Below are 55,358 nucleotides of genomic sequence, written 5' to 3'. Positions count from 1 at the left end.
CCTTCAACGGGTACACGATAAGTCCCCGCCTTCCGGATATGACCAAGGGCTGTATGCCAAAGCGCTCCTGCATCTCATTCCGGCAGCGCAGCAAACGCCTGCTCAGCGCGAGGCCTTATTGATTTCCAAAGGTGACGATGCCCAAGTTGCCGAGTATTTTTTAGCGAGCGCATCCAACGAAATCCAACGCCGAAAACTGATTGACTATTTTAACCGAACCAAGCCGCATGCACCGTTGGAGCCGCTGTTCAGCTTGTTTGAGCACCACGCCGCCGAAGACATCTTGGAGCAGATTTTGACCTTTCGCCTGAATCAGCCGCGCATGGCTGGCCGACTGACGCCCGAACACCACTGGTTGCTGAGCCGCTACGCCGCCACCCAGCGCCGCGAAAAAGCGTTCGAACTGGCCTTTGACGGTCTGCTTGAAAGTGCTGCGCTGCAGTGGGAACGCTTGGCGCAGTCGGTGAGCTTAGATTGGGCCAAAGACTGGCAAAAAGCGCTCAAAGCCTTTGAGCAGCGTCCCAACTTGAGGGGCTTGGGCAACGCCCAGCTGTTAAGACTCCTGCTCGAAGGCGATCACGATCTCAGCGAAGCGGAAGAGTACGACCGCCTTCATCAGGGCCGTTACGCCGAATTTGTGGTTTTGTCTCATCTGCCGGGTGTGGGAATCGGCACCTTGACCAGTCGAGTGCGTGAAGACCTCGCGCAGCGTCTCGGTGAAGTGCCGCAGTACCGAGCCAGAGCGGCTGAAATCCGGCTACAACTCGCCGCCGAGCTGATTGCCAAGCGTGGGCGTGACCAGTACGAGCAGGCTGCCGAGCAACTCCAGTTCTTGCCTGAACTGCTGGGTAAAGCCCAAGCCAAAGCACGCATCACCGACCTGGCACTGGCCAATAAGAATCTGCGGAGCCTGCAAGAAGAACTGCAAAAAGCCAAGTTGCTCTAAGACGCCGCGCAGTGGGGGGCAACCCAAAAGCGCCTGCCGAACGCCTGCAAGATGGTACTCTAATCTCCAATGACCCGCCCCGACTTTTCCACCTACGCCGGTTTGTCCGATCACTCTTTGCCCCTCATCGTCAGCGCGGGAGAAGCCCTCACCGACCTCGTGACTGCTGGCGGCAACCAGTGGACGGCCCACCCCGGCGGCGCAGCGTGGAATGTGGCCCGTGCCTGCGCCCGTCTCGGTATGCCGAGCGCGTTTGCGGGCGCAGTCGGGCAAGACAACTTCGGTGACGATTTGGTACGGGCCTCGCTGGAAGCAGGTCTTGATCCGCGTTTCTTGCAGCGGCTTCCGGCGGCCACGCTGATGGCAGTGGTGTATTCGGCCAACCCACCGGCTTACCGCTTTTTGGGTGAAAACAGCGCCGACTTGATGTTTGACCCGACCCACCTGCCGGACGGCTGGCTGGGATCGGCCCGCTGGCTGCACGTCGGCGGCATCAGCTTGGTGCGCTGGCCGCTGGCCGACACGCTGCTGGGCCTGATCGAAAATGCGCGGGCGGCGGGCACCAAAATCAGCTTCGATCCCAATGCCCGCATCGTTCACCGCAACCCGGCCTACTTGCCGGTGTTTGAAGCGGTGGTCAAGCGCTCTGACTTGCTCAAGTTCAGCGATGAAGATTTGGCTTTTTTCTTTGCCGGCCAATCTGAAGACGACGCCCTGCGCTACTTGCGGGGCCTCAATCCCCGCGCTCCAATCATCGTGACCCGTGGAGCGCTGGGCGCGAGTTTGTACCACTCGTCGGGCCGCGTCGATCTGCCGACGGTGCTGGTCACGGTGGCCGATACGGTGGGCGCGGGTGACGCGCTGTGTGCCGGCATTTTGGTCAGCGCCACCGAACAGCCTGGTTCCCTCTGGACAGATCACCTCCAGATGGGCCTCAAGGCAGCGGCGGTGGCCTGCTCGCACGCAGGCGCGTATGCTCCCACCCGCGAAGATTTGAACGCGCTGCACTGAGTTGCTAGCTACTCAGGCCCAGAATCTGTTTGGAAAATAATGGGAGACTGGTCGTTGATAAGTACTGGGATGACGTTTGCAGTTCATCCCATCCCAATCTATGCGCTCAAGGGGAAACGCTGCGGTGTGTTGCTGCGGCCCGTGGTTGGAGAATCTGGAAACGAGTAAAAGCTTGAAACCGTGAACCACAAAAAACCCCCAACCTTTCGGCTGAGGGCTGCACTCCCGGTTAAGGGGCCTTACTTCAGTTCGACTTTAGCGCCAGCGGCTTCGAGCTGGGCCTTGAGCTTCTCGGCTTCTTCTTTGTTGATGCCTTCTTTGAGTGCTCCGCCCTTCTCGCTGAGGTCTTTGGCTTCTTTGAGGCCCAGACCCGTGATGGCGCGGATTTCTTTAATGACGTTGATCTTGCTGGCACCAGCGTCGATCAGCACCACGTCGAATTCGGTTTTCTCTTCGACGGCAGCCGCGCCAGCAGCGGGGCCGGCGACAGCCACAGCAGCGGTCACATTGAACTTCTCTTTGATGGCGTCAATCAGGTCGGCCAGTTCGAGGAGGGTGATGTTGGACAGATCGTCGAGGAATTGCTCTTTGTTGAAAGCCATGGTAGGACTCCTTTAAATTGAGGGTAAAACTTGATGAGAGGGAAGAGGAAAGCGCAGTTTAAGCGGCAGCTTCTTCGAGCTGCGCTTTGTAGGCTTCCAAGATGCCCACGAAGTTGCTTTGATGTGCGCCCAGCACGCCAACCAGCTCGGAGTAGAGCTGATCTTTAGTACCCAGCGAGGCGATACGGGCGACCACGCTGATGTCAACGCGCTTGCCTTCAAGGAAGCCCGCCTTCATGGTCGGGATGCCTTTGTCGTTGGCTTTGGCCGCGTCGCTCAGCGCTTTGGCCACACCAGCGGCGTCGTCTTGGGCCACCACGATAGCGCTCGGCCCTTTGAGGGCGTCGCTGAAATCGGTTTCACCCAGCGCCAGGTTGATCAGGGAGTTTTTGGCGACAATAATGCGCCCACCCTTTTCCACCACTTGCTTGCGGAGTGCGCCCAACTGCCCAGCGCTGAGGCCCTGATAGTCGACGACGAAAAACGTTTCGACGCCTTCTAAGGAAGCCTTCAGCGAGGCCAGAATGTTTTGGTTGCGTTGGTTCGGCATAGTTGCGAACCTCCTTATCTGGTCATACAACTCGAATGAAATCGGAAAACAAGGATGTCCGGTGCCCAGAGGCGTTCCAGACAACTCGGCGGGTGGATTTAAATCTTTTAACCGTGAGGTCAAAACCCTGGCAAAGATACCCGCTGTCTAAGGTGCCGCGAACATTGAGAGGTGCCTGAATGCACCGGGGTGCTGAAGATTGGGTATTACTGCGCTTGGGTGCTCAGCGTCAGGGGAATGCTCGGCCCCATGGTGCTGGTCAGGAAAGCGCTGCGCAAGTAGACGCCTTTGGCGCTGGCGGGCTTAGCTCCTTCGAGGGCGCTGATCAGCGCTTGGTAGTTCTCGCTGATATTGCCGCCTTCAAAGCTGACCTTGCCGATTGGCGCGTGGATCACGCCGGTCTTGTCATTGCGGAACTCGATGCGCCCGGCCTTGAGGCTCTTGACCATGCCGGCCACGTCGGTGCCGACGGTGCCGCTCTTGGGGTTGGGCAGCAGGCCGCGCGGCCCCAGCAAACGGGCCAGCTTCTGACCGACTTGGGCCATCATGTCGGGGGTTGCCACAACCGAGTCGAAGTCCATGAAGCCGCCCGCGATGCGCTCGATCAGCTCTTCGCTGCCGACCACGTCCGCACCTGCAGCTTCGGCGGCGGCCACGTTCTCACCCTTGGCGATCACGGCCACGCGCACATTACGGCCGGTGCCGTGCGGCAGCGCCACCGTGCCGCGCACGTTTTGGTCACTCTTGCGCGGGTCAATGCCGAGGCGGAAGTGAACTTCCACGGTTTCATCGAACTTGGCGGTGGCCAGTTCTTTGACGAGTTCAGCGGCTTCGCTGATGGTGTACTGCTTGTTGCGGTCGACTTTACCGATGAGCGCTGTGTAGCGCTTTCCGTGCTTAGGCATTGGGGCCTCCCTCGATGGTCACGCCCATGCTGCGTGCTGTGCCTGCGACCGTGTTGGCGGCGGCTTCGACGCTGCCCGCGTTGAGGTCGGGCATTTTGGTTTTGGCGATTTCCAAGACCTGGTTCCAGTCGAGCTTGCCGACTTTGGCTTTGTTGGGCGTGGCGCTGCCCTTGCTCAGTCCGGCAGCTTTACGAATCAGGTAGCTCATTGGCGGGGTCTTGGTGATAAAGGTAAAGCTGCGATCGGCGAAAATGGTGATTTCCACGGGGATGATCGCGTCACCCTTGTCGGCCGTCAGCGCGTTGAACTCTTTGGTAAACTGCATGATGTTCGCGCCGTACTGACCCAGCGCGGGGCCGACGGGCGGGGCCGGGGTGGCCTTGCCTGCCGGAAGCTGCAACTTCACGATGCCGGTGATCTTCTTCATTTCTTCTCCTTAGCTCCCCCTGGTGCTGCTCTGAGGGGTGCTGGCGCTAAGTTCTGCCGGGGGAGGGGATTTGGCAGCAACTTTTTTATTTTACGGATTTTGAGGCGGCTTGGCTAGTGCTGAGCGGCTTATCTGCTGATCTGCGAGAAGTCGAGCTCAACCGGCGTTTCGCGCCCGAAGATGCTGACCAGCACTTTGACCTTGGCCTGCGGCATGTTGACTTCGCTGACCACGCCGCTGAAATCGGCAAACGGGCCAGCCGTGACGCGCACCATGTCGCCCGCCTTGAAATCGGCCTTGATGCGCGGCGTAGGCGCTTCCTCGGTTTGCTGGGTCAGGCCCACCGAAACCAGTAAGCGCTGCACTTCTTCTTGCGAGAGCGGCACCGGATAAGTGGTGGTGCCGACAAAACCGGTGACGCCGGGGGTGTTGCGTACCGTCTCCCAGCTCTCGCCGAGTTCGCCGGGCGAGTCGTCGTCTTCAATATCCATTTGGACGAAAACGTAACCGGGAAACAGCAAGCGCTCGACGGTTTCTTTCTTACCGCCTTCGCGCAGCTCGACGGCCTTTTCGCTGGGCTGCAACACCTGAAAAATCTTGGTACCCTGCATCCCTAACTTACGGGCGCGTTCCATCAGCGTTCTCTCGACCCGTTCTTCTTGGCCGATATAGGTGTGAACGGCGTACCACTCGATGCTCATGGCAACACCAATTTGATCAGGATGCCGAAGACCTTATCGAGGGCGAAGACGATCAAGGTCAGGCCGATCACGAAGATCAGCACCGCTTGAGTGCCTTCGAATACCGCTTCACGGCTCGGCCAAGTCACCCGCGAGAGTTCGCCCTGGGCGTCTTTGAAATACTGCACGATGTTCATGACCTCACCTCAAAGAATGGCGGAAAAAGGAGCTGTCCTTGCGTGACTCACCATCAGGTGGGCCAGCCGAGATCAGACCTTTTTCTCCTTGAAGGGAACATGCTTTTTGACGACTGGATCGTACTTCTTGAGTTCCAGTTTGGCCTGCGTGTTGCGGCGGTTTTTGGTGGTGGTGTAGTAAAAGCCCGTTCCAGCGGTGCTTTCCATCTTGATAATCATGCGCGGTCCGTCTTTGGCCATGCTCGTTCTCCTTGTCGTCCGGAGGTCGTGCGCCGCTCTTGCCAATCAGCATGCTGCTTATCGGTGTTGGGCGGGCCAACCTTGCGAACTCCCAGTGTCCGACCCAAAATCACAGCGGCGGCGTACTGGTGAAAGCCTGCTCGTAGGGCAGACAACGTTCACGAGTATACGGTGCTGGGGGCGCGGCTGTCTAGCCTCGGCCACCTTCTAGGCTGGGCAAGCCCGTTGGAAAGTCTCCGACGCTCAGTCGATTTTTCGCGTGCTGATAAGCGCGGGGGGCTCCCGTCGCTTTTCAAATCAAAGATTTGGCATGCGCCGAGCAAATTAGGAAAAGCTCTGCCAGGTCGTCCCATTCGCGCTCATTTGGATGAACTGTGCGGGCCTCAAGCCTTTGCAAATGTGGCCTGATCGCGCTGAAGCTATTTGGTCAAGCTGGAAGTTTAGCTTACGGTTTCCTCTGGGCGCACTAGCCCCGGCCAAGTGCCCGCGTAGCTGATATTCAGGCCCAACGCTTCCAAATAGAGATAGCGCAGCTGGGCCAGCTGGCGCAGGTGCAAGAGATCGTGGGCTTGCCACGACGCTATCAAGTCGGCGGCGCTGAGGCTGCCGTGCCTCACGGCCCAGTCCGGTTCCGGCCAGGCTTGGAGCTGGCGCAGCGAGGCTTGCCGCTCCTCCAAAAATCGCTCGATGGAACTTTCCAAGCTGCGTGCGTTGTAGCGCCGCTGCCGCGCCCAGCCTTGCGGATCAATTTTGGGCCAGGCTTCCTGCGGCGCTTTGATAAGCAGAGTGAACCGGGTGCGGAAATCGGCACTTTCCTCGTCGGCAAGGTGATTGATGATTTCGAGTGCCGACCAGCTTTCCGGCTGAGGTCGCCAGCGGGCTTCGGCTTCGGTGAGGCCGCTGGCCAGTAGGGCGACGGCGTTGCCGCTGCGCTCAAGCGATTGCGGCCAGTCGGCCAGAGAAGGGACATTCGGCATCTGTGAGAATTATAACGAAACAAGCGGGGGCAAGCATACTGGCTTGCCCCCGCTTGAGGAACGTTGTGCTGGCTTACTCCACGATCTTGGTGACGACGCCCGCGCCGACGGTGCGGCCACCTTCGCGGATGGCGAAGCGCAGGCCCTCTTCCATGGCAATCGGCTTGATCAGATCGACGATAAAGGTCACGTTATCGCCGGGCATTACCATTTCCACGCCCTCGGACAGTTCCACCACGCCCGTCACGTCGGTCGTGCGGAAGTAGAACTGAGGACGGTAGCCGCCGAAGAATGCACTGTGGCGTCCGCCTTCGTCTTTCGAGAGCACGTAAACGCTGGCTTCAAACTTGGTGTGCGGCTTGATCGAACCGGGCTTGGCCAACACCTGGCCGCGTTCCACGTCGTCACGGGCCACGCCGCGCAAAAGCACGCCGACGTTGTCGCCCGCCATACCGGAATCGAGGAGCTTGCGGTGCATTTCGATGCCGGTGACAGTGGTCTTGCGCAGATCGCGCAGGCCGATGATCTCGACGTCGTCCTGAACCTTGACAATGCCGCGCTCGACACGGCCGGTGGCGACCGTGCCGCGTCCAGTGATGGTGAACACGTCTTCGACCGGCATCAAGAAGGCTTTGTCGGTGTCGCGCTCAGGGGTGGGGATGTAGCTGTCCACGGCGTCGAGGAGTTCCCAGACATTGTCGACCCACTTGTCGGTGCCGCGTGCCATTTTGGGCGTGGCGGTCAGGACTTCTAGCGCGCGCAGAGCGCTACCCTTGACGACGGGAAGATCATCGCCGGGGAAATCATAACGGCCCAACAACTCGCGGACTTCCATCTCGACGAGTTCCAAAAGTTCCTCGTCGTCGACCATATCGACCTTGTTCATGAAGACGACAATGTGGGGCACGCCGACTTGTTTGGCGAGCAGGATGTGCTCGCGGGTCTGGGGCATCGGGCCGTCAGCGCTCGACACGACCAAGATCGCGCCGTCCATCTGGGCTGCGCCGGTGATCATGTTTTTGACATAATCGGCGTGACCGGGGCAATCCACGTGGCTGTAGTGACGCGCAGCAGTGGAGTACTCGACGTGGGCGGTGTTGATGGTGATGCCACGGGCCTTTTCTTCGGGGGCCTTGTCGATCTGGTCATAGCGCATGGTCTCGATGCTGGCGTCGATTGAGGCGGCTGTGTAGGTGATGGCGGCGGTGAGGGTGGTTTTGCCGTGATCGACGTGACCAATCGTGCCGATGTTGACGTGGGGCTTGTTGCGCTCGAACGTTCCTTTTGCCATGGTGGTTCCTCCGGTAAAGCAGAAACTTAAACCGCGCTGCTCGAAATAAAGTCATGGAAATTCGGCCCGCGCTAAGCTCTTTCGAGTAAAGGTGCGGGCCAAACATTCTTACTGGAGCTCTTGATCAGGATTGAACTGATGACCTCTCCCTTACCAAGGGAGTGCTCTACCACTGAGCTACAAGAGCAGGGGGCTGAAAGCACTGCTTGAAACTAAAACTCAAAAAAGGAAAAGCGGGAAACGAGACTCGAACTCGCGACATTCAGCTTGGGAAGCTGACGCTCTACCAACTGAGCTACTCCCGCAGATGGTGGGCAGGGGCGGATTTGAACCGCCGTACACTTACGTGAACAGATTTACAGTCTGTCGCCTTTAACCACTCGGCCACCTACCCAAACTTTTCGCTTTGCCGGGGAGCGGCTCGGCGACTGCTGCATGGAGACTTGTACATGGAGCCACCCATCGGAATCGAACCGACAACCTTCCGATTACAAGTCGGGTGCTCTACCAGTTGAGCTAGGGTGGCACCTCTCCTGCTCAGAGGGGTGATTCTCTGCCTGAGCGCGGTTGCTTGAGCGGCTTTTGGCCGTCTTACTTCCGGTTGGAGATAGTAGCACCCGCCTTTGGAAAGTGTCAAGTCAATCAATTCTGCCGGGTGTGAGGTTGGAGGTGGCACGAGGGAAAAGCTGAGCTCAACCGCCTGCCGTGCGGGCAAATTTTGCGGCCCAAGAGTTTACTTTTAGTCGCTCACAAAGGGCCGTGATCCCGGCTGCTTAGGAGCGGATTAGCTCAGGGCTCGGACCTCCGACTTCTCAGGCTGTTGGGTGGGCAGCGGAGGTGAGGCAGCACAGCCCGAATGGACTGTTCCCTTCTGGAGAGCTTTACCATTGCCTCAACTGCGCCAAATGGCTTATTTACCCGGCGGCAGAGCGGCGTAGACTATACCGTTTGGCCCGGGCTGCTTAGCCTGAGCTGCTGGCGTCCGCCGCGTGTTTCGCGCCGTTTTCTTCCGCTCCCAGATTTGCCTGAGGTCACTTTTGAATACCCTGTCCACCCTTTGGCCGTACCTGAAGCTGCACCAACGTCAATTCTTCCTCGGCACGCTGGCCGTTTTCGGCGCGGGAACGGCCGTCACGTTGCCGGCTTATTTTACCCGCCTCATCATTGACGGCCTGACCGGAGCCGCCGACACCAATCCGGCCACGGCTGGCATCACGGCGGGGCAGGTGGCGCTCTACGCGCTGGGCGCGGTGCTGTCGGTGGTCGTGTCCGGCGGGCTGATGGTGCTGGTGCGGCGGCTGATCGTGTATGCCAGCCGCCAGATCGAATACGAGGTGCGCCGCGATCTGTTCGCCCACCTCTCCGGCCTCGACAAACACTACTTTGACCGCGCCCGTACTGGCGACTTGATGAACCGTTTGACCGGCGACCTCTCGGCGGTGCGCGAAATGATCGGCTTTGGCAGTTGGCAACTTTCCAGCGTGGTTGCCAGCTTCGTGGTCAGTTTCTTTTGGTTTTTCAGCTTGTCGTGGCGGCTGACCCTGGCTGTGCTGGTGGTATTTCCAGTCATTATCGGGGTTTTGTTTATGCTGGCCCGGCTCATCAGCGCCCGCTACGTGGCGGTGCAGGAGCAAAACAGCGTCATCTCGGCCAAAGCGCAGGAAAACTTTTCGGGTGCGAGAGTCGTGAAAGGCTACGCCATCGAAGACCGCGAGATCACCGAATACAAAAGCCTCAACAGCGAACTGATTAAGCGGGCGCTGCGTCTGACCACCGTGGAAGGGCCGCTGCAAGCCTCCATGAGCCTCCTGATGGGGCTGGCCTACGTGATCGTGCTGATTTACGGCGGCCGGATGATCCTGGGGTTGGTGCCGGGCAGCCCGTTGACGCTGGGGCAATTTACCCAATTTGCCTTGGTGCTCGACCGCCTGGCCTGGCCCATGCTCAGCATCGGGATGATCACCAACATGCTTCAGCGCGGCTCGGCGTCGTGGGGCCGCCTCCAAGACATCTTCAATGCCCAGCCGTTCATCAGAGACGACGGGCGCACCGATTCCAGTATCAAGTCCGTTCTGGGCGAGATCGAGTTTGACCACGTCAGCCTCAACTTTGACGGTCAGCAGGTGCTTAGAGACGTGTCGCTGAAGATTCCGGCAGGTCAAACTTTGGGTATCACCGGCCCCACCGGCAGCGGCAAAACCGTGCTGGGCAATTTGGTGACGCGCCTCGTAGACGTGAGCAGCGGGACGGTGCGGGTAGACGGCGTGGACGTGCGGCGCATTCCGCTTAGAGTGCTGCGCGAAAACGTGGCCGTCGTACCTCAGGAGCCGTTCTTGTTTTCCGATACGATCGCTTCCAACGTGGCTTTCGGCCTCGACAACGCCAACTACGCGCCGATCCCGACCCGCATCAGCGTGCTGAAATCGAAAGCTCCACCGCCCGATGACCGCCAGCCCGACATGAACCGTGTCCGTGCGGCGGCGGAGATCGCCGGACTGGCCAGCGAAATCGAGCGGTTCCCGCAGGGCTACGACACCACGCTGGGTGAGCGCGGCGTGACCCTGTCGGGTGGCCAGCGCCAGCGCACCGCTCTGGCCCGCGCGGTGGCCCGTGAGCCGCGCATTCTGGTGCTCGACGACGCCATGAGCGCGGTGGATACCGAAACCGAAAGCCGGATTCTCAGTGGGCTGCGCCAAGTTCAGCAGGGCCGCACCGTGCTGCTGATCGGCCACCGCGTCAGCACCCTGCGCCACGCCGATCACATCATCGTGATGGAGCGCGGCCAGATCGTGGAGCAGGGCAGCCACGAGGACTTGCTGGCCCTCGGCGGTCACTATGCCGAATTAGACCGCCAGCAGCGCCTAGAGGGCGATTTGAAAAGTGAAGACGAAGGCAAACTGGCTAGAGACGCCCTGACTGAAGCCGCTTCCCAGATCAAACCCAGCGGTGAACCGCTCAGCACTGAAAAGGTGAAGGCATGACCCAACCCGACGAGGCCTTTCTCAAGGAGTTCGACGCGAATCTCACCCGCCGGATTCTGAACTACCTGCGCCCCTACACCAAATTGGCCGTGATTGCGCTGATCACCACCTTCGTGTTTTCGGTGGCCGCGCCGCTTTACGGGCTGATTCAGCGCTACGCCATCGACCACGCGCTGGGGCCGAGGGTGCTGACGGCAGGCAGCGATCTGGCCACCCGGCAAGCGCTTTTTCAAGTGCTGCTGAACGCGGCGCTGCTCTTTCTCGGTTTGCGCGTGCTGGACTTTTTGATGCGCTACGCCGCCACCTACGTCATCAACTATCTGGGTCAGAAGGTGCTGTATGACATCCGCAGCGACATCTTCACCAAGTTGCAGCGCCTCCCGCTGGCTTTCTTCGACGCCAACCCGGTAGGCCGCTTGATTACCCGCGTTACCAGCGATGTGGACGCCATTAACCAGTTCATTACGGCGGGCCTGGTCAGCTTGATTACCAGCAGCTTTCTCATTATCGCCTACGTGGTGATTATGCTCAGCGTGTCGTGGCCGCTGGCGATCATCAGCTTTTTGGTGCTGCCGATCTTGTTTTACGCCTCGGCTTATTTCCGCACCAAAATCCGCTACGCCTTTAGAGACACCCGCATTCAGCAGGCCATCGTCAACACCAAGCTCAACGAAAACATCACCGGAATGCTAACAGTGCAGTTGTTTGGCCGTGAGAACCACAACTCACAGGACTTTGACCGCTCGAACCGCCGCCTGCTGCGGGCAACCATCAATTCAGTCAGTTGGTTTTCGCTGTTTCAGCCGACCGTGGCGCTGCTCGGCGCAGTGGCGAGCTCGCTGGTGTTGTGGTTCGCCGGGCGCAGCATTCTCCTGAGTGCGGGCGTGGGCAATCCCGACGCGGTGCTGGCGGCCTCCGGCATCACGCTGGGCACGCTGGTGGCGTTCAACGGCTTCGTGGGTCAGCTCTTTCAGCCGATTCAGGATCTGGCCGACGTGATGAACAACCTGCAAGCGGCCATGGCCAGCGCCGAGCGCATCTTCGGCGTACTGGACGAAGACGTGACCATTCAGGACAAGCCGGACGCCAAGACCTTGACCCACTTTGAAGGCCGGGTCGATCTCAATAAAGTTTGGTTCGCTTACGACCCCGAAGTGACGGCGGATACCCCCGATGACGATCCCCGCTGGACACTGCGCGGCATCGACCTGCACATTCGGGCTGGCGAGAGCGTGGCGCTGGTGGGCGCGACGGGCGCGGGCAAGACCAGCATCACTTCTCTGGTCAGCCGCTTTTACGACGTGCAGCGCGGCTCTGTGGACGTGGACGGCGTGAACGTCAAAGACCTGGCCCAGTACGATCTGCGCCGTCACATCGGCGTGGTGTTGCAAGACGTGTTTTTGTTCGCCGGAACGATGGAAACCAATTTGACGCTGAGCAACCCCGACATTCCCCACGAGCGGGTCATTCAGGCCTGCAAATATGTGGGCGTCCACGAATTCATCATGGAACTGCCGGAAGGCTACAACACCGAAGTCCGCGAGCGCGGCGCGACCCTCAGCACCGGCCAGAAGCAGCTCTTGGCCTTCGCCCGCGCTCTGATCCAGAACCCTGACATTCTTTTGGTGCTGGATGAAGCCACGGCCAGCGTGGACACCGAAACCGAGATGCGGATTCAGGACGCGCTGGCCAAGGTGATGCACGGGCGCACCAGCGTCATCATCGCCCACCGCCTCAGTACCATCGAGCACTGCGACCGAATCGTGGTGATGCGGCGCGGGCAAGTGGTGGAGGAGGGCAGCCACAGCGAACTGCTGGCGCAAAACGGCTACTACGCCCGCTTGCACCGCCTTCAGTACGCGCCCGCAGACGCGGCGGACTGAGCTACAACCTCACCTCATGTCAAGAAGCGGCGGCCCAGTAACTCACGGGCCGCCGCTTTTCACTTGGAGTTCAGAGTCTGCTGATCTCCCGCTTGACCGCGAACCGGACGCGCCCCAAGTTGCCGACTTCATCAAAGCCAACCAGCAGCAGATTGTCGCTTTGGGGGGTCAGCAGCACTGGGCCGTCAGCGAAGTCCATCATCAAGTCTTTGAGCGGCTGATCGCCCACGGTGGCGCTGAGGCTCTGGGCCACCGCCTGCGCGGCCCTGACGAAACTGGCGTCGGGCGGCTGGGTCCCGGCGCTCCCCAGTGGATTGCTGTCTGGGCCGACGAGGGCCGCGTAGCGCACGCCACGGGTGCTGAGAATGCGCCCGAGGGCTTCATCCAACTGAAGCGGATCAACGGGCATTGCTGGCTCCGGGGAGCGGTAAGCTCAGCGCCAACTTGGCCAGTGCTTGCTGGGCGGGGCGGGTGTCAATGCCCCGCGTCATGGCAACGGCGGCGAGGTAGGGCCCCGCCGTGACCACCACGATCTCCAGTGTCTCGGCGGTGATCGCCAGCCGCGACATTTTTCCGAGTCCGCTGGAGCGTGAGGCCCGTTCAAAAGTCGCTCTGAGGGCGGTGAGTTCGGCGGCGAGCAGTTCGGTGTAGTGGCCGTAGCTCTCCAAGCTCAGCCCGTCACTGCTGCTCAGCACCGCGCCCTCCACTCCCGGCAAATCAATGACTTCGCGCAGGTGGGCGCTCATAAGTACGTCTCCAGTTGCCTGAGGGTTTGTTGGCCGTAAATGCGGGCCTGGCCCAAATTGCCGTGGCCGTCGAGGATCAACATCAAGAAAAAGTCTTGCAGCGGCAAAAGATAAGCGCTCAGGGTTTCGCCGCGCACGAACCACTCGCTTGGCGTGCCCCCTGAGAGGGTGAGTTCGTAGGATTGTTTGGCGGCTCGCAGCAGTCCGGCATGTTCGGCGACCAGCAGAGTGAGGTCTACATCGGCTTCAGTGTGGCCGTCCACCAGCAGACCGTCCATGCCGCCGAGAGCCGCAGCCCAAGCGCCGTCTACATCCATGACCAATTGTTTAAGGGCGTCCAGCATCGTGCCTCATCATACTCGCTCACGTCTCACCTTGGTGTCACCAAATCGAGCACGAAGATGAAAAAACCGCCATTTGCAGGCGGGCAGGGCTTGGCTGCTGATTATTTGCTGACCCGCTGACGGCCACTCAGCGCCCGTCCCAGCGTGACTTCGTCGGCGTATTCGAGCGCTCCCCCCACCGGCAGGCCGTAAGCGATGCGCGAGACCACGACGCCCAGCGGCTCAATCAGGCGCTGCACATACATGGCGGTGGCTTCGCCCTCCACGGTGGTGCCGGTGGCCAAAATCACTTCGATGCCGCTCTGGAGTCTGGGCAGCAGCGGCCTGAGTTGCAGCTTATCGGGGCCGACGCCGTTCATGGGACTTAGAACGCCGTGCAGCACGTGATAAAGGCCGGTGTACTCGCCGCTTTTTTCAATGGCGATCACGTCGCCGGGCTCTTCTACCACGCAGATCAGGTTTTGCATCCTGGTCGGGTCGGCGCAAACATCGCACAGTTCTGCGTCGGTGATGTTAAAGCAGACCGGACAGGTGTGCAGTTCGCGCTTGGCGTCGAGGAGCGATCCGGCGAGGCGCTCGATGTCTTCACGCGGCTGCTCGAACAGGTAAAAGGCGAGGCGCTGGGCACTTTTGGGGCCGATGCCCGGCAAGCGCGAGAGTTCGCGGATCAGCGCCACCAAACTGGGAGGATATTTCACGGCGTTCTCGCCTGCACACGGGGGCTTTTCAGAACATTCCGCCCGGCAATCCCAGCGCTTGGGTGGCGCTGCGCTGCAACTCGTCGGCTTTGCCCGCCGCTTCCTGAATCGCCACCAGAATCAAGTCTTCCAAGGCCTCCACGTCGCTGGGGTCAACCGCTTCGGGCTTGATTTTGAGGCTCTGAATTTTGCCGTGTCCGTTGGCCGTTACCGTCACGAGGCCGCTGGCGCTGCCCTCTACTGTTTGCGCGGCCAATTCTTCTTGAATTTTGCTGGCGGCGCTTTGGGCTTGTTGCATTTGTTTCATCAGCTTTCGCATGTCCATGTGGGTTCTCCTTGAAGTGCTCGAGATTGCTTCCCAGTTTACCCCGCCGCCCGCCGGGGTACGGCGCTGCCGTTCACTGTTTGGAGCATTTGTCCGAATGGATACCCGAGCAAAAAGCACGCTCAGCCATCCATCCTCCCAAAGGCTCTCTTTATTCCACTCCCGTTGGTCGGTCAAAAAAGAAGCTCTTTTTTGACAAATGTTCTAGCTGCTGCACCCGCCCCCACAGCCGGAACCGCAACTGCCGCCTCCATCGCTGCTGCCACCAGCATCGCCGCCGCTGTCGCAATTGCCCGAATCACCGCTGTTGTCACCGCAAGACGAATCTCCAGTGCTGTTGTTGCTAGAGCCCAAATCTCCCAGCAAGCCGAAGAAGCCGCTGCCGCCGTTGCCATCACCACCGCTCCCACCCCGCCGCTTGCGGGGGCTGGAAAGCTGGGCCGCCACAACGACGCCCAGCAGCGCCAAGCCCGCCACCGCCCAAATGCCGAACTGATAGAGCGCCAACCCGCCCAGCAGCCACACTGCCGCCAGCAGCAGCCAGCGGGAGAGACGGCGCTTGATAGGGCGCGGAGTGGGTGAAAGTGAAATGGGCAAACGCGGATTCGGCCAAATCTGCGCATCGGGCTGGCCAAACTCGGCATGGTAAAGCTCCAGCGTGCCGAGGTACTGCTGAGCGAAGTGGGCGCTCTCGGTTGTCGAGCCGCCCGACGGGTCGTGGTGCAGCGGCGCAGGCAGCAGCGGGATCAGTCGCAACCAGTAATCGCGGGTGTGGGTCAGGTGTTCGTGCCACGCGGCGTCTACCGCTTTGCTGGGCGTCACGCTTTGGCCGCATGTGGCCGCCAGCACCAGAAACCGGCGGTACTCGCGCAGCACTTCCAGCGTAAACGGCAGCGTCCAGCTATGCTCGTGAGCCAGCCGCTCCGCAAATCCGCTGGGAAACTCGTAGCTGAGTAGGTTGCCTTTGAGGGTGTGGGCGCTAGGAATGCTGTGAATCTGATCTTGGGTTGGAAGGCTGAACGCGGTCATGGTGGGCCTCCAGTGGTGGTGAGAAGGAAGGGAGAAGTTCCTTGCTGGTGATCTTCCGCCCGGCGTTTCAGCCGTTGGTCAGCCCAAGATAAAGGCCGTGCTGGCTTTTGTCAGAGCACCGTCAAGGGCCGGATTTGCTATCCTTAAAAAGTTGAGTGGGCCGCCCCGATTGGAAGGGCGGCCCGCTCGCTTTGATGTGTGGGGGAAATGTCTTAGCTGTGCTGCGGCATACTCGCCGTCACGGCTGCATCTGCGCCGCTCTCAAAGCGCCCAAAGTTGCTTCGGAACAGGCCCGCCAGCTTTTTGGCGGCCACGTCGTAGGCGTCCTGCTTGGCCCAGGTCTGGCGCGGGTTAAGAATCTCCGCCGGCACACCGCCGACTTGTTTGGGAATGGACAGCCCAAAAAACGGCTCAGTTTCAAACTCAGCCTGATCAAGCGAGCCGCTGAGGGCCGCCGAAATCAAGGCGCGGGTGTGCCGAATGCTAATGCGCTTTCCCGTGCCGTAGGCTCCGCCGCTCCAGCCGGTGTTGACCAGCCAGACCTTCGCGCCGCTTTGCTCGACCCTCCCCGCCAGCAGTTCGGCGTACTCTGCCGGATGGCGCGGCATAAACGGAGCCCCGAAGCACGCCGAAAATGTCGGTTCGGGCTCGGCGATTCCGTCTTCTGTGCCGGGAATCTTGGCGGTGAAGCCCGAAATAAAGTGGTACATCATCTGCTCGCGGGTCAGGCGCGACAGGGGCGGCAACACGCCGTAAGCGTCGGCGGTCAAAAACACCACATTTTTTGGTGTTCCGGCCATGCCTCCGGGCCAGTGGTTGGCGATCTGTTCAATCGGGTAGGCGCTGCGCGTGTTGTCGGTCAGCGAGTTGTCGGCGAGGTCTAGGGTGTGGTCGGGCCTCACCACCACATTTTCCAGCACCGTGCCGAAGGTATGGGTGGTGGCAAAAATCTCTGGCTCAGCCGCTGAGGACAAGTTGATGACTTTGGCGTAGCAGCCGCCCTCGAAGTTAAACACCCCGTCGTCTGTCCAGCCGTGCTCGTCGTCACCGATCAAATGGCGCTCCGGGTCGGCGCTGAGGGTGGTTTTGCCGGTGCCGGACAGCCCGAAAAAGAGGGCCACGTCTTCTGCTTTGCCCACATTGGCTGAGCAGTGCATCGGCATGACGCCCTGATCCGGCAGCAAAAAGTTCAGCACGCTGAAGATGCCTTTTTTGTTTTCTCCGGCGTACTGCGTTCCTGCCACCAGAATCATCTTCTTGGTGAAATCGACCAGAATGGCCGTTTCGCTCCGCACGCCGTCGGCCTCGCCGGCTGCTTTGAAACCGGGCAAGTTCAGGACGGTCCAGTCCGGCTCGAAGTCGGCTTTTTCCTCGGGGCTGGGCCGAACGAACATGTTGTGGACGAACAGCGAGTGATACGCCATCTCCTGCACGAAACGCACTGAGAGGCGGTGGCGGGCATCGGCTCCGGCGTAGAGGTCTTGAACGAACAGTTCGCGCTCGCCCGCGTACTCGCTCATTTTGGCCAGCAGCCGCTCAAAGATTTCGGGCGTCGTGGGGACATTGAAGCCGCCCCACCACACCGTTTGGCGGGTCAGGTCGTCTTCCACGATAAAGCGGTCTTTGGGGCTGCGGCCTGTTTTATCGGTGACGACGGCCAGCGGCCCGCCTTCAGTGATTTGGCCTTCGCCGAGCCGTAGGGCGTGCTGGTACAGTTCGGCTACGCTGGGATTGTGGTGGACGGTGGCGGCGGAAATACCCAACGGCGAGAGAACACTGCGCTGGGCATTTGGGTTGGCTGGAATGGAAGTGGGCACGGTCATGGGTGGCCCTCCTTGACGTTGTGTGACGGTGTTGCGTGACTCGGTTTCAACTTGGCAATTGCCAGATCTCAACAGCAGTCTGACCTGTGAAGCGCTTCCATTCCAAATGACTTCGTGTTACACATTTAGGAACAGTCTAGGTGGTGTTCATCTTTACCGGACAGTCTATTTTGAGTTGCCTCTGGGTGTTATGGATACACTAATTCGGCGAAAACGGCTGAAGCGCCTGAGCCGCCTTGCCATACTGCTGAGATGATTCGCCCATACCTGATCACCGACCACGCTGCCTGCCTTTCTCTTTTTGAAAGCAACCGTCCCAAGTATTTCCTTGCTTCCGAGCGGGTGGACTACGAGGCGTTTCTGGGCCGGGTAGAGTGCGAACAGCGGCCGTATTTCGTGCTGGAGCGCGGAGGTGAGGTCGTGGCCTGCGGCGGCGTCGGTTATGAGGTACATCCCAAGCTGGCTTATCTGAGTTGGGGCATGGTACGCGGCGATTTGCACGGCTGCGGCCTCGGCAGCGAACTCACCCGTTCGCGCTTGGATTGGCTGCGGCAGCACTGGCCCGAAGTGCAGCGCGTCAAGATTGACACCAGCCAGCACACTGAAGCCTTTTACGCCCGCTTCGGCTTTGTGGTGGTGGAACGAATCACAGACGGCTTTGGAGTCGGCCTGGACGAAGTGAAGATGGTGGCAGCACTTTGAGAATCCCCTTCTGTGAAAACGCCGAGGACACCCACAGAACGGTGCGGAGTCAGAAGACCGTTCGTAAACTTTTCTCTGTTACCCTCAGCTATGAAAATTTCTTCTTGCCTGTACCTTGGCGCGATTTCGCTGTTTGGTACAGCAGCGGCCCAAACGAATCAACAGGTCTTTATTAACGGCGTCGCCCTTCAGGCCACCACCAGCACCAAAAATGGCGAAACGTATTACCAGTTCAAGGCCAGTGACCTCAAACGCGCCGGGGCCATCACCGCTGGGGGCGTGAAGCCCAAGACCGACGCCATCAAGGGGTGCGTCGGCGACACCCTGTTTAACGGTGTGTACAGCGTTCAGCTCATCAAGGCCGGGGTGAGTGACGACCGATTTAGCGTCACCTTGAAGCTCAGCAACGCGTCCAAGCAGGAGCTTTCCAGTTTCTCAGTTTTCAATGCCACAAATGTCGTGGCGGCCACCGATACCAGCGCCATGACGTTCAACAATTTCGTGGGGGATCAGACTTCAGCCCTGCTTCCCGGCACGTCCACGACGTTCCAGGCGGTAACAGGCGGTGAGGGCGGGGCGACCAAGTGGACACGGCTGCTGATCCGGCCCGGCTCTGACGCGATCAAGTACTTGCAGCAACAGAAGTATCCGCTGGCGAAAATCTACAATATGGAGTTTAACCTGACATGCACCAAGAAATAGCGCCCGGCTTCTTGCTCCTCTTGCCTGCGCTGTATTACACTGTCTCTATGATCCGCTCTGCGCTTATCACCGGAGGCCGCCGCGACGAGTTGAATTAAACTTGCTTCGCCCTGCCTCCGGCTTTGGTTTGCGCCGGAGCTTTTTTTTGCTTTCATCCCTTCCCACTGGCCACACACAGGAGTGCCCCTCATGACCGACACCCAGCCCCAACCGATCAACATCACCGAACCCCGCAGCGAGCGCTACAACCCGCACGCCATAGAAACCAAGTGGCAACAGCGCTGGGCCGAGGCGGGCCTGTACACCTTCGATCCTGAAGCGGCAGGCGAAAAGTTCTATGCCCTGACCATGTTCCCCTATCCCAGCGGCAATTTGCACATCGGCCACTGGTACGCCTACTGCGTGCCGGACGCCCGCGCCCGTTTTATGCGGATGAACGGAAAAAACGTGCTGTTTCCGATGGGCTTTGATTCGTTCGGCTTGCCCGCCGAAAACGCCGCCATCAAAAACAATGTCGACCCGCGCCAGTGGACGTATTCCAACATCGAATACATGACCGGCCAGTTTCAGCGGATGGGCACCATGATCGATTGGAGCCGCAAATTCGCCACTTCCGACCCGGAGTATTACCGCTGGAATCAGTGGTTTTTTGCTGAGATGTTCAAGCGCGGACTGGCGTATAAGAAGGGCGGCCTGGTCAATTGGTGCCCCAAAGATCAGACGGTACTGGCCAACGAGCAGGTCGTGGGAGGCAAGTGCGAGCGCTGCGGCACTCAGGTCGAGCGGCGCAACTTGAGCCAGTGGTATTTGAAAATTACCGACTACGCCGACGAACTGCTGGACTTTGGCGGCACCGACATGCCCGAACGGGTTCGCGCCATGCAAACCCACTGGATCGGCAAGTCGGTGGGCGCAGAAGTGGTGTTCGACATGCCCGCAGGCTTGGAAACCGTCTTCACCACCCGCCCCGACACCTTGATGGGCGCGACCTTCTTGGTGTTGTCCCCCGAACATGCCAAAGTCGCAGAGCTGACTACCCCTGACCAAGCCGAGACGGTCAAGGCCTACTTGGAAGTGGCAGGCGGCAAAACCGATGTGGAGCGCCAGCAGAGCACTGACAAAACCGGAGTATTTACCGGCAGCTTTGCCACCCACCCGATTGGCGGGCATCAGATTCCGATCTGGGTGGCCGATTACGTGCTGGTCAGCTACGGCACCGGCAGCATCATGGCCGTGCCTGCCCACGACGAGCGCGATTTTGAGTTTGCCAAAAAGTTTGGCTTGGACATCGTGGAAGTCATTCGGCCCGAAGGCGGTGAGCCTCTGGACGTCACCGGCAACGAGGCGTACAGCGGCGAAGGCTTGATCGTCAACAGCGGAGAATTTGACGGCTTGACTGGCGGCAAAGCCAGTATCGAAACCATCATCGGCAAGCTGGAGGAGCGCGGCATTGCCAAAGCCAAAACCACTTTCCGCCTGCGTGACTGGCTGGTCAGCCGCCAGCGGTACTGGGGCACGCCGATTCCGATTGTCTATTGCCCCGAGCACGGCGCTCAGGCGGTTCCGGCGGATCAGTTGCCCGTGTTGCTGCCCGACAATGTTCACTTCACGCCGACGGGTCAGAGTCCGCTGAAACAAGACGCCGAGTTCCGCAAGGCGACTTGCCCGGTGTGTGGCGGCCCCGCCGAGCGCGACACCGACACCATGGACACCTTCGTCGATTCCAGTTGGTATATGTACCGCTTCACCTCGCCGCACTTTGACGAAGGCCCCTGGAACCCAGCTTTGGCCGACAAGTTGATGCCGATTGACTTGTATACCGGCGGCATCGAACATGCCATTTTGCACCTCTTGTACAGCCGCTTCTGGACGAAAGTGGCCCGCGACATGAACTTGACCACCATCTCCGAGCCGTTCAAGGTGCTGCGAAATCAGGGCATCATCTTGGGGCCGGACAACGAAAAAATGTCCAAGAGCCGGGGCAATGTGATCGACCCTGACGACTTGGTGCGCGAATACGGCGCGGATGTGGTCAGGACTTACTTGGCGTTTATTGCGCCCTGGGAAGTCGGCGGCCCCTGGGATCCCAGCGGCATCAATGGCCCCGCCAAGTGGTTGGGCCGCGTCTGGTCGCTGTATTTTGACGCGATCAGCGGCCCCGCCGAGAACGTGAGCGAGGGTGATTTGCGCTACGCCGTTCACAGCACCTTGAAAAAAATCACCGGCGACTTCGAGCGCCTGAGCTTCAACACCATCGTGGCCTCGTTGATGGAACTGACCAATACCTTGGTGAAGGCCAAGCGCTCGCCCGTGGCCCACACGCCCGCTTGGGACGAAGCCCTGAACCTGTTTAACTTGATGTTGGCTCCGCTGGTGCCGCACATTGCCGAAGAAATCTGGCGTGAACGGGGCAACGCCCAGAGCGTTCACTTGCAAACTTGGCCCGCTGTAGACGAAACGGCAGCCGTGCGCGACAGTATCGTCATCGGCGTGCAGGTCAGCGGTAAAGTGCGCGGCGAAGTGGAGATTTCTAAGACGGCCACCCAGGAAGAAGCTGTCGCCGCCGCCCGCGCCAACCCAGATGTCGCCAAGCACTTGGAAGGCAAGCAGTTGGTCAAAGAAGTGTATGTGGCGGGGCGGATTATCAACATCGTGGTTCGCTGAAGTTAAAGAGCCGCCTGACTTGGAGTGGGCGGCTTTTTGTTGAGTGAAGGCCTATTTTTCTGAGGCTAAATATGGAAGCGCTCCCATTTCTTAGCCGTCTAAGGTTATGTTACGGTGTGAGGCATGACACCCCTCCGCCGAAAGTCTGACTTAGAACATGCCCTCGTCCTCGAAACTGCCCGCGTCACCGAAGCGGCGGCGTTGGCGGCGAGCCGCTTTGTCGGGATGGGCGACAAAAACGCCGTGGACGGCGCGGGCACCGAGGCCATGCGCGACGTGCTGAACGAAATGGACATTCAGGGCGAAGTGGTGATCGGCGAAGGGGAAATGGACGAAGCCCCGATGCTGTATATCGGCGAAATATTGGGCAGCGGCCACTATCAGGTGGACATCGCGGTTGACCCAGTGGAAGGCACCGAAGTGACCGCCAAAGGCTTGCCCAACGGCCTGGCCGTGATTGCGCTGAGCGAAAAGGGCGGGCTGATGCAGGCTCCCGACTGCTACATGGAAAAGCTGGTGGTACCGCCGCCTGCGGCTGGCCGCGTTCACCTCGACTGGCCGGTAGAAGCCAATATTGCCGCGCTGGCCCAAGCGCTCAGCCGCAAACCTGGCGACTTGCTGATCAGCATCCTTGACCGTGAGCGCCACACCGACCTGATCGCGCGGGTGCGGCAGTCGGGCGCAAGAGTCAATTTGATTGCTGACGGCGACGTGATCGCCAGCCTCGCGGTGGGCGTGCGCGGCACCGGCATTCACGCGCTGATGGGATCGGGCGGCGCACCCGAAGGCGTCATCACGGCGGCGGCCATGAAGTGCCTCGGCGCAGAGATTCAGGGCCGCTTGATCGCCGAAAACGAGGAGCAGCGGGAGCGCTTCAAATTGATGGGCGTCGAGGAAGGGCGGGTCTACAAAACTGATGAACTCGCCCCCGGCAAACAGATCGTCTTTTCCGGTACCGGCATCACGCACGGCGAACTGCTCAGCGGCGTGCGGCGCTTCGGCGGTGGAGCGCGGACGCATACGCTGGTGATGGGGTACGCCACCCGCGTGGTGCGTTTCATCGACTCCATTCACTTGGAAGACGACGGCGCACGCGTCACGGTGCGGGTCTAAAGTCAGGAGCGCCAACCCCCATTGGGTGTGCAGTTTCATTTCAGCTTTTCACTAGAATTGGCTCATGAATGCGACTGCTGAAAGTATCCGGGCTGGCTTCCGTTTGGTGTCCGGCCTGCTGATACTGATTATCGCCATCAATCTCCTGAGAGTCATCACCAATACCCTGAGTTACGGCGGCTTTAGTTTCGGCTTGCTGCTGAGCTTTGCCCTGCTGGCGGGCCTGTGCTGGGCAGTTTACAACGGCAAAATCTGGGCGCGGGTGGTCTTGGCGTTGCTGCTGCTGCTCAACGCGGTGAGCGCACTAATCGGCGCTCTGCAACTTCTGAGCGCCCTGAGTTTGTTTGTCATTCCGCAAGTCAATGCTTATTTCGAATATGCGGCGGCTCAATCTTAAGCAGCTCAATCCCAACGAAAAACCGCAAGCCTTTGAGAAGCGCTTGCGGTTTTTTGGATGTTATTTGTTTATTGCTTAGTTAACGAATTGTCCGCCGTGACGATCAGCGGTAGCTTTGAGCGCGTCCATCGGCACCGAATCTTCAACGGCGATAGCGCGGCCACCGGCGTCCATGGTGCTGCTCATTTGGGTGTAGTGCTCGTCGCTGACATGGTAGTTGTCGTCGTACATTCTGCCGCCGGTTTCGTCAACGCCCGCCGCGCCGCCGATAGCTCCCACGCCTGCACCGACGCCCGAACCCAGCGCCGCCATGCCCAAAATAACCGGCAACGCGAGGCCGCCCGTCGCTACGGTGGTGGCGGTGGCGATGACGCCCGCGACTGCGCCCGCGATCAAACCGACGCCGGTGCCTTTGACTGCGCCTTCGCCCGCGTCCTCAGGCGTGCCGCCAGCGTCCAGCGTGGGGTCGGTGATGCCGGTCAGGGGCGCAGTGCTGGCAGCCGAGTTGGTCATGCTGCTGGTGCGGTTGACCGAAGTCTGGCCCATTTCCGGCTGAATCAGGTTCTGAGAACGGAGGTCGGCCACGAAGGCGTCGGCTTGTGCAACGGCAGGGAAAATTAGATGTTTCATGGCTTACAGTTTGCGGTGCGCCGAGACGCCACTGATGAGAGAAGTATCAAGTTTTGGGGGTTTGTACTGCTTTGCTGTTCATTCTTCTTAAGTCTTTTGGGGGAAGAGCACGTTTATGAATTTCTTAAAAGCGGAGGCTCACGCCATACAAATGAAGGCCCACTTTTTCTCTGTTTTGCCGATTCGATTCATTTTGTGAAAAATTTCAACTTTACAATGAACGCACTGTTCAACTTACCTTCACTTCAAAGCGGTGGTAGCCGGTCGCACCTTCGGGCAGGGCGTCTTTGTCTGCTTTTTTCTGAACAGTGTCGCCTGAGTAAGCCCGTACCGTCAGAGTGTATTGGCCCGCTTCCGGCGTCCAGGCCAGTTGCCAGGGTGTCCAGGCATAGATGCTGCGCGGTCTGACGAGTTCAGCTTCGCGCCAGGTCTTTTCGCCGTCGGTGCTGACTTCCACTTTGGTGATCGGCTGGCTGAAAAAGGCCACGCCCCGAATAAAAGTCTGCCGACCTGCTTTGACGACTGGGTCAATTTCTGGCGGCTGGTCGATGCGGCTCATCAGTTCCACCCGCGCCGCCTTCGACCAATCTCGCTTGACCCAGTACCCCGGCTGATCTTCGGCGCTCAGCGTAATGTTGGTGATCCACCTCGGCTGCTTCATGCCGTACCGGCCGGGAATCAGCACCCGCAGCGGGAAGCCGTGCTTGGCATTGAGCGCTTCGCCGTTGAGCTGCGTGATGAGCAGGTTTTCGGGGTCGAGCGCTTCGCCCAGCGGCAACGACTCGGTGTAGCCGTCGGCGGCCTTCCACAGCACGAAGCGGGCTTCTTTCTGGATACCCACGTCGCGCAGCAAGTCGGTGAGCCGGAAGCCGCCCCAGATTCCGTTGGAGATTAGCGGCCCGCCGACGGGGTTGGAGATACACGACAAGGTGCGCTCGCTGGTCACGGGCGCGAACTGCTTGAGATCGGCCAAACGGTAAGTCTTGGGCCTCTGTACCAATCCGCTTACTGTCAAGCTCCACTTTTCAGCGCTCAGGCGCGGGTCGAAGGCTTCTAGGTTTTTGGAGACGTAGTAAAACTGCTCCACCGGCGTCACGCCAAACGGCAGCGGCTCACCCGGCACGGGAGCGGCAGCGGTGGTGTCTGCGCTGCCCTGCTTGAGCAGAGCGCTGAGGCCCCCCCCCGCCACCACTGCCCCTCCAGCTGCAAGGCCCAGCGTCGTCAGGCGGCGGGTCGTGTCGGTAGGAGTGGTCACGCCCTGCGGCCGTAGTCCGCCCGGCCCAAATGTCAGCAACCGGTTCACGCCTTCCAGCAGTGCCCAGAACACCAGTCCGTAGAGCAGCGGCAGCCACCAGCCCAGCGAACCCAGCCCAACGATGCAAAGCAGCGCCAGCATTCCGGCGGCGGCCCACGGCACGCTCACCGCGCCCAGTAAGCTCAAACCGCCCAGCCACAGCACCGCCACCCCGCTGAAGGCCAGCAATTTGGCGTCTTGGCCGAGGCCCAACAGCTTGTGCAGAAACTGAAACACGGCGGGCACGCCCAGCGCCTGCGTCAGCACGCCGAATAAGGTGATCGGCGGATAAGCCAGACCCGCCCAGACCAGTGCCGCGTAGCCGATCACGCTCAGCAGCACGGCGGCGATCCACGCTCTCAAAAGTCGCCACCAAAAATGTTGCGCTGGGGCATTCTTGTTTTGTTTTCCATTTTGAAGATCGGACTCAGGCTTTGACATGGGCTGGTTTCTCCTCCTTTCTAAAAAATTTGGGTCAATTCAAAAAAGACGCGCAGCTCAGGAAGCCACGCGCCTAAATGATCGATCAAACTGAGTTCAGTTGGGAAGCGGCTTACTTCTTGCCCATACTGCCCATTTCCAGCTTGTCTTCGGCCACGATCACGTCAAAGTTCTTGTTCTTGAGGGTGCCCACCGCGAACAAGCTGTAGGTTTTGCCGCCTGCCACGCTGATGCCCGAGATGTTCTTGACCACGGGTGACATTTTGCCGAAAGGCACGATGTCGAGGTTGACGCCCATCGGGTTGACCAGCAGGGTGCGGTCATAGCCGTACTTGAGGGGGGTCTTGAACAGGCCAGCTTTGTTCATGTCCACCGCGATGGCCTGCACTGCAGGAGCGTCGGGGGCGAGGTGGTAGACGGTGATTTCGGCTTTGCCTTTGTTCTTGTTCAGGCCGCTGGTGTAGAAAATGATCGGCGTGACTTTCTTGAGGTAGCCCGACGCCGCGACGGTATAGTAGACGCCCGCTTTGAGGTTGACGCTGCCGCTGAAGACCACCGCTTTCATGTTGCCGGCTGCCGTGATCATGACTTTGTGCATTCCGGCGGGGACTTCGCCGTAGGCGGTCACGGCTTTGAAAGGCGCATTGGAAACGGTGCGGGTGCCGTCCACGTAGACGTCCACGGCGGGCGCGTCCGAGACGGCGTGAACGACGCGCACGTAGGCGTCTTTCATGCCCATGTTCTGGGCGGAGGCGGAAACGCTGAGGGTAAGGGCGGCGGCGATCATGGCGGTCATTTTGGATTTCATCATCTTGTACTCTCCTTGGTCTTGCTGCTTGAACGTATCTTGCTGCTTCAATGAGTTGTATGCCAAAGAGACCGTGTTCAGATGTTGGATGACCTGCTTTTAGTCTTTATACAAACTTTAGAGTGGTTCACAAAGCTGGCGATGCCAAAACCAAAAGCGGCAACTGGGTCAAGACGAGTAATAACAGCGTGCGAAGAACGGCGGATCAGACTTTCCCGCTCGCCTTTCCGCCGTCCTTTCTTTTTTATAGGTTCGCCCTGAACTCAATCAGCGGCTGAACTTTTTTGAATAATCTTTATTTACCGCCCATGCTGCCCATCTCCAGCTTGTCTTCGGTGGCCACCACGTCAAAGCTTTTGCCGGCCAGAGTGCCGAGCGCAAACAGGCTGTAGGTTTTGCCGCCCGCGATGCTCAGGCCAGTCACGTTTTTGACCACCGGCTGGGTTGCGCCGAACGGCACGATATTGAGGTTGACGGCCATCGGGGGGACATTCAGCGTTCCCATGTTGCCGTAGGCGAGACCTTTGGGCAGCAGCGCCGTGTTGTTCATGTCGACGGCCAGTGCCTGCACGCGGGGGCCGTCGGGCGAGAGGTGGTAGACATTGACTTGCGCTTTGCCCGGATCGGTGTTGAGCGAAGTGGCCGTAAAGATTTTCGGCTTGAGGTTGGCGAGGTAGCCGACGGCCGCGACGGTGTAGTACGTGCCTGCGGTGAGATCGACCTTGCCGTCGAAGACGACGGTGTTGGCGTCGCCAGCCACCGTGATTTTGACGGTGTGGCTGCCTGCAGGGACGTTGCCGTACGGTGTGACGGCCTTGAAGGGCGCGTTGGAGACGGTTTTGGTGCCGTCCACGTAGACGTCCACAGCGGGTGCGTCGGCCACGGCGTGAACAACGCGCACGTAAGCGTCGGTCATTTGCGCGGAAGCGGAAACGCTGAGCGTCAGGGCGGCGGCGATCAATGCGGTCATCTTGGATTTCATCATGTTGGACTCTCCTTGCCTTGCAGGAACTCTGGAATTGAGCGGGTTTACTTGTGGAGCTTTGGTGGTTTGTTCCTCATGAAGTTGTATGGTCCAAGCACACTACCCGGATGTCTGAAGTGATGCTTTTAAACCTTTACCCAAACTTTATATACGGCAAGTGCAGCGCAGAAGCGCCATGCTGATAGCCATGACACCGCTCAAACTGCAAAACTTAAAATTGATCTTGCTGCTTTCATCGTCGCTGACCCTGGCGGCCTGCGCTCCCGCTGCCCAGCAGCAAACCGCCGTTATCAGTTCTACGCAGTCGGTCACCCTCAACAACGCCGTGACCGTGCCTGCTGTGGGCGAGCGCAAAGCCACTTTGATCTACTATTCCGGCGGCAAAGTCAAACCGGAGGCTTACCGCTGGCTGGGTGAGGCGCTGGCTCCTTCGGGCATTCAAACCGTGATCGTGGGCTTTCCGCAGGACTTGGCCTTTTTTGCGCCCACCCGCGCCGACGAAGTGCTGGCCGCGCTGCCCTCCAGCGAGCCGGTCTTTCTGGCAGGCCACAGCCTCGGCGGCGTGACGGCGGCGCAGTACTTGGAGAGCCATCAGGGGCGTATCTCCGGTTTGATTTTGATGGGTTCGTATCCTGCCGACAACGTGACTCTGCGCAGCCAGAAACTGCGGGTGCTGGACTTGCTGGCTGAAAACGACGGACTCAGTTTGCCCGCCAAGGTGGAAGACGGCCTCAAACGCTTGCCTGCAGACACCCAACTGGTGCGCTTGCCCGGAGCCGTCCACGCCTTCTTTGGCCGCTACGGTGCTCAGGCGGGCGACGGCACGCCCACCGCCAGCCGCGAAGACACCGAAGGGCGAATTGTGACGGCGGTGCGCAGCTTCATTTTGGGTCAGTAGGATTCGGCGCTGAGCGCTCCGCATCTCCTGCCCATCTGCTTGCTTTATGCTCTGGCAAGTGTTGGCTTGGCTCGATTCTCTTAACCCTTTTTGGCTGCACTTTTCCAGCTTTACGCTGATGTTTTTGGAAGGCATGGGCATTCCGGGCATTCCGGGTTTCTTGCCGATGCTGGCTTTGTCCGAGTCTATTCACGCCGGACAGACCACGCTCTGGGAAGCGCTGCTGTCGGGCACGTTGGGCAACTGGCTGGGAAGCTTGGCAGGTTACCGCCTGGCCGCCTCGCTACTGACGCGCCTGCCCCTGAGCTGGCAGCGCCTCGCCCACAGCCGCCGGACGGCCCGCTTGATGAACCGTTACGGCGGCCTCCTGGTGGTGGTCAGCCGCACCATCGGTTCGCTCAGAACGCCGGTGACGCTTTATGCCGGAGCCTCACACTACGCTTGGCCTGCTTACTTGGCTTTCAGTGCGCTGGGCGCGGCGCTGCACGTCGGCGTATGGCAAACCCTGATCTGGCGATTCGGCCCGAGCATTCTGGAGCAGTTCGAGCGGCTGCAAGGCCAGGCTTTGCCGTATTTGATCGGCGCGGTAGTGGTAGTGGCGGGCGTGGTGTGGTGGCGGCACAAGCATAAAGCGCCGGAAGAAATCGAGATTTAGCGTGGGGCAATCAACCCGCGCTAAATCTTTTGCACCCGCTCCCCACCCGCATACACATTGAAGCGCTCCCCGCGCACGAAGCCCAGCAAGCTCAAGTTCAGCGCGGCGGCGGTGTCGGCGGCGAGGCTGCTGGCCGCTCCCACCGTGACCACCACGGCCACGCCAGCCAGCGCCGCTTTCTGCACGATTTCGAAGCCTGCCCGGCTGCTGGTGACCAAAATGCGGTTGGACAGAGGCAACTCGCCGCGCAGGGCCGCCCAGCCCACCACCTTGTCGGTGGCGTTGTGGCGGCCCACATCCTCGTAAGCGCACAGCAGTTCGCCTCCCGCACTAAAAAGGCCCGCTGCGTGCAGGCCGCCGGTGGCGTTAAAGCCGGTCTGGGCCGCTCGGAGGCGTTCCGGTAAGTCCAAAATCAGTTGGGGGCTCAGCGGCGGCGCGGTCCAAATGACTGGCTCAGCCCGAATGCTCAGCCGCTCCACGCTGCCCGACCCGCATACGCCGCACGCCGCCGAAGTCAAGCTTGCCCGCGCCGCGCCGCGCAGCCGCCCCACGTCGCCCTTCAGAGCGACCACATTGGGGGTGTCTGGGTTGAGTTCCAGCGCGTCCACCGCGTCCAGCAGCCCCTCGGCCCACAGCCAACCCGTCACCAACTCGCGGTCATGGCCGGGCGTCCTCATCATCAAGCTGAGGGTGAACGCCGGATCAGCGTCAACGCGCAGTTCCAGCGGCTCCTCGATAGCCAGCACGTCGGTCAGGGCATTGAACTCGGCGTTTCGGTACGCCTTAACCGGATAGTGGGCGGTCTGGTTCGGCACAGTTACTTGCTGGCAACCGGCTTGCTGCGAACGGGCTTGGTTGGGCGCTTGGGCGCGTTGGGCGTCGGCTGAATTTGGTCGTGGCGGTCGAACTCGCCCTGATTCGGCGTGTTGATGGTGTCGCCCCGCGCTTCTCTGAGCGCTCTGCCCGCGCCCTTGAGCAGGCCGAACACTGCGCCCAGCGCCAGTTGCACGTCTTTGTCATTCAGGAGCTTGAGCAGGTCGGTCAGGCCCACGCCTTTGCCCTGCGCCACGCTGCGAGCGCCTTCGTTGACCCCAGCATTGAGTACAGCGCCGAGCTGGCCCACCGCTTGCGGATCGAGCGATCCCAGCGTCTTACCGAGTTCGGTGACGTTGCGAATGGCTTTGAGGCTGCCCTCATCGCTGAGCGTGTGAAAGATGGCGGACGTCAGGCCCTCGCCGCCGCGCACCAATTTACTCAGCACGTCCAGCACGCCCGCTTCGTGCAGCTCACGCAGCAATTTGAGCGACTCGATGCGGGCCTCGGCGCTCTCGAACTCGGCGTCGGCGTAGTGTTCTTGTGGAGTCTTGGGTTTGGGAGTGTACTGGATGTATTTGGCCATGTTGGGGTTTACCTCAGTGGGGGATGGAGGGGCAATCGCTTTGCGCACTTCACCCCCTCCCAGCCTCCCCCCTCAAGGGGAGGAGCTAACAACTGACAGTGAATCCCTTCTTTTCCTCTCCCTCTTCAGGGGGGAGATGTCCCGTAGGGACAGAGGGGGTGGTAAGCAACGCGAACTTGTCCTACGCTCTAGAGCATTTGTCGTAAAAGTTTCAAGACTTTTATGACCGAGCGGAGCGAGCGAAATATGTGCTAGAGCAGATGGGAGTGGAATTGGTGGGGTGGTTTTCCACAACAATGAAACGGACAAATGCTCTAGTCGTCCCCTCCCAGCCGGTCTGCCCGTGCATTCAAACTGTCGCCCACCAAAGGCAAGCTGCTGCCGGGAAAAGCGTAATCGGGCCGCGCCCACTTGCGCTGAACTTCCACGCCCTTTTGTGGGGTGGCTTTGTGGTAACGGTGGTTACTCTTGGGCAGCGGCGTGGCACAGTCCTCGCCCAACACTTCCATTCGCACCGAGGTGTCTTTGTAGGCGGGCGTGTTGGTGTTGGTGTCTTTGTTGGCTCCGGTCAGGCGGTTGACCGCGTCCACGGCACTACGGATATTGAGCGGCACGTACACTTCCTTGCCTTTTACCCGGTCCGTCACCAGCGCCCGCAGCCGCACCGCGCCCACGCTGGACACCAGCCGCACGGCGCTGCCGTCCTTGATCCCGCGCTCGGCGGCCAGTTCGGGGCTGACTTCCACAAAGCCGTCCGGTACCTGCGCGGCAATCCCAGGCACGTGAAAGGTCATGTTGCCTTCGTGGAAGTGCTCCAGCATCCGGCCAGTGTTGAGGTGCAAATCATAGTCCTCAGTTGGGGCGTGGACACGCGGCTGATACACCGCCGGATAAAGAATTGCCTTGCCGTCTTCACTGTGAAACTTGTCGGTGTACAGCAGTGGGGTGTCGCTGCCGTCGGCGTTGACCGGCCAGCACAGCGTCTTGTAGCCTTCCAAGCGCTCGTAAGTCACGCCCGCGAACAGTTCGGTCAGCGAAGCGGCTTCCAGCATGATCTCGCCGGGGTGCGAGTAGTTCCAGTTAGCGCCAAGGCGGTTGGCGACCATCTGCAAGATTTCCCAATCGGGCAAGCTGTTTTCATACGGCTCAATCGCCTGATACAGCCGCTGAATCCGGCGCTCGGTGTTGGTGAAGGTGCCGTCTTTTTCCAGCGCGGGCGAGGCGGGCAGCACCACGTCGGCAAACTTGGCGGTGTCGGACATGGTGACGTCTTGCACCACCATGAAGCTCAGCTGCTCAAACGCCTCCTGCGCGTGGTTGGTGTTGGCGTCGGTCAGACCCATTTCCTCGCCGTTGAGATACAGAAAGTGCAGCCGCCCGTCGAGCATGGCGTCAATCATCTGGGTGTTGTCGAGTCCCTTCTCGCGGCTGAGTTTGACGCCCCACCCGGCTTCCCACTTGGCCATGATTTCGGGCTTGCTGATCTTCTCGTAACCCGGCAGCATGCTGGGCATCGCGCCGAAGTCGCTGGCTCCCTGCACGTTGTTGTGGCCGCGCAGCGGGTAAGCGCCGGTGCCGGGCCGCATGTAGTTGCCGGTGACCAGCAGCAGATTGGCAATCGCCGTGCTGGTTTCCGAGCCGCCCATCTGCTGCGTGACGCCCATCGCCCAGCAGATGCACACGCCGCCGTCCTGGGTCTGGTCAGACGCTTCGACCAATAGGTCAGCCAACTGCATGAGGGTGTCCTGACTCAGCCCGGTTTCGGCTTCGGCAAACTCCAGCGTGAAGTCTTTGAGGCTTTCACGGTAATCGTCCAGCCCGTTGACATGCTGATCGAGGAAAGCCTGCGCAGCCCGCCCAGTGTCCAGAATGTGTTTGCTCAGCGCCGAGAGCCACACGAAATCGGTGCCGGCTTCCGGCTGAATAAACACGTCGGCCCGCTCGGCCAGTTCGTGCCGGCGCAAATCGGCCACGATGAGTTTCTGGCCGTGCAATTTGTGGGCGCGTTTGATGCGGGTTGCCAGCACCGGGTGGCTCTCGGTGGTGTTGCTGCCCACCGTCATGACCAGCCGCGCCACTTCCAAGTCCTTGATGGTGCCGCTGTCGCCGCCGTAGCCCACCGTGCGCCACAGGCCCTGCGTGGCGGGCGACTGGCAGTAGCGCGAGCAGTTGTCTACGTTGTTGGTGCCGATCACGGCGCGGGCCAGCTTCTGCACCAGGTAGGCTTCCTCGTTGGTGGCTTTGCTGGACGCCACGAACGCCAGCGCGTCGGGGCCGTGCTGGGCCTTGATTTCGTTCATCCGCCAAGCGATCAAATCGAGCGCTTCGTCCCAGGTGGCTTCGCGGAAATAAGCCCCGTCTGCGCCGTGCTCGCGGATCAGCGGGGTCTTGAGGCGCTCGGGGCTGTTGGTGTAGTCCCAGCCGAACTTGCCCTTGATGCAGGTCGAGACTCCGTTGGCGTGCCCGTGCAGCGGCTCTACTTTGAGAATCTGGCGGTCTTTGGTCCAGACGTCGAACGAGCAGCCGACTCCGCAGTAAGTACACACGGTTTTGGTGCGGTTGACGTAGCCTTCGCGAACTGCCGACTCGATTTCCGAAACCTTGAAAATCGGTCCGTAGCCGGTGCTGCTCTCGCTGCCCTTGACCACACCCACCGCCGCGTCGAAGACGGTCAGCGGAATGCCGGTGAAGACGCCCGCTTGATGCACCATCGAGGTTTCCATCAGCGCGTTGCAGGGGCACACCGACACGCAGTGGCCGCAGCTCACGCAGCTCGAATCGCCAATCGGTTTGCCGCCGTCCCACAGCACGCGGGGATTGTCGTCTTCCCAGTTGATGCTCAGCGTCTCGTTGACTTGCAGGTTCTGACAGGCTTCCACACAGCGCCCGCACAAGATGCACTGGTCGGGGTCGTATCGGTAAAAGGGATTGCTCCAGTCTTGTTCGTACGGCTTGGGCTGGTAAGGCCGGGCCTGATGTTCGATGTCCAGCAACTCCACGGTGTTGTGAACGGTGCAGTTGCCGTTGTTGTTGTCGCAGATGGTGCAGTAGAGGTCGTGGTTGGCCAGAATTCTGTCCATGCCTTCGCGCTGGGCGGCTCTGGCGGCGTTTGTTTGGGTACGGACGGTGAGGCCCTCACTAACGGGGGTGGCGCAGGCGCGGGCCAGTTGGCCGTCGACTTCCACGATGCAGGTGTCGCACGTTTGAATGCTGCCGAGTTGCGGATGGTAGCAGACCTGCGCCACCTCGATCTGAGCGCGGTTGATGGCGTCGATCAGCAGCTCGCCGGCCTGACCGATAAAGGTTCCGCCATCAATCTTGAGGCTGACTGCTGCGTTGTTTTTAGGGGAGCCGCCTCTGATCGGGCCGGCGTCAGGTTGACCTGCTGTGCCGTAAAAGTGCGGCAATGGCGTTTCTCCGCTGTGCATATCGCTCTTGGTCTGCAGGCCGCCTTCGTCTACCGCGCCCTGAATTACGTTGTCCCTGCGAATTTTTTCGGTCATGTGGCTCCTCTGATCGCACTCAAGATAAACACTCTGGATCACGCGCAAATAGAACCCGGCTGCTTTATGTGGAGCGTCCAAAGGCAAACTTCAGATGCGTCGGCGGGACGCTTTGCCTTGAGCTGAGCAGAGGAGTGGCGCAAGATGCGGACAGAGGCGGGTGGGCCGTCCAAGCCGCAGTGAGGAGCTGTTCAAGAAGGCCATTTTGTTGCTGGAGCGGGTGTTCGCACTTGGTGTCTAACCACTCCCTCCTCCGCTACGCGGCTTTATCCGTCACTTATAAGCTTAGAAGGGGCCAAGATACAGCCGAACCTCTTGACAGGGAAGCCGGGACGGGTAAAGCTCCGCAGCGCAGAGGATTAAGGAATGTCCCCATACGGGTGCCCGCTTATGACCGCAGCCCGTTCACAGCCAGTAAGTGAACGTCAGCCAACGCCCTGCCTCTCTTCCCGTTCCCTACCGTTCACAACGCAAGGAGGTGGCGCTTTCCATGACCACTGCTGTTTCCGCCGTTCAACCCCAAACGCCCGCCCGCTTCGCGCCGCCGCCGACCCGTCGACTGAGCCGGGAAACAGGCGTGCGCGGCCTGCTGCTGTTCTCCACTGTGCTCAGCGTGGTGGGAGCGCTGCTGGGCGTCGGCGCGTGGCTGCTGCTGGCGCAGGTGATCGGCGGCTTGGCTTTCGGTCAAACGGCTGGGCAATCAAGTGGGCAAGCGCTCGCGGTTTGGTGGCTGCCCGTCACAGCCGGCTTACTGCTGCTGAGGGCGGGCCTGAATGCTCTGCGCGAAGCCGGAAACGCCCGCCGCTCGGCGCAGATCGTGGGCGGCTTGCGTCAGCGGGCCAGCTTCAAGTTGCTGGCGCTCGGCCCCTCGGCGCTCTCCGATTTGGGCGAAGCCAGAAGCAGCGTGGGCCTGCTGGAAAGTCTGCCCAAACTCTCGGCTTACTACGCCCGCTGGCTTCCGCAGGCGTCCCACTCGGCGGCGGGCCTGCTGGTGGCGGGCGCGGCGCTGTGGTGGCTCGACTGGCGCAGCGCCCTGATCGTTTCGCTGACGGTGCCGCTGTGCCTTTTGTTTTTGGTGCTGGTCGGCTGGGCCGCCCAAGACGCCAGCACGCAGGCTTGGACGGCCACCACCCGGCTGGGCGCTCGGCTGTCGGGGTCGCTCAGGGCGCTGCCCACCCTGCGGGCGTTTGGCGCAGATGCGGCGCAGGCTCAGGCGCTGGCGGGTGAAGCCGAAACCCACCGCGCCGCCATCCTCAAAGTCTTGCGGGCCGCTTTCCTTTCCGGCTTCGTGCTGGACTTTGCCGCCACCATGAGCGTGGCCCTGATCGCCGTGACCATCGGCGTCAGACTCTTTGAAGGAGTCTGGACATTTACGCCCGCGCTGGCCGCGCTGTTGATCGTCCCCGAAGTCTTTGCCCCGCTGCGGCAACTCGGCACCGACAGGCATGCCTCGCTGGACGCCGAAGCCCCTGCCACCGAACTGTACGCTCTGCTGGATACGCCGGAAGTGGAGAGCGGCGCGGCAAAAGTGGACGGCCTCCCCGCTCTCACTCTGCGTGGGGTGGGCCTGAGTTTGGCCGGATGCCCAGTCCTGAGCGGCGTGAACCTGAGCCTCCCAGCCGGCGGGCGGGCCGCGCTGGTGGGGGAGAGCGGCGGCGGAAAAACCTCTTTGCTGCGCGGCCTGCACAAGGATTTGGCTTTGGTGGGCAGCGTGAAAGTCAACGGTGCGGCGCTGGCTGAGCTCGACACGGCGGCTTGGCAAGCCCGTTGTGCGGTGGTAAGCCAGCGGCCCCGCTTCCTGGCAGGGACTTTGCTGGAGAATCTGAGTGCCGACCCCGAACGCGTCCAAACCGTCCTCAACTTGGTCGGCCTCACCGTTTCCCCTCATACCCGCATCACCGAGGATGGCCACCCGCTCAGCGGCGGCGAACGCGCCCGCCTCGCTCTCGCCCGCGCCGCGCTGAGCGACGCCGATCTCATTTTGCTGGACGAACCCACTGCCCACCTCGACCCCCTCTCGGAGCGTGAAGTCTTGAGCCAGTTGGACGTTTTATTCGCGGGCAAAACGCTGCTGCTCGTCACCCACCGCCACGTGCCGGACGGGTTCGCGGTGTACCGGGTGGCCGGCGGCAGGCTGGAGCAGCAATCATGAAACGCTACGCTTTACCGCTCTTTCTGGCGTTGCTGGCGGCCCTCTGCGCCTTCGGCCTCACCGCGACGGGCGGCGCTCTGCTCGTCCGGGCATCCCAGCATCCCGAAACCTTGCTGGCCCTCGGCGTGCTGACAACTGGCGTGCGGGCCTTCGGCATGGGCCGCAGCGGGCTGCGTTACGCTGAGCGGCTGCTCTCACACGGCGCGGCGCTGACACAGGCGCAAGTGCTCCGCGCTCAGCTGTATGTCCGCCTCGCGCCGTTGGGCCGTGAACTGCCCGCCCAGCACGGTCAGGGCGCGTTGCTGCTGCGGGCCGGGGCCGACGTGGACGCCCTGACTTTTGAAACCTTGCGGGCTGACCTGCCGCTGTGGACGTATCTGTGCTTGGCAACTCTGCTGACACTGGGCTTAGCGCTGCTCGATCCCTTGTCGGCGCTGCTGGTGGGGCCACTCTTGTTGCTGGCCGCTTACCTACCCGTTCGCCTGAGCCGCCAAGCCGCCCACCTGGCGGGCACCCGCGCCGAATTGGACGGCCAACATGCCGGAACCTTGCTGGCCCTCAGCAGCTTCGGCGGTGAACTGGCCCCGCACGTGGCCCGCGCCCGCCTCGCGCCCATTCAAACGGCACTGACCGAGGTGGAAGCTCGCCTGGCCGCTCTACCCGCTCGCCTGACTTTTACCCGCGAAGGCTTGGCGGTGCTGGCGCTGACCTTGCTGATGTGGCGCTTGGGCAGCTTGGTGCAAGCGGGCGACCTCGCCGCCGCGTGGCTGGCCGCCGCCGCTCTGGGCGTGGTGGCCGCTTTTGACGCCGCTGCCGTGCTCAGCGCCCTGCCCGCCGCCCGCGCAGAAGGCCTCGGCGCAGCGGAGCGCTTGGCCGAGTTGCAAGCGCTGAGGCCGAGTGTGACGCCGCCCGCGCATCCGGCCAGCCTGCCAGCACAGTTGGCCCTCACGCTGCACGACGTGGTGCTGTTTTCCGGTGACCCGTCGCGCCTCACCCACTCCTTCCCGCACGGCTCAGCCACCGCCATCATCGGAGAAAGCGGGGCGGGCAAAACCACCTTGCTGCGTTTGCTGGCCCGCGACCTCGATCCCGCTTCCGGTCAAATTAGCGTGGGCGGCACCCCATTGACCCAGCTTGACCCGGCTGCGTGGCGCACCCAGCTGAGCATCCTCGACCAAGATGCGGCCCTGATGGACGGCACCGTGGCGGCCAACTTGCGCCTCGCCTTGCCTACCGCCAGCGACGCCGAATTGCGTGAGCGGCTGGACGAACTCGGCCTCAGCCATCTGAACTTGGATAACTGGATCGGCGAGGGCGGCGCAAAACTCAGCGGCGGCGAGCGGCAGCGTGTGGCACTGGCCCGCGCTCTGCTGAGGCCGTCAGCCGTGCTGATTCTGGATGAGCCCACCGCCCACCTCGACCCTGTTTCCGAAGGCTTGGCGGTCGCGGCCATTCAGCGCCGCCGAGCCGGGCGCACCCTGATTTTTGCCACCCACCACACCGCGCCGCTTTCCCTTGCCGATACCCTTTGCCGCCTGCATCAAGGAAACCTCACGGAGCTGCCACATGGACTTTAGCACCCTTGAACTCTCGCGCTTTCAGTTTGCCACCACCAGTATTTTCCACTTTTTCTTCGTGCCGTTTACAGTGGGCTTTGCCGTTTTTATCGCGCTGCTGCAAACGCTGGCTTTCGTGCGCAAAAGTGACGACCTCGAGCGGCTGACCCGCTTTTTCGGTCACCTGTTTTTCATCAATTTCGTGGTGGGCGTCGTCACCGGCATCGTGCAGGAATTTCAGTTCGGTATGAACTGGCAGGTCTTTTCCAACTTCGTCGGCAATATTTTCGGCGTGCCGCTGGCCCTAGAAGTGCTGATGGCCTTCTTTTTGGAGAGTACCTTCCTCGGTTTGTGGTGGTTTGGCAAAGACCGCTTGCCGAGCTGGCTCAACCTGAGTTTTATCTGGTTGGTGGCTATCGGCACTGCCATCAGCGCGTTTTGGATCATCATTGCCAACGCCTGGATGCAGCACCCGGTCGGCTACGAAATCCTGAACGGTCAAGCGGTGCTGACCTCGTTTTGGGCCGTCATGACCAATCCTAAAGGCTGGCAGTGGTTCTCGCACATCTTCGCAGGTGGCCTGACCGTGGCGGCCTTTTTCGTGATGGCCGTCAGCGGCTACCACCTGCGGCGCAAGCACGAAATCCCCCTCTTCAAAACGGGCCTGCACCTCGCTTTGGTGCTGGCGACCCTGGGCAGTTTGGGCGTGGTGGCCAGCGGGCATATTCAGGGCCAAAGCGCCGTGCGCGATCAGCCGATGAAGTACGCGGCCTTCAGCGCCCTGTGGGACACGCCGGAGGGCGGCAGTATGCCCGAAAGCCTGATCGCTCTGCCCAGCAATACCCAAAACCGCAATCTGTTCTCGCTGGAAGTCCCGTACCTCGGGTCATTCTTGGCCTTCGACAACCTCTATCAAAAGGCGCAGGGCATGAACGAGCTGCAAGCCGAGATGGTCAAAACGTACGGCCCTGGCAATTACATTCCTCCTGTTTGGCCGGTCTACTGGGCCTTCCGGATCATGGTGGGCCTCGGCGGAATCATGCTATTGACGGTGCTGTGGGGGCTGTGGCTGTGGCGAAAAGGCCAGCTGGAAACCGCCAAAGGCTACCTGATCTTTCTGTTGATCATGCCTCTGGTGCCGCACCTCGCCAACTTTTCGGGCTTTGTTACCACCGAAATCGGGCGGCAACCCTGGGTGGTTCAGGGGTTGCTGCTTACCAAAGACGCGGTGAGTCCGCTGCCGGTGGCCTACGTGATCGCCAGCTTGGTGGCCTTCTGGATTATTTACCTGCTGCTGATCGGCTTAGACGTCTTCTTGCTGACCCGCACCGCCCGCGCCGGAATGCACCCGCCCGACACCGAACTGGCCAGCGTGCCCGCGCCGGATTACACGCTGGGATCTGATCCGGTGAAATTGAAGGGGAGCTGAGGGATTCGCACTGCTCACCACCCCCTCTGCCCCTCCATCTCTCTCTGCGAGAAGTTGGGAGAAGTGAGCATTAGCGGTTGCCTTTCCACCTTCGCATCTACTCTGGAGGACTCCCCCAATGGACTACGCCGCACTTTGGTTTTGGATTGTCACGGCCTGCTTTGCCATTTACTTTTTCCTTGAAGGCTTCGACTTCGGCGTGGATTTGCTGCGCCCCTTTCTGGCCCGCAACGAGCGCGAACGCAAGGCGCTGATCAACACCATCGGCCCGTTTTGGGACGGCAATGAAGTCTGGGTCATTTTGGCGGCGGGCGCGATTTTTGCCACCTTCCCGCTGTGGTACGGCGCACTCCTGACCGGCCTCTATCCACTCTTCACCCTGATTTTGCTGGCCCTGATCGGACGCGGGGTGGCTTTCGAGTTCCGGGCGCAGGTGGATCACCGCCACTGGCGCGTCTTCTGGGACGTGACCAGTTTTATCGGCAGTTTTATTCCGGCGTTTGCCTGGGGGCTGATCATGGCGGCGCTGGTGCAGGGCCTTCCAATCGGTCAGGCGGGCGTTTATCAAGGCACGCTGACCAGTTACATCACCCCCTTTACCCTGTTCGGCGGCCTGACCACCACGCTGCTGTTTATGCTGCATGGCGCAACCTTTTTGCTGCTGCGCCTGGACACCCAGAGCGCACTCCACGCCCGCGCCCGTTCGGCGGCGCTGTTCTGGGGCGCATTTGCCACCGTCGCGGTGCTGGGCTTTGTCTACCTCGGCTACGTGCGCGAGGAGCTGTTCAGAAGCTTCGGGCTCAGCAATTGGGTCTTGCCTGCGCTGGCGGCGCTGACTTTGGCCGGCATCTGGCTTTCTCTGCGCCTCAAGCGCGATGGACTGAGCTTTGCCATGAGCAGCCTCACCATAGTCTTTTCGGTGGTCACGGTCTTTCTGGGTTTGTTTCCCAAAGTCTTGCCGTCCACCCTCGGCGCGGCCTACGATCTGACCATCCGCAACGCCGCCAGCCAGCCGTACACGCTGTACCTGATGACCATCGTGGGCGGAATTTTCTTGCCGCTGATTATCGGCTACCAAGCTTGGAATTATTACGTGTTCCGTCACCGCATCGCAGTGGACGAGCCGAAGATCAACCAAGAAATCATCTCGCACGGCACAGATTGAGCCGTCTTTGACTTGTCTTCATCCGGGCGCTGGGGCTGGGGGTGTACGTTGCTCTCATGAAACCCAATCCCAGCGCCCTTTACATCCTGCCGTTTGACCACCGGGGTTCGTTCGAGCAGGGCCTGTTCGGCTTAGAGCCGCCCCTGAGTGCCGAGCAGACCGCTCAGATCAAAGCCGCCAAGCAAGTGGTCTACGAGGGCTTTTTGGAAGCGAACGAGGCCCTAGACAAAGGCGGCATTCTGGTCGACGAGCAGTTCGGCGCGGAAATTTTACAAGACGCCCAGCGGCGCGGCATCCTGACCGCCTGTCCGGTGGAAAAGAGCGGCCAAGACGAGTTCGACTTCGAATATGGAGACGACTATGAGGCCCATATCGAGGCGATGAACCCGGCGTATGTCAAGGTGCTGGTGCGCTACAACCCCACCGGGGACGGCGAATCCAACGCCCGCCAGCGAGAGAAATTAGCCCGCCTGTCCACTTACTTGCAGGCTGCTCAGCGTCCGCTGATGTTTGAATTGCTCGTTCCCGCCACCGACACGGAAAAAACTGCTGATTACGATACTCAGATTCGCCCCGAGTTGATGGTGCGGGCCATTCACGAGTTGCAAGACGCGGGCATAGAACCGCAACTGTGGAAAGTGGAGGGCGTCGGCAGCCACCAAAACGCTGAGGCGCTGGTGCAAGCCGCTCGGTGCGGCGGACGCGGCAACGTAGACCTGATTATCTTGGGGCGCGGCGCGGACGACCAGCAAGTCAAAGCGTGGCTGGAGACCGCAGCGACCACTCCCGGCTTCACCGGTTTCGCGGTGGGCCGAACGACCTTCTGGGACGCCCTCAAGGCCTATTTGGCAAAGGAAATCAGCCGTGAAGCCGCCGTCAGCCAGATTGCCCGCAACTATTCCGGTTGGGTGCAGGCCTTCGAGTCTGCGCGGAAGAAGGTCTAGCACTTTTCCCGCGTTCAGCAATCCGCCTAAGACACCTCTTCCAACTCCTCGCGCAAGTGCCGCACCTCGATGTCCGCGAATGGCTCGGCTTGCTGCACGCTGAACGTTCCGTCCTTGACGCCTTCCAGCAGCGCCAAAAAATAGGTGGCCCGCTCGCCCCAGTCTTTCACCGGTACGCTGAAAAAAGTAAACGTTCGCAGCCGCGTGCCAAAGGCGCTGAGTGCCCGCAGCGCTCCGGCCAGGGTCAGGCGCTCGCGGGAAAGCAGCGGCACCTGCACTTCGCGCACCGTGCTTTGGGCGGCCTTGACCAATTTGGCCAGCCCCGCGCTGCCCGCCGCTGGCCGCACTTTTCGGGGCAACTGGAGATCGAGAGGCCGCGCCGCGATCAGTCCCGCCCGCTCCGAGCGCCGCTGACTCAAAAACGACACCAGAGCGTCCAGCTCGGCCAAAGCTTCCACGCTTTCCAGCACCTCTTCCAACTCGTCCCATTCGCCCGCGCCTTCTGCCGCCAGCGCTTCTGGTTTCGGCAGTAGCAAACGGGCCTTGAGGGCAATCACCCCAGCCAGCAGCGGCAGCGTTTCGGCGTGTTCTTCAGGCCTCAGCTGCTGGGCGGCTGCCCGCGCCAGCACTTCGCGGGTCAGCAGCAGCAGCGGCACCTCGCCCGGTTCCAGCCGCTCGGAGCGCAACTCGGCGGCCAGCTCACTGAGCGTGCCGGAAAAGTTGGGAAAGGTGAACAGGAAAGGATTGGCCGCCGTGAGAGAAGTCAAATTTGATGACGGCTCAACGGTGTTTTTTGCACGCGCCATCAACTGCTTGCGCTCACAGCTTCAAAAACCCCATTTTCTCCCGCACTTCTTCCATGACCGGCTGGGCGATAGCGCGGGCCTGATCGGCTCCGTGGGCCAGCGCGTCGTAAACCTGCTGGGGGCGTTGCTGCAACTCGGCGGCCCGCTCCTGAATGGGCGTCAGCGTGCGCTCGATGCCGGTCAGCAGGGCTTTTTTGCAATCGATGCAGCCGATTCCGGCGCGGCGGCACTCCACGTCCACCATCTGGATGGTCGGCAGGTCGCTGAAGAGTTTGTGGTAATCGAAGATCAGGCAGATGTCGGGGTTGCCCGGATCAGTGCGGCGCACGCGGGCGGGGTCGGTGGGAGCGACCCGCAGCTTTTGCCAGATGCTGCCGAAGTCCTCCAAGATGCCGATGGTGCTGCCCGGCCCCTTGCTTTTGCCCATCTTGCCGTTGCCGTCCACGCCGGGCACCCGCAGGGCTTCTTGGGTCAGCACCGCCCTCGGCTCAGGAAATGTCTCCCCGAAGGTGTGGTTAAATCTCCGGGCAATTTCGCGGGTCAGCTCAATGTGCTGAAGCTGATCTTCACCGACGGGCACAGTGTCGGCCTTATACAAAAGGATGTCGGCGGCCATCAGCACCGGGTACATCAGCAGCCCCGCCGGGACGCTCTCCAGCTTGCCGGCTTTGTCTTTGTACTGGGTCATGCGCTCCAACTCGCCCACCGGAGTCTGCACCGTAAAGAGCCAACTCAGCTCCGAATGCTCGCGGACATGCGACTGCACGAAGAAAATAACTTTTTCGGGGTCGAGCCCTACCGCCATATTCGCCAGCGCCATTTCGTAAGTCAGGCGGGCCAAGGTATCTTTGTCGTAAGCCAGAGGATTGGTCGGCGCGTGCAAATCCACGATGCAGTAAATGGCGTTTTTGCCGTACTGCTCGCCCAATTTGACGTAATTGAACATCGCCCCAAACAGGTTGCCGATGTGCGGCTCGCCGGTGGGCTGGATTCCTGAAAAAACCGTAGACATGGGGGGAAGTGTAGTGCAAAACGCCCCCGTTGGAATCGGCACAAAAGCCCACTCACCGATCTTGTACCCTAAGCCTTATGACTGCCGCCCCCGCCGAATTCCAGATCACCCTCCCCGACGTCTATCCCGCCGAGCAAATCCCCTGGGACACCATTCCCAGCCCCGCCTTCGTGCTTGACGAATCAAGGCTGCGGCGCAACTTGTCGCTGATTTCGCAGGTGCAGGCCGCCAGTGGAGCGCAAATTATCGTGGCTTTTAAGGGCTTTTCGATGTTCAGCACCTTCCATTGGCTGCGCGAATACGGCGTCACTGGAGCCACCGCCAGCAGCCTCAACGAAGCGATTTTGGCCAAGCAGGAAATGCGCGGCGAGGTGCATGTCTACGCTCCGGCCTACGCCGACAATGAGTTCCCGCAACTCCTGGAACTGGCCGACCACCTGAGCTTCAATTCGTTCTCGCAGTGGGAGCGTTTTAAGCCACAAGTCGAAGCTGCCCGCGCCGCAGGCAAACAAGTCGGCATCGGCATCCGCATCAATCCCGAATACGCCGAAGTCGAAACCGATCTCTACAACCCTGCCGGGCCATTTTCGCGTCTCGGCGTGACCCGCAGCAACTTCCGCCCCGATCTCCTTAACGGCGTGGACGGCCTGCACTTTCATACCCTCTGCGAAAAAGATTCCGACACCCTGGAGCGCACCTTGGAAGTCGTGGAGCGCAATTTCGGCGAGTTCTTGCCGCAGATGCAGTGGGTCAACTTCGGCGGCGGCCACCTGATGACCCGCGCCGGCTACGACACCGACCGCTTGATCCGGCTGGTGCGAGACTTCCGCCAGAAGTGGAACGTGGACGTGATTCTGGAACCGGGTTCGGCCTTTGGCTGGCAGACTGGCTGGCTGCTCAGCACCGTACTCGACGTGGTGGAAAACGGCAAGAAGATCGCCCTGCTCGATGTCTCGGTCAGCGCCCACATGCCCGACGTCATGGAAATGCCTTACCGCCCAAATGTCCTCGGTGCGGCTTTACCGGGCGAACTGGTCCATGATTACTTGCTGGGCGGCACCACTTGCTTGGCGGGCGACGTGATCGACGAATATTCTTTTCCCAATGAACTCAAAGTCGGTGACCGAGTCATCTTTGACGACATGATGCATTACACCATGGTCAAGACTTCCTTCTTTAACGGCGTCAAGCATCCCGACATCGGTATTTGGCATCAAAACGGCACCTATGAAATCGTGCGGGAGTTCGGCTACGATCAATTCAGGGCTAAATTAAGTTAGTCTTAAGGCCAGCGAGCTCTTTCGATGAGTTCGGTACTCACTTGAGGGGCATGTGTACCCGCCTCACTTGCTAAGCTGCTGCCAACGATCAGTCAACAAGGGGGCTTTGGGGTGCGACTTCTACGGGAAGCACATGAATTTGAATACCGCGACGCTGCTGGTATAGACCGCAGCGGGCGGGCTGACATCTGGGAAGTCAGCAGCGGCGAGCGGGCCGTCTTGGTGCTGCGCGGCCTCGACGGGCGCGGCGCGGGGGGTGAGCGCCTCAACTTGCTGGAACAAGCTGGGCAGGCGCGGAGCTACCTTTCTCATTCGTGGCTGCCTTTTTTGGTGCCGCACGCCCAACTCGACGTGTTGATTTTGCATCCCGGCCTGAACGGTAAACCCAGAGCGCTGAGCTTGCCCTCTGGCGCATAGGAAGGGACTGCGCCGGGTTTGACAGATTGAAGCCCAAATGTTTGACAAGTTTTTGACGCTCCTTTTGCTACTTTTGCTCTCAATTCAAGAGGCAAGGAGGAACAAAGATGCAGCGTTCTTTTTTACAAGGTGTAGCAGTACTGACGCTCGGTTTGGCGCTCACGGCTTGCAGCGGCGGCACACCAACTCCCGCAGGCGATACCACCAAGCCGACACTCAGCGCCTCAGCAGCGCCGACCACCACCAATGCCAGCATCACCGTTAGCGGCACCAGCAGCGACAATGTCGGGGTTACCGCTATCGAATACACCCTCAACGGCGGCGCACGTCAGAGCGTGACGGTCGGCGACACCTTCAGCTTTCCGGCAGCGCTTAATGTCGGCAGCAACACCATCGTCGTGTATGCCAAAGATGCGGCGGGCAATGAAACGTCCACCACCCTGACCGTGACCCGTTCCAATGCCCCCGACACCACTGCGCCCACGATTGTCTCGGTCTCGCCTGCCAACGCCGCTACAGGGGTTGCCAAAGACGCCAACATCGTCGTGACTTTTTCGGAGCCGATGAATCAGGCCAGTGCTCAGGCGGCTTTTCAATCGGCGGACGTGGGAGCCAGCACCATTACCTGGAGTGCGGGCGGCACGGTGATGACGGTCAATCCCAATGCAGATTTGGCGTATACCGCTGCGGGCAAGTCCTACAGTTTCCAGGTCACCAACACCGCCACTGACTTGGCAGGCAACGCGCTGAGCAATCCGGCCAACGCGACCTTCAAGACCTACAAACAGCTGTCGGTCACTTTGCCGATCAAGGCCACGACGGTGGGCGAAATCAGCAACACCTTCGCCGTGAACTCGGTGGCAAGCGACATTTTGGTGGGAGATCAAAGCAACAATACATCCCGGCGCGGTTTCGTCGGCTTCGATATTTCCAGTTTGCCTTCTGGCCTTGACCCCAACAATGTGTTGTCGGCGCGGCTGAGGATGTATGTCAATTCGCCGATTGTGGGTATGCCGTTCACCGATTTGTTCCCAGCTTCTTCTTGCAGTGGCCTCTTCTGTGTTCTGCTCGGCAAAAGCGTGGTGTTGGAGCACGTGACTTATGGCAATACCATCGTGGGCAGCGCTTACAACATTGCGCCGCTGAGTACTGACGTGCGCGGTCTGACCGATGAAACGCCCTGCGGCTCCGGCATCTGTTTTTTCGTTGGCACCACCACGGGTTGGAATGCCAGCGACATCAGCCCCTGGCTCAAAGACGATCTGACCAACCGCGCCGCACGCGGCAATCTCAGCGAAGTGCGGATGAAATTCCCGATTGATACCAACGGCGACAATGCGTCGGACTATATCGCTATTAGCAACAATGCCAATAAAGCGCAATTGGTGGTGACGTACCTGATTCCCTAAGCTGTGAATGAACTTGCCCCAGCCTGCATCTTTGGTTGGGGCGTTTTTTGCTGGTTCGCGGCGGCGCTCTGTCCCCTGCGTTCATCCAAACTTGCTACCCTGTTCGAATGACCAGCACTTTGCCCGGTTCCCGCTCCGCCTCACTGCTCAGCGTGCGGCAGATGGCTATTCAAGCCCGCCGCGCCGGACGGGTGCTGGGAACATTGCCCACTTCGCAAAAAAACGCGGCGCTGAGCGAGGTGGCCGCCCAACTGCGGGCCAATGCCGAGCAGATCCTCACGGCCAATGCCGAGGACGTGCGGGCCGCCCGCGCCGCCGGACTCGGTGAAGCGCTGATTGACCGCCTGACGCTGACGCTGGAGCGCCTCGCCGCCGTTGCCGCCGACGTGGACAACGTGGTGACGCTGCCCGATCCGGTGGGGGAGACGCTGGGTGAGGTGACGCGGCCCAACGGCCTGCACGTCTCTCGCCGCCGGGTGCCGTTGGGGGTGCTGGGGGTTATTTACGAGTCGCGCCCCAATGTCACGGTGGACGTGGCGACGTTGGCGGTCAAGAGTGGCAACGCGGTGATTTTGCGCGGCGGCAAAGAAACCGCTCACAGCAATGCCGTGCTGGTGCGGGTGATCGGTGAAGCGCTCGCCCAACACGGTATTCCAGCTGACGCTGTGCAAGTCATCAGCGACCCTGACCGGGCCAGAATGCTGGAACTGCTGCGGCTCGACGACCTCGTCGACGCCATCATTCCGCGCGGTGGAGCGGGCCTGCACCGGTTTTGTGTGGAAAATGCCACCGTACCGGTGATCGTGGGCGGTGTGGGGGTGGTGCATCTGTACTTGGACGAAAGCTACGTGCAAGACGCGGCGGGCATCCAAAGCGCCGCCGAGCTGATCTTTAACAGCAAAGTCCAGCGGCCCAGCGCCTGTAACGCCCTCGATACCCTGCTGCTCACCGAGGCTGCTGCGCGGCTGGCCCTGCCGAGTGTGGCCCGCGAGCTCTTGGCGGCGGGCGTGGAGCTGCGGGCCGACCCACTAACTTTTAAGCTGCTCGAAGAACATCAGCTCGCGGCAACTTCGGCCACCCCAAACGATTTCGGCACTGAGTTTTTGGCCCTGACCCTCAGTCTCAAAACTGTTTCAGGCTTAGACGAAGCGCTGGACTTTATCGCCGAATACGGCAACCACACCGACGCCATCTTGACCCGTGACGAGCGGCAAGCCGAGCTGTTCGTGCAAAATGTGGACAGCGCCGCCGTGATCGTCAATGCCTCCACCCGTTTCAATGACGGAGCGCAGCTTGGCCTCGGCGCGGAGGTGGCGGTGTCCACTCAAAAGCTGCACGCACGCGGCCCCATGGCCCTCGCCGAGCTGACGACGATGAAGTGGGTGGTGCGCGGTGAAGGCCAGATTCGCGTTTAAAGTGCCGAAGCCGCGCCCGGCTTGGTGGCTGCTGGGCGGTTTGCTCCTCGCAGGTACGGCCATTGCCGCCGCCGTCCGCACAGATCCTTGGCCGAGCAGCCCGGTGCTGACCCGCTTGTTTGCCCTGCCTGCGTCCAAGTCGGACGTCAAGCAACTCGCCGCCGACCTCGACCTCAGCGCCGAGCAGGTGCAGGGGCTGCGCCAACTGACGGCGGGCGAGGCCAGAAGCGCCAAACTCGGTGAAGCGGTGCAAAGCCGCGCTCAGGCCCAGCAGCTCAACACCGAGATCAGCGCCATGAGAACCGAAAAAGACCGCAAGGCCCGAATGATTTTGGGCGACAAATACGCCGCCTTCCGAATTTGGATCAGGGAGTGGTGGGCGCGGCAGGTGGGTCAGAGCCGTCAGGCTGCCGAGCTGCGGCAAGCGGCGCGTGAAGCGGCCCAGGCGGCGAAGTAGCAAGGACGCGGGAGGGTTTCAGACTCTAAAGTCAAGTTGCCGCCACGAACCTGAGTGCTCCTTCCACATCCTGCACCTCGCTCATCACGGGCACCAGCGTACTTTCCGAAACTTGGGCGGCGTAGCGCACGTCCTCGCCGAGACCCAGCTTTTCCAGCGTTTGGCCGTGTTGGCTGCTCGACAACGCTTCCAGCGGATTGCCCGCACTGCGCCGCAGCGTCAGGGCGATGCGTGCGCCGTCGTCTACGCTCAGTTCGCCGAGGGCCAACAAATACTCGGCGATGACGCCCGCCGCGTACACGTCTTCCAAGCCTACTCGGCCATCGGTCCCGGCACAGACGATAGCGATTTCTTCGACGGCCAGCGCCTTGGCCCGCCGCGCCGCCGCGTGGGCGTTGGTGAGCGAGGCCAGCAGTACCCGGCTGCCGCTCTGGGCGGCGATGTGAGCGGCAGCTGTGCCGTTGGTGGTGTTCATGATGATGGTCTTGCCGGTGAAGTTTTGCTGGCTGGCTTCCTGCGGGCTGTTGCCGAAATCAAACCCCGGAATCGCCAGGCCGCCGCGCTCCCCGCCCAGCAAATACTGCTCGTTGCGAACCGGCTCGCCCGCGTCGTCGTGAACGCCGGGTTGCCATTTGAGATTCAGGGCCACGTCGGGGCTGGAGGTCAGCAGCAGGCCCTCAGCGCCGCGCTCCAAATAGGTTACGGCGGTGGTGGTGGCCCGCAGCACGTCGATGACCAGCACCGTATCGGAATAGTTGCCGTGCGGCAGCAGATCCACCCGCAACTTCATGCGCGGCCCTGCGTCAACGCGGCCCGCAACTGCGACAGGCCCGCTGCTGCGCCGCCCGCGCCGAAGACGCTGCTGCCCGCCACCAACACGCTCGCGCCCGCGTCGCGCAGGGCTCCGGCGTTGCTGGCACTCACGCCGCCGTCGACTTGCAATTCCGCCACGCTGCCGATTTCATCGAGCCAGCCGCGCACCGTGCGGACGCGCCCCAGAGCTTCCGGCAAAAACTGCTGGCCGCCGAAGCCGGGGTTGACGCTCATGATCAAAATCAGGTCTACGTCGCCCAGCACAGGCCGCAGCGTCTCCAAGGCCGTGCCCGGATTGACCACCACACCCGAGCGCTTGCCCAGCGCCTTGGTCATCTGGACGGCGCGGTGCAGGTGCGGAGTGGCTTCCACGTGAACGGTGAGGCTGTCGGCTCCCGCTTCGGCAAAGTCGGCGAGGTAGCGCTCGGGCCGCTCGATCATCAAGTGAACGTCGATGAGCTGATCGGGTGAAGCGGCGCGTTTGGCCGCAGCCAGAATCGGCAAACCGAAACTGATGTTAGGCACGAAGAGACCGTCCATCACGTCTACGTGCAGGTATTCGGCGGCGGCAACTGCTTCAATTTCTTCACCGAGTCGGGTGAAATCACAGGCGAGGATGCTCGGAGCGAGTTTGACAGGCACGGGGTAGTGTAGCAACTGTGAGCGGTTAAGCCTAGAGAGGTGGTTGCAGGAGAGACGGGGGGCCGTCCCTGAGCGGAGTAAGCCCTGCCGCTGAACTCTAGATTCACGGCTCTGAGTCTCACCATTTGCCTTCCAATAAACACCGCTTTCCTATGCCCAGTTCTGCCATAGTGGTTTATGCCCGCTACTCCTTTTCACTTGGTCGCTTGGGCCATTTTGCAGCGGGGCGGCAAAATTTTGCTGGCCCGCCGTAGTGGCGTGAGTTACGGCAACGGCTTGTGGGGCCTCCCCGGCGGCCACGTCGAGGACGATGAAACGGTGGCAGAGGCCGCTGCACGCGAGGCCTGGGAAGAAATCGGCGTCACGCTTGATCCGGCCTCGCTGATCTCGCTGGGCCTGACCCGCTATGTGGATCACACCGGCAGCGAGCCACTGCGCGGCCTAGACGCCTTTTATCTGGCGGCGGAGTGGCAAGGCGAGCCGTACCCGGCGCGGGAATGCTCGGAAGTGGCTTGGTTTTCGCCGGGTGACCTGCCGCCCGACGCTTTGCCCTGGCTGGCCAAAGTGATGGCCACGCACCTGGCCCAGCGCACCGCTTGGCAAGAAGATTTGGGCTAGAGCGCCGTCCTGATTCTTCCCAATGCGTTACCCTGCGTCACATGGACGTGATCGTAATTGGCGCGGGGCTGGCTGGACTGACGGCGGCCCGCGTCCTTAGGCAAGCCGGCAAGCGGGTGCGGGTGCTGGAAGCGGCGGAGCAAGTCGGCGGGCGGGTGCGCTCGCGTGAAGTCGGCGGCTTTACCCTTGATGCCGGCTACCAAGTGCTGTTTGAAGCCTATCCCGCCGTGAAGCGTCAACTTAATCTGGCGGCGCTGGATCTGGTCAGCATTCCGCCTTCCGCCGCCATCCGGCTGGGTGAGCGCTCGGAGTTGCTGGGCGATCCGCGCCGCGACCCCGGCGTGATTCCCGGCTTGCTGAGTGCCGACAGCCTCACCCTCAAAGACCGCTTGATGTTTGCCCGCTTGGTGGTGTCGGTGGCCGCTGTGCCGCCCCACACCCTGCTGACTGGCCCCGACGAGCCGACCCGCGTTTTCTTGCAGCGACTGGGCTTTTCCGATCTCATCTTGGAGCGGTTTTTCGCACCCTTCTTCGGCGGCATTTTCCTGAAGCGCGATCTTTCGACGAGTGCGCGGCTGTTTCGCTATTACTTGCGGATGCTGCTCAGCGGCCCGATCAGCTTGCCCCGGCGCGGCGTGTCGGCCATCAGCGAGCAGCTCGCGGTAGGCAGTGACGTGACCCTGAACGCCCGCGTGCTGAAGCTCTCACCGCACGGCCGGGGCGTGAGCGTCATCACCTCGCTGGGCGAGTTAGAAGCGCTGCAGGTCATCGTGGCCACCGACCCGGCCAGCGCAGGCCAGCTTCTCGGTGAGGAGATCGGGCGTGGCAAAGTCAGCAGCACTTACCTGTATTACTCCAGCTCGCCGGCGCTCGACGCTGAGCACCGTTTGATGCTTAATCCGCGTGACGGGCTGATCAATAACGCTCAGTGGCTCAGCCATCTGCTGCCTGAACGTGCCCCCACCGGTCAAGCGCTGCTGACCGTCACAGTGCTGGGCGACCCTGCCCTGAGCGACGCTGAGCTGGACGTGGCAGTGCGGGCCGAATTGAGAGTCTGGTACGGCGCAGGTGTTGAAAACCTGAAAACCATCGCAGTGGAGCGTATCTCCTACGCCCAGTATCCCCAGCCGCCCGATTACGCGGCCAGCCTGCCAGGTCACGCCACCCACCTGCCCGGCGTGCTGCTGGCCGGTGAAATCACTTCCATGAGCGGCATTCAGGGCGCGATGGAGAGCGGCGAGAAAGCGGCGGCCATCGTGCTGGGCGACCTCGCGGTGATGAGCCGGGCACGCGGCGCATGATCGACCATCTGGTGATCGCCGCCCGCAGCTTGCTGGAAGGCGTAATGTGGCTCGAAGACCGTCTGGGCGTTTCGCTCTCGCCCGGCGGTGAGCATCCCACCTTCGGCACCCACAACCGTTTGCTGAGTTTGGGGTTGGCTTATTTGGAAGTGATTGCCGTCAACCCCGATGCACCCGCGCCCACCCGCCCGCGTTGGTTCGGGCTGGACACGCCCGCCATGCGTAAGCGGCTGGAAGCTGGGCCTGCCCTGGTTCACTGGGTGGCCAGCACAGTCGCCGCGCCGCTGCCTGCTCAGGGGCAAACCCTTTCTCTGGAACGTGGCCGTTTCGCTTGGACGCTGACGGTTCCTGCCGACGGCTCGCTTCCGCTGGGAGGCGTGTTGCCCAGCCTGATTGATTGGCAGACCGATATGCCCGCCAAAACGCTGCCAGATGTCGGCGTGCGCCTGCAAGGTTTGACACTGCTCACGCCGCAGCCGAATGAACTCCGTTCGGCGCTGACGCGGCTCGAACTTCTTAAGCTGGTGGAGATTGAGGCTGCGCCAGCCGTGAGCCTGCGGGCCGTATTGGACACCCCAAGAGGGGAAATCATTCTTGATTAATCCGTCTGGCTTGCCTCTGCGCCTCGGCGCTGGCGCGGTCATCTTGCGTGACGAGTGGCTGGCTGTCGTGCGCGAGGCCGATGGCAGCCTGACTTTCCCCAAAGGCGGCATTGAATCCGGCGAAGACCCGCTCACCGCCCTGCGCCGAGAGGTGAACGAGGAAGCTGGACTGACCGACTTTGAAGTTCTGGCCGAGCTCGGCGTATGGGAGCGCGAGAACTTTGCCCGCACCCGCTGGGTTCAGAACCGATTTTTTCTGTGCCGCACAAATCAAACCAACGGGCAACCGCTCGAAATTGGTTACTCGCTGGAATGGCACCCATTTACGCAGCCGCCCGCGCTGTTCTGGGCCGATCAGTTGGAAGTGCTTGAGGCGGCGCAGGCGTGGCTGGTGGTTCACGGCTGACGCTGTGGATGTCTCTCAGTTAGCTTCCCACTTCCCGCTTTAACTCAGCGCCCGTAGGTGGCCGAAATACTCGTCTTGGCAATCGTTGCGCCGTTCAAATTGAAGCCGACATAAGCGGCGGCCGCGCCAGCGGGCAAGTCCAGCGTTTTATTGAGGGCGTAGAGCGTGAAGATGTAGTGGTGGGCTGGGCCGGGAGGCGGGCAGGGGCCGGTGTAGCCCGCCGAGCCGCCGTCGTTGTTGACCTGCATGGCTCCGGCGGGCAAGTTGAAGGTGCCTGAGCCTGCGCCCTTGTCCAAGCTGCTGGCGCTGGCGGGAATGTTGTAGACCACCCAGTGCCAAAAGCCGCTGCCGGTGGGCGCGTCGGGGTCGTAAGTGGTCAGGACGTAGCTGACGGTGCCAGCCGGTGCGCCGCTCCAGCTCAGGGCAGGCGAGACGTTCATGCCGGTGCAGCCGCCGCTGCCGACCTGCTCCATCGGCACCGTGCCGCCGTCGCGGAACTGGGCACTGCTGAGCGTCAGGGTACTTGTGCCGACGGTGGGCGCAGGCTGAGCCACACTGAGACGGCCCTGCGTTTGGCGCATCATGCCCATGTTGCCGCTATTCATCTGGGTAGGGGCACAGCTCGCCAAAGTCAATCCGCCGAGCAGCGCCGCGCCCTGCATCCATTTGTTCATCTTCATGGTCTTAGCTTGACCGACTCGATGCTTTGATGTGAAGCGGTTCACTTCACGCACCCTTTACAAGTAGGCTTTGGGTGTTCTTGTCTAGACGCGCCATGCCGCTATCATGATTTCAAATAAGGAGCCATCATGACCGACGCCCCCACGCTTAATGGGCCTCCCCTGAACGATTGGGAAGCGCTCGCCCGCAAAGACCTGCGCGGCGCTGATCCCAGCACGCTCAGCCGCCTGACCCCGGAGGGTTTGACCCTCAAAGCGCTCTACACCGCCGCCGACACGCAGGATTTGACGCCAAGCTTGCCGGGCTTGCCACCGTACACGCGTGGCCCCCGCGCCACCATGTACGCCGCCCGCCCCTGGACGATTCGTCAGTACGCCGGATTCTCGACGGCTGAAGCGTCCAACGCTTTTTACCGCCGCAACCTCGCCGCCGGGCAAAAGGGTCTCAGTGTGGCCTTCGATCTGGCGACCCACCGGGGTTACGACTCCGACCATCCCCGCGTTACCGGTGATGTGGGCAAAGCGGGCGTGGCCATCGACTCGGTAGAAGACATGAAGATTTTGTTCGAGGGCATTCCCCTGAGCGAAATGTCAGTGTCCATGACCATGAACGGAGCGGTGCTGCCGATTCTGGCGGCTTTCATCGTGGCAGGTGAGGAACAGGGCGCGGCGCTCTCGGAACTCTCCGGCACCATTCAGAACGATATTCTCAAAGAGTTCATGGTTCGTAACACTTATATTTATCCGCCCGCGCCGAGTATGCAGATCGTGGCCGATATCATCGAATACACGGCCAAGCAAATGCCACGCTTCAATTCTATTTCGATCAGCGGCTACCATTTGCAAGAAGCGGGCGCGAATGCCGCTTTGGAGCTGGCTTATACCTTAGCGGACGGCCTCGAATACGTGCGGGCGGCTTTGAAGAAAGGGCTGGACATTGACGAATTCGCGCCGCGTCTGTCGTTTTTCTTCGCCATAGGCATGAATTTTTATATGGAAGTCGCCAAATTGCGGGCGGCGCGGCTGCTGTGGTCGGAGTTACTGGCTCCTTTCAACCCCAAAAATCCGCTCAGCAGCGCTCTGAGAACCCACTGCCAAACTTCAGGCTGGAGCCTGACCGAGCAAGACCCCTACAACAACGTGGTTCGCACGACGGTGGAAGCGCTGGCGGCGGTGTTCGGCGGCACTCAGAGCCTCCACACCAACTCGTTTGACGAGGCGATTGGCCTCCCCACCGACTTCTCGGCCCGCATTGCCCGCAACACCCAACTGATCGTGCAGGAAGAAACCGGCATTCCGCAGGTGGTCGATCCCTGGGGCGGCTCGTACCTGATGGAGCGCCTGACTGCAGACCTCGCCGACGAAGCCCGCCGCCTGATTGGCGAGGTTGAGGAACTCGGCGGCATGACCAAAGCGGTGGCGTCGGGCTTGCCCAAGCTCCGCATCGAGGAATCGGCGGCCCGTAAGCAGGCCCGGATCGATAGGGGCGAAGACGTGATCGTGGGCGTCAACAAATACCAGCCGAGCGAGCCGACGGCGGTGGACGTGCTGCAAATCGACAATGACAGCGTGCGCGATTCGCAGTTGCGCCGCTTGGAGGAAGTTAAAGCCGGGCGCGATCTGGCCGCCGTGACCCGCACCTTGGAAGGCTTGGTCGAGTGCGCCCGCACCGGCGAGGGCAATTTGCTGACCCTCAGCGTGGAAGCCATGCGGGCGCGGGCCACCGTGGGCGAGCTGTCGGTGGTGCTCGAAGGCGTATGGGGCCGCCACCAGGCTGAGGTGAAAACTTTAAGCGGGGTCTACGCGCAGGGCTACGCGGGCGACGCCGACTTTGCCCAGCTTCAGGCCGAGATCGAAGCCTTTGCCGAGGCCGAGGGCCGCCGCCCGCGTATGTTGGTCGTCAAGCTGGGCCAGGACGGCCATGACCGGGGCGCGAAGGTGATCGCCAGCGGCTTTGCCGATCTGGGCTTTGACGTGGACGTGGGGCCGCTGTTTCAGACGCCGGACGAAGCGGCGCGGCAAGCCACCGAAAACGACGTGCACGTGGTGGGCGTGTCCAGTCAGGCGGCGGGCCACCAGACCCTGATTCCGGCGCTGATCGAAGCGCTGAGGGCTGAAGAAGCGGGCGACATTCTGGTGATCGCGGGCGGGGTGATTCCCCAGCAGGATTACGCGGCCCTGCGGGAAGCGGGCGTAGCGGGTATTTTCGGGCCGGGCACGCCGATTTTGCAGTCGGCGCGGGAAGTGTTGCGGCTGCTGTCGGCAAAGCAAAAGAAGGGTTGATTTTGAATCAGCAACGACCGGATAGGGGCTAGATAAGGCTTATTTTCTTGGGACGGCCAGCCCGTTCACTCCCTCTCCTTCGAAGCTGTGTTAGAGTCTATTCGGAAAATCTGTAGACTAAAGGC

General features: G+C 61.0%; 54 protein-coding genes and 4 tRNA genes (1 of these 58 running past the window's edge). 26 read left to right on the top strand and 32 right to left on the bottom strand.

Annotated features, from left to right (window positions below; translation table 11 throughout):
• Positions 1-946, top strand: the 3' portion of a protein-coding gene (locus tag FNU79_RS12510) for an SWIM zinc finger family protein (RefSeq protein WP_143721159.1). 875 nt of this gene lie to the left of the window's left edge; 946 of the gene's 1,821 nt are visible here — the last part of the coding sequence; its start codon lies off the left edge, out of view; its stop codon occupies positions 944-946.
• A gap of 69 nt (positions 947-1,015) precedes the next feature.
• Positions 1,016-1,957 carry a carbohydrate kinase family protein gene (locus FNU79_RS12505; protein WP_143721158.1) on the top strand — a complete coding sequence of 314 codons (942 nt, stop codon included), beginning with the start codon at positions 1,016-1,018 and terminating at the stop codon, positions 1,955-1,957.
• A gap of 239 nt (positions 1,958-2,196) precedes the next feature.
• Here the strand turns inward: FNU79_RS12505 and rplL are convergent, their stop codons facing one another.
• The 13 genes from rplL to FNU79_RS12440 form a co-directional block, all read right to left on the bottom strand.
• Positions 2,197-2,559: a 50S ribosomal protein L7/L12 gene (gene rplL, locus FNU79_RS12500; RefSeq protein WP_143721157.1), complete on the bottom strand. Its 363-nt coding sequence runs from the start codon at positions 2,557-2,559 to the stop codon at positions 2,197-2,199.
• Positions 2,560-2,617: 58 nt separating this feature from the next.
• Positions 2,618-3,109: a 50S ribosomal protein L10 gene (gene rplJ, locus FNU79_RS12495; protein ID WP_143721156.1), complete on the bottom strand. Its 492-nt coding sequence runs from the start codon at positions 3,107-3,109 to the stop codon at positions 2,618-2,620.
• 206 nt (positions 3,110-3,315) lie between these two features.
• Complete coding sequence (rplA, locus tag FNU79_RS12490; protein ID WP_124867446.1) at positions 3,316-4,014, bottom strand: 50S ribosomal protein L1; 699 nt, start codon at positions 4,012-4,014, stop codon at positions 3,316-3,318.
• Entirely contained in the window at positions 4,007-4,441 is a 435-nt protein-coding gene (rplK, locus tag FNU79_RS12485) for a 50S ribosomal protein L11 (RefSeq protein WP_124867448.1), read from the bottom strand. Before rplK ends, rplA begins: the two co-directional genes overlap by 8 nt.
• A 128-nt stretch (positions 4,442-4,569) precedes the next feature.
• Complete coding sequence (gene nusG / locus FNU79_RS12480) at positions 4,570-5,142, bottom strand: transcription termination/antitermination protein NusG (protein ID WP_143721155.1); 573 nt, start codon at positions 5,140-5,142, stop codon at positions 4,570-4,572.
• Positions 5,139-5,318 carry a preprotein translocase subunit SecE gene (secE, locus tag FNU79_RS12475; protein WP_124867452.1) on the bottom strand — a complete coding sequence of 60 codons (180 nt, stop codon included), beginning with the start codon at positions 5,316-5,318 and terminating at the stop codon, positions 5,139-5,141. Before secE ends, nusG begins: the two co-directional genes overlap by 4 nt.
• A 72-nt stretch (positions 5,319-5,390) precedes the next feature.
• A complete protein-coding gene (gene rpmG / locus FNU79_RS12470; RefSeq protein WP_143721154.1) occupies positions 5,391-5,558 on the bottom strand; it encodes a 50S ribosomal protein L33 in 168 nt (55 codons plus the stop codon).
• Between the two features lie 440 nt (positions 5,559-5,998).
• The gene (locus FNU79_RS12465) at positions 5,999-6,535 is read right to left on the bottom strand and encodes a DinB family protein (protein WP_143721153.1); all 537 of its coding nucleotides are present in this window, start codon (positions 6,533-6,535) and stop codon (positions 5,999-6,001) included.
• Positions 6,536-6,608: 73 nt separating this feature from the next.
• Positions 6,609-7,826, bottom strand: a complete 1,218-nt coding sequence (gene tuf, locus FNU79_RS12460) for an elongation factor Tu (RefSeq protein WP_143721152.1) — start codon at positions 7,824-7,826, stop codon at positions 6,609-6,611.
• A gap of 112 nt (positions 7,827-7,938) precedes the next feature.
• Positions 7,939-8,013 (bottom strand) — tRNA-Thr (locus FNU79_RS12455).
• A 45-nt stretch (positions 8,014-8,058) separates the two neighbouring features.
• Positions 8,059-8,131: transfer RNA gene (locus tag FNU79_RS12450), tRNA-Gly, on the bottom strand.
• A gap of 3 nt (positions 8,132-8,134) precedes the next feature.
• Positions 8,135-8,220 (bottom strand) — tRNA-Tyr (locus FNU79_RS12445).
• 56 nt (positions 8,221-8,276) lie between these two features.
• Positions 8,277-8,352, bottom strand: a tRNA-Thr gene (locus FNU79_RS12440).
• 511 nt (positions 8,353-8,863) lie between these two features.
• Here FNU79_RS12440 and FNU79_RS12435 point away from each other — a divergent pair.
• Both FNU79_RS12435 and FNU79_RS12430 read left to right on the top strand, forming a co-directional pair.
• Positions 8,864-10,807, top strand: a complete 1,944-nt coding sequence (locus tag FNU79_RS12435; RefSeq protein ID WP_143721151.1) for an ABC transporter ATP-binding protein — start codon at positions 8,864-8,866, stop codon at positions 10,805-10,807.
• Positions 10,804-12,690 (top strand): ABC transporter ATP-binding protein, encoded by a 1,887-nt coding sequence (locus FNU79_RS12430; RefSeq protein WP_143721150.1) that lies wholly within the window; start codon positions 10,804-10,806, stop codon positions 12,688-12,690. The genes FNU79_RS12435 and FNU79_RS12430 overlap by 4 nt, the downstream gene beginning before the upstream one ends.
• A gap of 70 nt (positions 12,691-12,760) precedes the next feature.
• Here the strand turns inward: FNU79_RS12430 and FNU79_RS12425 are convergent, their stop codons facing one another.
• From FNU79_RS12425 to pckA, 7 genes are all read right to left on the bottom strand, one after another.
• Positions 12,761-13,099 (bottom strand): roadblock/LC7 domain-containing protein, encoded by a 339-nt coding sequence (locus FNU79_RS12425; protein ID WP_143721149.1) that lies wholly within the window; start codon positions 13,097-13,099, stop codon positions 12,761-12,763.
• Complete coding sequence (locus tag FNU79_RS12420) at positions 13,089-13,436, bottom strand: roadblock/LC7 domain-containing protein (protein ID WP_143721148.1); 348 nt, start codon at positions 13,434-13,436, stop codon at positions 13,089-13,091. The genes FNU79_RS12425 and FNU79_RS12420 overlap by 11 nt, the downstream gene beginning before the upstream one ends.
• A complete protein-coding gene (locus FNU79_RS12415) occupies positions 13,433-13,780 on the bottom strand; it encodes a roadblock/LC7 domain-containing protein (RefSeq protein ID WP_124867466.1) in 348 nt (115 codons plus the stop codon). Before FNU79_RS12415 ends, FNU79_RS12420 begins: the two co-directional genes overlap by 4 nt.
• Positions 13,781-13,881: 101 nt before the next feature.
• A complete protein-coding gene (gene recR, locus FNU79_RS12410; protein WP_143721147.1) occupies positions 13,882-14,478 on the bottom strand; it encodes a recombination mediator RecR in 597 nt (198 codons plus the stop codon).
• 28 nt (positions 14,479-14,506) lie between these two features.
• Entirely contained in the window at positions 14,507-14,803 is a 297-nt protein-coding gene (locus FNU79_RS12405) for a YbaB/EbfC family nucleoid-associated protein (RefSeq protein ID WP_124867470.1), read from the bottom strand.
• Between the two features lie 204 nt (positions 14,804-15,007).
• Positions 15,008-15,832 (bottom strand): glycine-rich domain-containing protein, encoded by an 825-nt coding sequence (locus tag FNU79_RS12400; RefSeq protein WP_143721146.1) that lies wholly within the window; start codon positions 15,830-15,832, stop codon positions 15,008-15,010.
• A 212-nt stretch (positions 15,833-16,044) separates the two neighbouring features.
• Positions 16,045-17,655 carry a phosphoenolpyruvate carboxykinase (ATP) gene (gene pckA, locus FNU79_RS12395; protein WP_143721145.1) on the bottom strand — a complete coding sequence of 537 codons (1,611 nt, stop codon included), beginning with the start codon at positions 17,653-17,655 and terminating at the stop codon, positions 16,045-16,047.
• 252 nt (positions 17,656-17,907) lie between these two features.
• On the opposite strand from pckA, the gene FNU79_RS12390 reads away from it, so the two are divergent.
• From FNU79_RS12390 to FNU79_RS12370, 5 genes are all read left to right on the top strand, one after another.
• Positions 17,908-18,357, top strand: a complete 450-nt coding sequence (locus FNU79_RS12390) for a GNAT family N-acetyltransferase (RefSeq protein WP_143721144.1) — start codon at positions 17,908-17,910, stop codon at positions 18,355-18,357.
• A gap of 90 nt (positions 18,358-18,447) precedes the next feature.
• Positions 18,448-19,059, top strand: a complete 612-nt coding sequence (locus FNU79_RS12385; RefSeq protein ID WP_143721143.1) for a hypothetical protein — start codon at positions 18,448-18,450, stop codon at positions 19,057-19,059.
• 189 nt (positions 19,060-19,248) lie between these two features.
• Positions 19,249-21,723: a leucine--tRNA ligase gene (leuS, locus tag FNU79_RS12380; protein ID WP_143721142.1), complete on the top strand. Its 2,475-nt coding sequence runs from the start codon at positions 19,249-19,251 to the stop codon at positions 21,721-21,723.
• A gap of 123 nt (positions 21,724-21,846) precedes the next feature.
• Positions 21,847-22,836, top strand: coding sequence for a class II fructose-bisphosphatase (gene glpX / locus FNU79_RS12375; protein WP_143721141.1), 990 nt, complete (start codon positions 21,847-21,849; stop codon positions 22,834-22,836).
• Positions 22,837-22,900: 64 nt separating this feature from the next.
• Positions 22,901-23,233, top strand: coding sequence for a hypothetical protein (locus FNU79_RS12370; protein ID WP_143721140.1), 333 nt, complete (start codon positions 22,901-22,903; stop codon positions 23,231-23,233).
• A 75-nt stretch (positions 23,234-23,308) separates the two neighbouring features.
• Here FNU79_RS12370 and FNU79_RS12365 read toward each other — a convergent pair whose 3' ends face one another.
• The 4 genes from FNU79_RS12365 to FNU79_RS12350 form a co-directional block, all read right to left on the bottom strand.
• A complete protein-coding gene (locus FNU79_RS12365; protein WP_143721139.1) occupies positions 23,309-23,863 on the bottom strand; it encodes a hypothetical protein in 555 nt (184 codons plus the stop codon).
• Positions 23,864-24,092: 229 nt separating this feature from the next.
• Positions 24,093-25,598, bottom strand: a complete 1,506-nt coding sequence (locus FNU79_RS12360) for a molybdopterin-dependent oxidoreductase (protein ID WP_143721138.1) — start codon at positions 25,596-25,598, stop codon at positions 24,093-24,095.
• 112 nt (positions 25,599-25,710) lie between these two features.
• A complete protein-coding gene (locus FNU79_RS12355; RefSeq protein WP_225430051.1) occupies positions 25,711-26,409 on the bottom strand; it encodes a DUF4397 domain-containing protein in 699 nt (232 codons plus the stop codon).
• Positions 26,410-26,701: 292 nt separating this feature from the next.
• Positions 26,702-27,391, bottom strand: coding sequence for a DUF4397 domain-containing protein (locus tag FNU79_RS12350; protein ID WP_225430050.1), 690 nt, complete (start codon positions 27,389-27,391; stop codon positions 26,702-26,704).
• 175 nt (positions 27,392-27,566) lie between these two features.
• Here FNU79_RS12350 and FNU79_RS12345 point away from each other — a divergent pair, with 175 nt between their 5' ends.
• Both FNU79_RS12345 and FNU79_RS12340 read left to right on the top strand, forming a co-directional pair.
• Positions 27,567-28,289, top strand: a complete 723-nt coding sequence (locus FNU79_RS12345) for an alpha/beta fold hydrolase (protein ID WP_143721137.1) — start codon at positions 27,567-27,569, stop codon at positions 28,287-28,289.
• Between the two features lie 46 nt (positions 28,290-28,335).
• Complete coding sequence (locus tag FNU79_RS12340; protein ID WP_143721136.1) at positions 28,336-28,944, top strand: DedA family protein; 609 nt, start codon at positions 28,336-28,338, stop codon at positions 28,942-28,944.
• 20 nt (positions 28,945-28,964) lie between these two features.
• On the opposite strand, the gene fdhD is transcribed toward FNU79_RS12340, so the two are convergent.
• The 3 genes from fdhD to fdhF all read right to left on the bottom strand — a co-directional run bounded on the left by fdhD (position 28,965) and on the right by fdhF (position 33,846).
• Positions 28,965-29,759, bottom strand: a complete 795-nt coding sequence (fdhD, locus tag FNU79_RS12335; RefSeq protein ID WP_143721135.1) for a formate dehydrogenase accessory sulfurtransferase FdhD — start codon at positions 29,757-29,759, stop codon at positions 28,965-28,967.
• 2 nt (positions 29,760-29,761) lie between these two features.
• Positions 29,762-30,343 (bottom strand): DUF1641 domain-containing protein, encoded by a 582-nt coding sequence (locus FNU79_RS12330; RefSeq protein ID WP_143721134.1) that lies wholly within the window; start codon positions 30,341-30,343, stop codon positions 29,762-29,764.
• Positions 30,344-30,657: 314 nt separating this feature from the next.
• Positions 30,658-33,846, bottom strand: coding sequence for a formate dehydrogenase subunit alpha (fdhF, locus tag FNU79_RS12325; RefSeq protein ID WP_225430049.1), 3,189 nt, complete (start codon positions 33,844-33,846; stop codon positions 30,658-30,660).
• A 490-nt stretch (positions 33,847-34,336) separates the two neighbouring features.
• Between fdhF and FNU79_RS12320 the strand changes: the two genes are divergently transcribed.
• The 5 genes from FNU79_RS12320 (at position 34,337) to FNU79_RS12300 (ending at position 41,092) form a co-directional block, all read left to right on the top strand.
• Positions 34,337-35,998: an ABC transporter ATP-binding protein/permease gene (locus FNU79_RS12320; protein WP_143721133.1), complete on the top strand. Its 1,662-nt coding sequence runs from the start codon at positions 34,337-34,339 to the stop codon at positions 35,996-35,998.
• The gene (locus FNU79_RS12315; RefSeq protein WP_143721132.1) at positions 35,995-37,575 is read left to right on the top strand and encodes an ATP-binding cassette domain-containing protein; all 1,581 of its coding nucleotides are present in this window, start codon (positions 35,995-35,997) and stop codon (positions 37,573-37,575) included. Before FNU79_RS12320 ends, FNU79_RS12315 begins: the two co-directional genes overlap by 4 nt.
• Entirely contained in the window at positions 37,565-38,983 is a 1,419-nt protein-coding gene (locus tag FNU79_RS12310; RefSeq protein ID WP_143721131.1) for a cytochrome ubiquinol oxidase subunit I, read from the top strand. The genes FNU79_RS12315 and FNU79_RS12310 overlap by 11 nt, the downstream gene beginning before the upstream one ends.
• A gap of 118 nt (positions 38,984-39,101) precedes the next feature.
• Positions 39,102-40,148, top strand: a complete 1,047-nt coding sequence (gene cydB, locus FNU79_RS12305) for a cytochrome d ubiquinol oxidase subunit II (RefSeq protein ID WP_143721130.1) — start codon at positions 39,102-39,104, stop codon at positions 40,146-40,148.
• A gap of 56 nt (positions 40,149-40,204) precedes the next feature.
• Positions 40,205-41,092 carry a 2-deoxy-5-keto-D-gluconate 6-phosphate aldolase domain-containing protein gene (locus FNU79_RS12300; protein ID WP_143721129.1) on the top strand — a complete coding sequence of 296 codons (888 nt, stop codon included), beginning with the start codon at positions 40,205-40,207 and terminating at the stop codon, positions 41,090-41,092.
• A gap of 26 nt (positions 41,093-41,118) precedes the next feature.
• Here FNU79_RS12300 and FNU79_RS12295 read toward each other — a convergent pair whose 3' ends face one another.
• Together FNU79_RS12295 and trpS are read right to left on the bottom strand one after the other, a co-directional pair.
• Complete coding sequence (locus tag FNU79_RS12295; protein WP_143721128.1) at positions 41,119-41,859, bottom strand: segregation/condensation protein A; 741 nt, start codon at positions 41,857-41,859, stop codon at positions 41,119-41,121.
• 52 nt (positions 41,860-41,911) lie between these two features.
• Positions 41,912-42,910 (bottom strand): tryptophan--tRNA ligase, encoded by a 999-nt coding sequence (trpS, locus tag FNU79_RS12290; RefSeq protein ID WP_143721127.1) that lies wholly within the window; start codon positions 42,908-42,910, stop codon positions 41,912-41,914.
• Positions 42,911-42,987: 77 nt separating this feature from the next.
• Between trpS and nspC the strand changes: the two genes are divergently transcribed.
• The 5 genes from nspC (at position 42,988) to FNU79_RS12265 (ending at position 47,888) form a co-directional block, all read left to right on the top strand.
• Complete coding sequence (gene nspC / locus FNU79_RS12285) at positions 42,988-44,190, top strand: carboxynorspermidine decarboxylase (RefSeq protein ID WP_143721126.1); 1,203 nt, start codon at positions 42,988-42,990, stop codon at positions 44,188-44,190.
• A gap of 111 nt (positions 44,191-44,301) precedes the next feature.
• Positions 44,302-44,607, top strand: a complete 306-nt coding sequence (locus FNU79_RS12280) for a hypothetical protein (RefSeq protein ID WP_143721125.1) — start codon at positions 44,302-44,304, stop codon at positions 44,605-44,607.
• A 107-nt stretch (positions 44,608-44,714) separates the two neighbouring features.
• Positions 44,715-46,016: an Ig-like domain-containing protein gene (locus FNU79_RS12275; RefSeq protein WP_143721124.1), complete on the top strand. Its 1,302-nt coding sequence runs from the start codon at positions 44,715-44,717 to the stop codon at positions 46,014-46,016.
• A 107-nt stretch (positions 46,017-46,123) separates the two neighbouring features.
• A complete protein-coding gene (locus FNU79_RS12270) occupies positions 46,124-47,431 on the top strand; it encodes a glutamate-5-semialdehyde dehydrogenase (protein ID WP_143721123.1) in 1,308 nt (435 codons plus the stop codon).
• 1 nt (position 47,432) lies between these two features.
• Positions 47,433-47,888 (top strand): hypothetical protein, encoded by a 456-nt coding sequence (locus FNU79_RS12265; protein ID WP_143721122.1) that lies wholly within the window; start codon positions 47,433-47,435, stop codon positions 47,886-47,888.
• A gap of 31 nt (positions 47,889-47,919) precedes the next feature.
• Here FNU79_RS12265 and FNU79_RS12260 read toward each other — a convergent pair whose 3' ends face one another.
• Complete coding sequence (locus tag FNU79_RS12260) at positions 47,920-48,678, bottom strand: 2-phosphosulfolactate phosphatase (RefSeq protein WP_143721121.1); 759 nt, start codon at positions 48,676-48,678, stop codon at positions 47,920-47,922.
• Positions 48,675-49,343 carry a ribulose-phosphate 3-epimerase gene (rpe, locus tag FNU79_RS12255; RefSeq protein ID WP_225430048.1) on the bottom strand — a complete coding sequence of 223 codons (669 nt, stop codon included), beginning with the start codon at positions 49,341-49,343 and terminating at the stop codon, positions 48,675-48,677. Before rpe ends, FNU79_RS12260 begins: the two co-directional genes overlap by 4 nt.
• Positions 49,344-49,520: 177 nt before the next feature.
• Here rpe and FNU79_RS12250 point away from each other — a divergent pair, with 177 nt between their 5' ends.
• The 4 genes from FNU79_RS12250 to FNU79_RS12235 are packed head-to-tail and all read left to right on the top strand — an operon-like array spanning position 49,521 to position 52,270.
• On the top strand, positions 49,521-49,961 hold the full coding sequence (locus FNU79_RS12250) for an NUDIX domain-containing protein (RefSeq protein WP_143721119.1): 441 nt from the start codon (positions 49,521-49,523) through the stop codon (positions 49,959-49,961).
• Between the two features lie 32 nt (positions 49,962-49,993).
• Positions 49,994-51,262, top strand: coding sequence for an NAD(P)/FAD-dependent oxidoreductase (locus FNU79_RS12245; protein WP_404825792.1), 1,269 nt, complete (start codon positions 49,994-49,996; stop codon positions 51,260-51,262).
• Positions 51,259-51,864, top strand: a complete 606-nt coding sequence (locus tag FNU79_RS12240) for a VOC family protein (RefSeq protein ID WP_143721117.1) — start codon at positions 51,259-51,261, stop codon at positions 51,862-51,864. Before FNU79_RS12245 ends, FNU79_RS12240 begins: the two co-directional genes overlap by 4 nt.
• Positions 51,857-52,270 (top strand): NUDIX hydrolase, encoded by a 414-nt coding sequence (locus FNU79_RS12235; protein ID WP_143721116.1) that lies wholly within the window; start codon positions 51,857-51,859, stop codon positions 52,268-52,270. Before FNU79_RS12240 ends, FNU79_RS12235 begins: the two co-directional genes overlap by 8 nt.
• Positions 52,271-52,314: 44 nt before the next feature.
• Here FNU79_RS12235 and FNU79_RS12230 read toward each other — a convergent pair whose 3' ends face one another.
• A complete protein-coding gene (locus FNU79_RS12230) occupies positions 52,315-52,950 on the bottom strand; it encodes a YbhB/YbcL family Raf kinase inhibitor-like protein (protein ID WP_225430047.1) in 636 nt (211 codons plus the stop codon).
• A gap of 129 nt (positions 52,951-53,079) precedes the next feature.
• Here FNU79_RS12230 and scpA point away from each other — a divergent pair, with 129 nt between their 5' ends.
• Positions 53,080-55,233: a methylmalonyl-CoA mutase gene (gene scpA, locus FNU79_RS12225; RefSeq protein ID WP_143721115.1), complete on the top strand. Its 2,154-nt coding sequence runs from the start codon at positions 53,080-53,082 to the stop codon at positions 55,231-55,233.
• Positions 55,234-55,358: the final 125 nt, after the last annotated feature.

This window comes from Deinococcus detaillensis, assembly GCF_007280555.1.
In the GTDB taxonomy this organism is placed as follows: Bacteria; Deinococcota; Deinococci; order Deinococcales; family Deinococcaceae; genus Deinococcus; species Deinococcus detaillensis.
Note: the sequence above shows the minus strand (reverse complement) of the source record. Positions and strands in the feature narration are given on the sequence as shown.

What these genes read in the sequence shown, in the direction of transcription:
- FNU79_RS12320 (WP_143721133.1), top strand. Translation starts at nt 34,337, where the DNA reads ATGACCACTGCTGTTTCCGCCGTTCAACCCCAAACGCCCGCCCGCTTC.
- FNU79_RS12250 (WP_143721119.1), top strand. Translation starts at nt 49,521, where the DNA reads ATGCCCGCTACTCCTTTTCACTTGGTCGCTTGGGCCATTTTGCAGCGG.
- FNU79_RS12345 (WP_143721137.1), top strand. Translation starts at nt 27,567, where the DNA reads ATGCTGATAGCCATGACACCGCTCAAACTGCAAAACTTAAAATTGATC.
- FNU79_RS12390 (WP_143721144.1), top strand. Translation starts at nt 17,908, where the DNA reads ATGATTCGCCCATACCTGATCACCGACCACGCTGCCTGCCTTTCTCTT.
- leuS (WP_143721142.1), top strand. Translation starts at nt 19,249, where the DNA reads ATGACCGACACCCAGCCCCAACCGATCAACATCACCGAACCCCGCAGC.
- FNU79_RS12330 (WP_143721134.1), bottom strand. Translation starts at nt 30,343, where the DNA reads ATGGCCAAATACATCCAGTACACTCCCAAACCCAAGACTCCACAAGAA.
- scpA (WP_143721115.1), top strand. Translation starts at nt 53,080, where the DNA reads ATGACCGACGCCCCCACGCTTAATGGGCCTCCCCTGAACGATTGGGAA.
- FNU79_RS12385 (WP_143721143.1), top strand. Translation starts at nt 18,448, where the DNA reads ATGAAAATTTCTTCTTGCCTGTACCTTGGCGCGATTTCGCTGTTTGGT.
- FNU79_RS12275 (WP_143721124.1), top strand. Translation starts at nt 44,715, where the DNA reads ATGCAGCGTTCTTTTTTACAAGGTGTAGCAGTACTGACGCTCGGTTTG.
- secE (WP_124867452.1), bottom strand. Translation starts at nt 5,318, where the DNA reads ATGAACATCGTGCAGTATTTCAAAGACGCCCAGGGCGAACTCTCGCGG.
- FNU79_RS12420 (WP_143721148.1), bottom strand. Translation starts at nt 13,436, where the DNA reads ATGAGCGCCCACCTGCGCGAAGTCATTGATTTGCCGGGAGTGGAGGGC.
- FNU79_RS12465 (WP_143721153.1), bottom strand. Translation starts at nt 6,535, where the DNA reads ATGCCGAATGTCCCTTCTCTGGCCGACTGGCCGCAATCGCTTGAGCGC.
- FNU79_RS12425 (WP_143721149.1), bottom strand. Translation starts at nt 13,099, where the DNA reads ATGCCCGTTGATCCGCTTCAGTTGGATGAAGCCCTCGGGCGCATTCTC.
- FNU79_RS12340 (WP_143721136.1), top strand. Translation starts at nt 28,336, where the DNA reads ATGCTCTGGCAAGTGTTGGCTTGGCTCGATTCTCTTAACCCTTTTTGG.
- rplL (WP_143721157.1), bottom strand. Translation starts at nt 2,559, where the DNA reads ATGGCTTTCAACAAAGAGCAATTCCTCGACGATCTGTCCAACATCACC.
- FNU79_RS12430 (WP_143721150.1), top strand. Translation starts at nt 10,804, where the DNA reads ATGACCCAACCCGACGAGGCCTTTCTCAAGGAGTTCGACGCGAATCTC.
- FNU79_RS12230 (WP_225430047.1), bottom strand. Translation starts at nt 52,950, where the DNA reads ATGAAGATGAACAAATGGATGCAGGGCGCGGCGCTGCTCGGCGGATTG.
- FNU79_RS12260 (WP_143721121.1), bottom strand. Translation starts at nt 48,678, where the DNA reads ATGAAGTTGCGGGTGGATCTGCTGCCGCACGGCAACTATTCCGATACG.
- FNU79_RS12360 (WP_143721138.1), bottom strand. Translation starts at nt 25,598, where the DNA reads ATGTCAAAGCCTGAGTCCGATCTTCAAAATGGAAAACAAAACAAGAAT.
- FNU79_RS12300 (WP_143721129.1), top strand. Translation starts at nt 40,205, where the DNA reads ATGAAACCCAATCCCAGCGCCCTTTACATCCTGCCGTTTGACCACCGG.
- FNU79_RS12370 (WP_143721140.1), top strand. Translation starts at nt 22,901, where the DNA reads ATGAATGCGACTGCTGAAAGTATCCGGGCTGGCTTCCGTTTGGTGTCC.
- FNU79_RS12355 (WP_225430051.1), bottom strand. Translation starts at nt 26,409, where the DNA reads ATGATGAAATCCAAAATGACCGCCATGATCGCCGCCGCCCTTACCCTC.
- FNU79_RS12400 (WP_143721146.1), bottom strand. Translation starts at nt 15,832, where the DNA reads ATGACCGCGTTCAGCCTTCCAACCCAAGATCAGATTCACAGCATTCCT.
- FNU79_RS12365 (WP_143721139.1), bottom strand. Translation starts at nt 23,863, where the DNA reads ATGAAACATCTAATTTTCCCTGCCGTTGCACAAGCCGACGCCTTCGTG.
- cydB (WP_143721130.1), top strand. Translation starts at nt 39,102, where the DNA reads ATGGACTACGCCGCACTTTGGTTTTGGATTGTCACGGCCTGCTTTGCC.
- glpX (WP_143721141.1), top strand. Translation starts at nt 21,847, where the DNA reads ATGACACCCCTCCGCCGAAAGTCTGACTTAGAACATGCCCTCGTCCTC.
- FNU79_RS12315 (WP_143721132.1), top strand. Translation starts at nt 35,995, where the DNA reads ATGAAACGCTACGCTTTACCGCTCTTTCTGGCGTTGCTGGCGGCCCTC.
- FNU79_RS12405 (WP_124867470.1), bottom strand. Translation starts at nt 14,803, where the DNA reads ATGGACATGCGAAAGCTGATGAAACAAATGCAACAAGCCCAAAGCGCC.
- trpS (WP_143721127.1), bottom strand. Translation starts at nt 42,910, where the DNA reads ATGTCTACGGTTTTTTCAGGAATCCAGCCCACCGGCGAGCCGCACATC.
- FNU79_RS12505 (WP_143721158.1), top strand. Translation starts at nt 1,016, where the DNA reads ATGACCCGCCCCGACTTTTCCACCTACGCCGGTTTGTCCGATCACTCT.
- FNU79_RS12310 (WP_143721131.1), top strand. Translation starts at nt 37,565, where the DNA reads ATGGACTTTAGCACCCTTGAACTCTCGCGCTTTCAGTTTGCCACCACC.
- rpmG (WP_143721154.1), bottom strand. Translation starts at nt 5,558, where the DNA reads ATGGCCAAAGACGGACCGCGCATGATTATCAAGATGGAAAGCACCGCT.
- rplA (WP_124867446.1), bottom strand. Translation starts at nt 4,014, where the DNA reads ATGCCTAAGCACGGAAAGCGCTACACAGCGCTCATCGGTAAAGTCGAC.
- pckA (WP_143721145.1), bottom strand. Translation starts at nt 17,655, where the DNA reads ATGACCGTGCCCACTTCCATTCCAGCCAACCCAAATGCCCAGCGCAGT.
- FNU79_RS12415 (WP_124867466.1), bottom strand. Translation starts at nt 13,780, where the DNA reads ATGCTGGACGCCCTTAAACAATTGGTCATGGATGTAGACGGCGCTTGG.
- fdhF (WP_225430049.1), bottom strand. Translation starts at nt 33,846, where the DNA reads ATGACCGAAAAAATTCGCAGGGACAACGTAATTCAGGGCGCGGTAGAC.
- FNU79_RS12270 (WP_143721123.1), top strand. Translation starts at nt 46,124, where the DNA reads ATGACCAGCACTTTGCCCGGTTCCCGCTCCGCCTCACTGCTCAGCGTG.
- rplJ (WP_143721156.1), bottom strand. Translation starts at nt 3,109, where the DNA reads ATGCCGAACCAACGCAACCAAAACATTCTGGCCTCGCTGAAGGCTTCC.
- tuf (WP_143721152.1), bottom strand. Translation starts at nt 7,826, where the DNA reads ATGGCAAAAGGAACGTTCGAGCGCAACAAGCCCCACGTCAACATCGGC.
- rplK (WP_124867448.1), bottom strand. Translation starts at nt 4,441, where the DNA reads ATGAAGAAGATCACCGGCATCGTGAAGTTGCAGCTTCCGGCAGGCAAG.
- FNU79_RS12350 (WP_225430050.1), bottom strand. Translation starts at nt 27,391, where the DNA reads ATGATGAAATCCAAGATGACCGCATTGATCGCCGCCGCCCTGACGCTC.
- nusG (WP_143721155.1), bottom strand. Translation starts at nt 5,142, where the DNA reads ATGAGCATCGAGTGGTACGCCGTTCACACCTATATCGGCCAAGAAGAA.
- nspC (WP_143721126.1), top strand. Translation starts at nt 42,988, where the DNA reads ATGACTGCCGCCCCCGCCGAATTCCAGATCACCCTCCCCGACGTCTAT.
- FNU79_RS12240 (WP_143721117.1), top strand. Translation starts at nt 51,259, where the DNA reads ATGATCGACCATCTGGTGATCGCCGCCCGCAGCTTGCTGGAAGGCGTA.